At 51.0% G+C, this 57,671-nt stretch carries 50 protein-coding genes (1 of these 50 running past the window's edge); 43 read left to right on the top strand and 7 right to left on the bottom strand.

Annotated features, from left to right (window positions below):
• The 5 genes from IOQ59_RS16600 to glyS form a co-directional block, all read left to right on the top strand.
• Positions 1-1,609, top strand: the 3' portion of a protein-coding gene (locus tag IOQ59_RS16600; RefSeq protein WP_193954577.1) for an efflux RND transporter permease subunit. 770 nt of this gene lie to the left of the window's left edge; 1,609 of the gene's 2,379 nt are visible here — the last part of the coding sequence; the start codon falls outside the window, past its left edge; the stop codon is at positions 1,607-1,609.
• On the top strand, positions 1,584-2,381 hold the full coding sequence (locus IOQ59_RS16595; protein WP_193954576.1) for an outer membrane lipoprotein-sorting protein: 798 nt from the start codon (positions 1,584-1,586) through the stop codon (positions 2,379-2,381). Before IOQ59_RS16600 ends, IOQ59_RS16595 begins: the two co-directional genes overlap by 26 nt.
• Positions 2,382-2,384: 3 nt before the next feature.
• Positions 2,385-3,593 carry a hypothetical protein gene (locus IOQ59_RS16590; RefSeq protein ID WP_193954575.1) on the top strand — a complete coding sequence of 403 codons (1,209 nt, stop codon included), beginning with the start codon at positions 2,385-2,387 and terminating at the stop codon, positions 3,591-3,593.
• 193 nt (positions 3,594-3,786) lie between these two features.
• Positions 3,787-4,758, top strand: coding sequence for a glycine--tRNA ligase subunit alpha (gene glyQ / locus IOQ59_RS16585; RefSeq protein WP_193954574.1), 972 nt, complete (start codon positions 3,787-3,789; stop codon positions 4,756-4,758).
• Positions 4,758-6,836: a glycine--tRNA ligase subunit beta gene (gene glyS / locus IOQ59_RS16580; protein ID WP_193954573.1), complete on the top strand. Its 2,079-nt coding sequence runs from the start codon at positions 4,758-4,760 to the stop codon at positions 6,834-6,836. Before glyQ ends, glyS begins: the two co-directional genes overlap by 1 nt.
• 183 nt (positions 6,837-7,019) lie before the next feature.
• Here glyS and lysA read toward each other — a convergent pair whose 3' ends face one another.
• Entirely contained in the window at positions 7,020-8,297 is a 1,278-nt protein-coding gene (gene lysA / locus IOQ59_RS16575) for a diaminopimelate decarboxylase (protein WP_193954572.1), read from the bottom strand.
• 205 nt (positions 8,298-8,502) lie between these two features.
• Between lysA and IOQ59_RS16570 the strand changes: the two genes are divergently transcribed.
• On the top strand, positions 8,503-8,922 hold the full coding sequence (locus IOQ59_RS16570) for an Lrp/AsnC family transcriptional regulator (RefSeq protein WP_193954571.1): 420 nt from the start codon (positions 8,503-8,505) through the stop codon (positions 8,920-8,922).
• 107 nt (positions 8,923-9,029) lie between these two features.
• Here the strand turns inward: IOQ59_RS16570 and gyrB are convergent, their stop codons facing one another.
• The 4 genes from gyrB to dnaA are packed head-to-tail and all read right to left on the bottom strand — an operon-like array spanning position 9,030 to position 15,349.
• Positions 9,030-11,450 carry a DNA topoisomerase (ATP-hydrolyzing) subunit B gene (gyrB, locus tag IOQ59_RS16565; RefSeq protein WP_193954570.1) on the bottom strand — a complete coding sequence of 807 codons (2,421 nt, stop codon included), beginning with the start codon at positions 11,448-11,450 and terminating at the stop codon, positions 9,030-9,032.
• Between the two features lie 18 nt (positions 11,451-11,468).
• Positions 11,469-12,557: a DNA replication/repair protein RecF gene (gene recF / locus IOQ59_RS16560; protein WP_193954569.1), complete on the bottom strand. Its 1,089-nt coding sequence runs from the start codon at positions 12,555-12,557 to the stop codon at positions 11,469-11,471.
• Between the two features lie 55 nt (positions 12,558-12,612).
• A complete protein-coding gene (gene dnaN, locus IOQ59_RS16555; RefSeq protein ID WP_193954568.1) occupies positions 12,613-13,716 on the bottom strand; it encodes a DNA polymerase III subunit beta in 1,104 nt (367 codons plus the stop codon).
• A 31-nt stretch (positions 13,717-13,747) separates the two neighbouring features.
• The gene (gene dnaA, locus IOQ59_RS16550) at positions 13,748-15,349 is read right to left on the bottom strand and encodes a chromosomal replication initiator protein DnaA (RefSeq protein WP_193954567.1); all 1,602 of its coding nucleotides are present in this window, start codon (positions 15,347-15,349) and stop codon (positions 13,748-13,750) included.
• Positions 15,350-15,918: 569 nt separating this feature from the next.
• Between dnaA and rpmH the strand changes: the two genes are divergently transcribed.
• Genes rpmH through trxC form a run of 5 tightly spaced genes read left to right on the top strand, consistent with a single transcriptional unit; the run spans position 15,919 to position 20,056 of the window.
• Positions 15,919-16,053 carry a 50S ribosomal protein L34 gene (gene rpmH, locus IOQ59_RS16545; RefSeq protein ID WP_193954566.1) on the top strand — a complete coding sequence of 45 codons (135 nt, stop codon included), beginning with the start codon at positions 15,919-15,921 and terminating at the stop codon, positions 16,051-16,053.
• 29 nt (positions 16,054-16,082) lie between these two features.
• Positions 16,083-16,463, top strand: a complete 381-nt coding sequence (gene rnpA / locus IOQ59_RS16540; protein ID WP_193954565.1) for a ribonuclease P protein component — start codon at positions 16,083-16,085, stop codon at positions 16,461-16,463.
• A 3-nt stretch (positions 16,464-16,466) separates the two neighbouring features.
• The gene (gene yidC / locus IOQ59_RS16535; protein ID WP_193954564.1) at positions 16,467-18,137 is read left to right on the top strand and encodes a membrane protein insertase YidC; all 1,671 of its coding nucleotides are present in this window, start codon (positions 16,467-16,469) and stop codon (positions 18,135-18,137) included.
• A gap of 59 nt (positions 18,138-18,196) precedes the next feature.
• A complete protein-coding gene (gene mnmE, locus IOQ59_RS16530; RefSeq protein WP_193954563.1) occupies positions 18,197-19,564 on the top strand; it encodes a tRNA uridine-5-carboxymethylaminomethyl(34) synthesis GTPase MnmE in 1,368 nt (455 codons plus the stop codon).
• Positions 19,565-19,618: 54 nt separating this feature from the next.
• Complete coding sequence (trxC, locus tag IOQ59_RS16525; RefSeq protein WP_228050968.1) at positions 19,619-20,056, top strand: thioredoxin TrxC; 438 nt, start codon at positions 19,619-19,621, stop codon at positions 20,054-20,056.
• A 109-nt stretch (positions 20,057-20,165) separates the two neighbouring features.
• Here the strand turns inward: trxC and IOQ59_RS16520 are convergent, their stop codons facing one another.
• A complete protein-coding gene (locus IOQ59_RS16520; protein ID WP_193954562.1) occupies positions 20,166-20,639 on the bottom strand; it encodes a DoxX family protein in 474 nt (157 codons plus the stop codon).
• A gap of 142 nt (positions 20,640-20,781) precedes the next feature.
• On the opposite strand from IOQ59_RS16520, the gene IOQ59_RS16515 reads away from it, so the two are divergent.
• From IOQ59_RS16515 to IOQ59_RS16445, 15 genes are all read left to right on the top strand, one after another.
• Positions 20,782-21,357 (top strand): hypothetical protein, encoded by a 576-nt coding sequence (locus IOQ59_RS16515; protein ID WP_193954561.1) that lies wholly within the window; start codon positions 20,782-20,784, stop codon positions 21,355-21,357.
• Complete coding sequence (locus IOQ59_RS16510) at positions 21,357-23,510, top strand: DUF3438 family protein (RefSeq protein ID WP_193954560.1); 2,154 nt, start codon at positions 21,357-21,359, stop codon at positions 23,508-23,510. The genes IOQ59_RS16515 and IOQ59_RS16510 overlap by 1 nt, the downstream gene beginning before the upstream one ends.
• Positions 23,511-23,889: 379 nt before the next feature.
• On the top strand, positions 23,890-24,156 hold the full coding sequence (locus tag IOQ59_RS16505) for a hypothetical protein (RefSeq protein WP_228050967.1): 267 nt from the start codon (positions 23,890-23,892) through the stop codon (positions 24,154-24,156).
• Positions 24,157-24,396: 240 nt separating this feature from the next.
• Positions 24,397-25,461: a type II secretion system protein gene (locus IOQ59_RS16500; protein ID WP_193954559.1), complete on the top strand. Its 1,065-nt coding sequence runs from the start codon at positions 24,397-24,399 to the stop codon at positions 25,459-25,461.
• Between the two features lie 106 nt (positions 25,462-25,567).
• Positions 25,568-26,074, top strand: a complete 507-nt coding sequence (locus tag IOQ59_RS16495; RefSeq protein ID WP_193954558.1) for a hypothetical protein — start codon at positions 25,568-25,570, stop codon at positions 26,072-26,074.
• 106 nt (positions 26,075-26,180) lie between these two features.
• A complete protein-coding gene (locus IOQ59_RS16490) occupies positions 26,181-28,196 on the top strand; it encodes a PilN family protein (protein ID WP_193954557.1) in 2,016 nt (671 codons plus the stop codon).
• Complete coding sequence (locus tag IOQ59_RS16485) at positions 28,193-28,816, top strand: hypothetical protein (protein WP_193954556.1); 624 nt, start codon at positions 28,193-28,195, stop codon at positions 28,814-28,816. Before IOQ59_RS16490 ends, IOQ59_RS16485 begins: the two co-directional genes overlap by 4 nt.
• A gap of 59 nt (positions 28,817-28,875) precedes the next feature.
• Positions 28,876-29,991 carry a type IV pilus twitching motility protein PilT gene (locus IOQ59_RS16480; protein WP_228050966.1) on the top strand — a complete coding sequence of 372 codons (1,116 nt, stop codon included), beginning with the start codon at positions 28,876-28,878 and terminating at the stop codon, positions 29,989-29,991.
• Positions 29,991-31,589, top strand: a complete 1,599-nt coding sequence (locus tag IOQ59_RS16475; protein ID WP_193954555.1) for a GspE/PulE family protein — start codon at positions 29,991-29,993, stop codon at positions 31,587-31,589. The genes IOQ59_RS16480 and IOQ59_RS16475 overlap by 1 nt, the downstream gene beginning before the upstream one ends.
• A gap of 13 nt (positions 31,590-31,602) precedes the next feature.
• Positions 31,603-32,829 carry a type II secretion system F family protein gene (locus IOQ59_RS16470; RefSeq protein WP_193954554.1) on the top strand — a complete coding sequence of 409 codons (1,227 nt, stop codon included), beginning with the start codon at positions 31,603-31,605 and terminating at the stop codon, positions 32,827-32,829.
• Positions 32,830-32,847: 18 nt separating this feature from the next.
• Positions 32,848-34,134, top strand: a complete 1,287-nt coding sequence (locus tag IOQ59_RS16465) for a GspE/PulE family protein (protein WP_193954553.1) — start codon at positions 32,848-32,850, stop codon at positions 34,132-34,134.
• Between the two features lie 10 nt (positions 34,135-34,144).
• Complete coding sequence (locus IOQ59_RS16460) at positions 34,145-34,921, top strand: prepilin-type N-terminal cleavage/methylation domain-containing protein (protein ID WP_193954552.1); 777 nt, start codon at positions 34,145-34,147, stop codon at positions 34,919-34,921.
• A complete protein-coding gene (locus IOQ59_RS16455; RefSeq protein WP_193954551.1) occupies positions 34,918-36,066 on the top strand; it encodes a prepilin-type N-terminal cleavage/methylation domain-containing protein in 1,149 nt (382 codons plus the stop codon). The genes IOQ59_RS16460 and IOQ59_RS16455 overlap by 4 nt, the downstream gene beginning before the upstream one ends.
• A gap of 883 nt (positions 36,067-36,949) precedes the next feature.
• The gene (locus IOQ59_RS16450) at positions 36,950-37,498 is read left to right on the top strand and encodes a hypothetical protein (RefSeq protein WP_193954550.1); all 549 of its coding nucleotides are present in this window, start codon (positions 36,950-36,952) and stop codon (positions 37,496-37,498) included.
• A 3-nt stretch (positions 37,499-37,501) separates the two neighbouring features.
• Positions 37,502-39,046 carry a di-heme oxidoreductase family protein gene (locus IOQ59_RS16445; protein ID WP_193954549.1) on the top strand — a complete coding sequence of 515 codons (1,545 nt, stop codon included), beginning with the start codon at positions 37,502-37,504 and terminating at the stop codon, positions 39,044-39,046.
• Here the strand turns inward: IOQ59_RS16445 and IOQ59_RS16440 are convergent.
• Positions 39,017-39,223 (bottom strand): hypothetical protein, encoded by a 207-nt coding sequence (locus IOQ59_RS16440; protein WP_193954548.1) that lies wholly within the window; start codon positions 39,221-39,223, stop codon positions 39,017-39,019. The genes IOQ59_RS16445 and IOQ59_RS16440 overlap by 30 nt on opposite strands.
• 149 nt (positions 39,224-39,372) lie before the next feature.
• Here IOQ59_RS16440 and IOQ59_RS16435 point away from each other — a divergent pair, with 149 nt between their 5' ends.
• The 17 genes from IOQ59_RS16435 to IOQ59_RS16355 all read left to right on the top strand — a co-directional run bounded on the left by IOQ59_RS16435 (position 39,373) and on the right by IOQ59_RS16355 (position 56,989).
• Positions 39,373-40,341 (top strand): AAA family ATPase, encoded by a 969-nt coding sequence (locus tag IOQ59_RS16435; protein ID WP_371871885.1) that lies wholly within the window; start codon positions 39,373-39,375, stop codon positions 40,339-40,341.
• Positions 40,338-41,225 (top strand): DUF58 domain-containing protein, encoded by an 888-nt coding sequence (locus IOQ59_RS16430; RefSeq protein ID WP_193954547.1) that lies wholly within the window; start codon positions 40,338-40,340, stop codon positions 41,223-41,225. Before IOQ59_RS16435 ends, IOQ59_RS16430 begins: the two co-directional genes overlap by 4 nt.
• Entirely contained in the window at positions 41,225-43,321 is a 2,097-nt protein-coding gene (locus IOQ59_RS16425; RefSeq protein WP_193954546.1) for a transglutaminase TgpA family protein, read from the top strand. Before IOQ59_RS16430 ends, IOQ59_RS16425 begins: the two co-directional genes overlap by 1 nt.
• A gap of 3 nt (positions 43,322-43,324) precedes the next feature.
• Positions 43,325-44,527 (top strand): FTR1 family iron permease, encoded by a 1,203-nt coding sequence (locus IOQ59_RS16420; protein WP_193954545.1) that lies wholly within the window; start codon positions 43,325-43,327, stop codon positions 44,525-44,527.
• 966 nt (positions 44,528-45,493) lie between these two features.
• Positions 45,494-47,389, top strand: a complete 1,896-nt coding sequence (gene mnmG, locus IOQ59_RS16415; protein WP_193954544.1) for a tRNA uridine-5-carboxymethylaminomethyl(34) synthesis enzyme MnmG — start codon at positions 45,494-45,496, stop codon at positions 47,387-47,389.
• Complete coding sequence (rsmG, locus tag IOQ59_RS16410; protein ID WP_193954543.1) at positions 47,389-48,015, top strand: 16S rRNA (guanine(527)-N(7))-methyltransferase RsmG; 627 nt, start codon at positions 47,389-47,391, stop codon at positions 48,013-48,015. The genes mnmG and rsmG overlap by 1 nt, the downstream gene beginning before the upstream one ends.
• Before the next feature lie 2 nt (positions 48,016-48,017).
• On the top strand, positions 48,018-48,809 hold the full coding sequence (locus tag IOQ59_RS16405) for a ParA family protein (RefSeq protein WP_193954542.1): 792 nt from the start codon (positions 48,018-48,020) through the stop codon (positions 48,807-48,809).
• Between the two features lies 1 nt (position 48,810).
• A complete protein-coding gene (locus IOQ59_RS16400) occupies positions 48,811-49,698 on the top strand; it encodes a ParB/RepB/Spo0J family partition protein (RefSeq protein WP_193954541.1) in 888 nt (295 codons plus the stop codon).
• A 217-nt stretch (positions 49,699-49,915) separates the two neighbouring features.
• Positions 49,916-50,329 (top strand): ATP synthase subunit I, encoded by a 414-nt coding sequence (locus IOQ59_RS16395; protein WP_193954540.1) that lies wholly within the window; start codon positions 49,916-49,918, stop codon positions 50,327-50,329.
• Between the two features lie 16 nt (positions 50,330-50,345).
• Positions 50,346-51,209: a F0F1 ATP synthase subunit A gene (gene atpB, locus IOQ59_RS16390; protein WP_193954539.1), complete on the top strand. Its 864-nt coding sequence runs from the start codon at positions 50,346-50,348 to the stop codon at positions 51,207-51,209.
• Positions 51,210-51,281: 72 nt separating this feature from the next.
• Positions 51,282-51,509: a F0F1 ATP synthase subunit C gene (gene atpE / locus IOQ59_RS16385; protein ID WP_193954538.1), complete on the top strand. Its 228-nt coding sequence runs from the start codon at positions 51,282-51,284 to the stop codon at positions 51,507-51,509.
• Between the two features lie 79 nt (positions 51,510-51,588).
• On the top strand, positions 51,589-52,059 hold the full coding sequence (locus IOQ59_RS16380; protein ID WP_193954537.1) for a F0F1 ATP synthase subunit B: 471 nt from the start codon (positions 51,589-51,591) through the stop codon (positions 52,057-52,059).
• Positions 52,060-52,071: 12 nt separating this feature from the next.
• A complete protein-coding gene (locus tag IOQ59_RS16375; protein WP_193954536.1) occupies positions 52,072-52,608 on the top strand; it encodes a F0F1 ATP synthase subunit delta in 537 nt (178 codons plus the stop codon).
• 15 nt (positions 52,609-52,623) lie between these two features.
• On the top strand, positions 52,624-54,168 hold the full coding sequence (gene atpA / locus IOQ59_RS16370; RefSeq protein ID WP_193954535.1) for a F0F1 ATP synthase subunit alpha: 1,545 nt from the start codon (positions 52,624-52,626) through the stop codon (positions 54,166-54,168).
• A gap of 78 nt (positions 54,169-54,246) precedes the next feature.
• Positions 54,247-55,110, top strand: a complete 864-nt coding sequence (gene atpG, locus IOQ59_RS16365) for a F0F1 ATP synthase subunit gamma (RefSeq protein WP_193954534.1) — start codon at positions 54,247-54,249, stop codon at positions 55,108-55,110.
• A gap of 38 nt (positions 55,111-55,148) precedes the next feature.
• Entirely contained in the window at positions 55,149-56,525 is a 1,377-nt protein-coding gene (atpD, locus tag IOQ59_RS16360) for a F0F1 ATP synthase subunit beta (protein ID WP_193954533.1), read from the top strand.
• 38 nt (positions 56,526-56,563) lie between these two features.
• A complete protein-coding gene (locus IOQ59_RS16355) occupies positions 56,564-56,989 on the top strand; it encodes a F0F1 ATP synthase subunit epsilon (RefSeq protein WP_193954532.1) in 426 nt (141 codons plus the stop codon).
• Positions 56,990-57,671: the final 682 nt, after the last annotated feature.

Below are 57,671 nucleotides of genomic sequence, written 5' to 3'. Positions count from 1 at the left end.
TGCCGGTACGATGGGGCTGGCAGGCTGGACGGGGTTCTTCCTCACCGGTCCATCGGCAAGCACACCGATCATGGTCCTGACATTGGCGGTCGCTGACTGCGTACATATTCTGACGACCATGTTCTATGAGATGCGTCAGGGCGTGGAGAAGAAGAAGGCTATTCAGGACAGCCTGAAGATCAACTTCCAGCCTATCTTCCTGACCAGTGTCACCACTGCCGTTGGCTTCCTCAGCCTCAACTTCTCCGACTCACCACCGTTCCGTGATCTGGGTAACATGGTCGCAATGGGTGTCATGCTGGCGTTCGTGTTCTCCGTCACGATCTTCCCGGCAATGCTGAAACTGCTACCGATTAAAGTGGCAGCGATCAGTGATGAAGACCGTAACGACCTGATGCACAAGCTGGGTAAAGTAGTCATCAGCAAGCGCAAAGTACTGTTGCCGGGTATGGCCGTTGTCATGGCAAGCCTGGTTCTGTTTACCCCGCAGAACGAACTGAACGATGACTTTGTGAAGTATTTTGATACCAGCGTTCCATTCCGTCAGGCAACTGACTACATGCAGGACAATCTGTCCGGTATGACCACGATGGAGATCTCGATCGAGAGTGGGGAAGCGAGTGGGATCAATAAACCGGAGTTCCTGAAAGCGGTTGGCGATCTCACCGATTGGTTACGGGCTCAGCCGGAAACAGACCACGTAAACTCCATTACCGATACGATTAAACGTCTCAACAAAAACATGCACAGTGATGACGACAGCTACTACACGCTGCCCCAAGAGCGCGAGCTGTCTGCTCAGTACCTGCTGTTGTATGAGATGTCATTACCGTACGGTCTGGACCTGAACAACCAGCTGAACGTCGATAAATCATCCACGCGTTTGATCGGTACGTTTAAGAACATGACCAGTACTGAGCAGATCGATCTGGAAGCAAAAATCTACAACTGGTTTGCAGAGAACGCACCTCAGTATAAAGCTGAAGTCGCCAGTACCAGTCTGATGTTTGCCCATATCGGCCAGCGTAATATCAGCAGTATGTTGATCGGTACCTCTGTGGCCTTACTGCTGATTTCTGTCATGCTCGGTCTGGCGTTACGCTCGGTACGTTATGGTTTTATCAGCCTGATTCCAAACCTGGCACCCGCCGTGATGGGTTTTGGTCTCTGGTTCCTGATCGACGGTCAGGTCGGTCTGGCACTGTCTGTTGTGGCGGGTATGACACTGGGTATTGTGGTGGATGACACCGTTCACTTCCTCAGCAAGTACCTGTACGCACGCCGTGAACGCGGCAAGGACAGTCAACAAGCTGTCCGTTATGCATTCGCGAGCGTTGGACGCGCTCTGTGGGTTACCACACTGGTGTTGGTCGCAGGCTTTATGGTGCTGGCGCAATCCAGCTTCAAGCTCAACGCGGATATGGGTCTGCTGACAGCACTCACGATTCTGATCGCACTGATCGTCGACTTCCTGTTCCTACCACCGCTGCTGATGAATTTGGATAACGGCGACAAAGTTGCCGACACCACTGAAGACAACGATGCTGACTCCAGCAACAATCTTGAAAACAAAGGAGATACCCATGAACCTGCTAATCAACCCGCTTAAGTCAGTATTGATCGCGGCGCTGGTCTCTGCCCCGATGGTGGCGCTGGCCGAAACGCCGGAAGAGAAGGGCATGGCGATCTCAGTTGAATCGAAGAAACGTGATCTGGGCTGGCAGGATATGCAGGCCGAAATGAACATGGTCCTGCGTAATAAGCAGGGTCAGGAAAGCATCCGCGAGATCCGGATGAAATCATTGGAGATCAACGGTGACGGAGATAAAAGCCTGTCAGTCTTCGACAAGCCTCGCGACGTAAAAGGGACAGCATTCCTGAGCTTTTCTCACCCGGTTGGAGCGGATGACCAGTGGCTGTACCTGCCAGCATTGAAACGTGTAAAGCGTATTGCGTCACGCAACAAATCAGGCCCGTTTATGGGCTCTGAATTTGCCTATGAAGATCTGTCTTCGTTTGAGGTAGAGAAGTACACCTACAAATACCTACGTGACGACGCCTGTGAAGGCGGCACCTGTTTTGTTGTTGAACAGTACCCGGTCGATAAAAACTCCGGCTATACACGACGTCTGGTTTGGCTGGATCAGAGTGAATATCGCATCTGGAAAATTGATTTCTTCGATCGTAAAAACTCACCCCTGAAGACACTGACCTACCATGACTACCAGCAATATCTGGGTAAACACTGGCGTTCTGATCTGATGAAAATGGTGAACCACCAGACGGGTAAAAGCACCGATCTGAGCTGGAAAAGCTACCAGTTCAAAACCGGTTTATCCGACAAAGACTTCAACAAGAACTCACTGAAACGAGCACGTTAAGTCATGCGTAAACCCTCAACGCTTTTCAAAACAGGACTCACTGCAGGGCTGCTCGCAGCTCTGCCGGTGCAGGCCGAAACCTACTTTGAGGCATCCGGCAAGGTCGCAGCAGAGCTGCGTGGTTTTACTCAGGATGCTCAGTTTTCAGGCCAGGACCATGACTCGAATCTATCCTTCTACGTGGAACCAGAGTTTTTCTGGGAGTGGAATGACGGTGACGATAGCCTGACCTTTACTCCGTATTTACGTGTGGACGAGAACGACAGCGAACGGACTCATGCGGATATTCGTGAACTGAGTTGGGTTCATGTGGGCGAGGACTGGGAACTGCGCACCGGAATCCGCAAGGTATTCTGGGGTGTCACTGAGTTTCAACATCTGGTCGATGTGATCAATCAGACCGACGGTGTTGATGACTTTGACGGTGAGGACAAGCTGGGGCAGCCCATGGTCAACCTATCTCTGGTAAGAGACTGGGGTATCGTTGACCTGTTCCTGCTACCGGGTTTCCGTGAGCGTACCTTTACGGGTACAGAGGGGCGTTTACGCGGGGGACTGGTTGTTGATACCGACAGTGCTGAATATGAATCCAGCGCCGAGGAGAAACATCTGGATACCGCTATCCGCTGGAGCCATACCCTCGGCGATTTCGATCTGGGTGCGTATTGGTTTCACGGTACCAATCGTGACCCTGAGTTGAGCGTTCGAACCCAGTCAGGCAACACCGTTCTGGTACCGCGCTATGTGCAGATGGATCAGTTGGGTTTTGATCTGCAAGCGACCCTCGACAGCTGGTTGTGGAAGGTCGAAACCATCTGGCGCGATACCGAGAAAGAGGAGTACTTCGCGGCTCAAGCTGGTTTCGAATATACCTTCTATGGCATTCAGGACAGTAACGCTGATCTCGGTGTTCTGCTTGAATATGGCTGGGATGAAAGGGGAGAGGATGCCAGTTCCAACGTTCAGAACGATCTGTTCTTTGGTGGCCGAATCACCCTCAACGATGCATCCAGTACTGAACTCTTGGCCGGTATTGGCCATGATCTGGATTTTGATGGCCAGAGCCTGATCGTTGAAGCCAGCCGTCGCTACGGCGACAATTGGAAGGTTAGTATCGACGGACGGTTCTTCAGTGCCGACGACCCTAGAGACCTTGCTTCAGCTTTGGACAAGGACGATCACCTGCAATTCACAATCGAACGTTACTTTTAAGTTTCCAATCGTACTGAGGAAGCCGCCCCAATTCGGGCGGCTTTTTTAATGTTCCACGTGAAACATTTCACATTTACCTTTAAATTAATGCACAACTTCTACCTTTCGCCCAGTCACACCTGTACCTGACTACACTGCGTACACCTATTTTGGTGTATAATTTCCGCCTTATTTTCGGGCCAAATTTATAGTTATGGTGAATTACGTGACTGACCAGGTTACCTCAGACGTAAGTACATTTCAGGGGTTGATTCTCGCCCTGCAAGAATATTGGGCAGAACACGGCTGTGTAATCGTTCAGCCGCTGGACATGGAAGTAGGCGCAGGGACATTCCATCCTGCTACCTTCCTGCGCTCTATCGGACCAGAAAGCTGGAACTCTGCCTACGTGCAGCCAAGCCGTCGTCCAACCGATGGCCGTTACGGCGAGAACCCTAACCGCCTGCAACACTACTACCAGTTCCAGGTTGTAATGAAGCCGTCACCGCCGAACCTGCAGGAACTTTACCTGGGCTCTTTAGAGCGTATGGGTGTTGACCTGAATGTTCACGACGTTCGCTTCGTAGAAGACAACTGGGAATCCCCAACATTGGGTGCCTGGGGTCTTGGCTGGGAAGTGTGGCTGAACGGTATGGAAGTGACCCAGTTCACTTACTTCCAGCAGGCAGGTGGTCTGGAATGTTACCCGGTAACCGGCGAGATCACCTACGGTCTGGAACGTATTGCGATGTACCTGCAGAACGTTGATAGCGTTTACGATCTGATCTGGACCAAAGCACCCGACGGCACTGTCGTGACCTACGGCGATGTGTTCCACCAGAGCGAAGTAGAGCAGTCCACCTACAACTTCGAACACGCTGATGTCCCGATGCTGTTCCGCAACTTTGACCACTATGAGTCTGAGTGTGAGAAATTACTGGCACTGGAAACCCCTCTGCCACTGCCTGCTTACGAGCAGGTACTGAAAGCGTCCCATACCTTTAACCTGCTGGATGCACGTCACGCCATCTCTGTGACCGAGCGTCAGCGTTATATCCTGCGCGTACGCACACTCGCCCGCAAAGTTGCACACGCTTATTTTGATGCCCGTAAAGCCCTCGGCTTCCCGCTTGCGACTGAAGCGTTGCGCCAGGAAGTAATGGCTGCAAGCGAGGAGAAAAAGTAATGGCTACACAAGATTTTCTGTTCGAGCTTGGCACCGAAGAGCTGCCACCGAAAGCACTTAAAAACCTGTCTAATGCGCTGGAAGCTGATGCGCTTGCAGGCATCAAAGACGTGCTGGGCAAAGATGCGGCAGCACTGCTGAAAGACGCAACAATCAAAAGCTATGCCGCACCACGACGTTTAGCGTTGCTGATCGAAAACCTCGTGACCGAAGTGCCTGCCAGTGAATTCCTGATGCAGGGCCCACCGTCACGTATTGCATATGATGGTGAAGGTAATCCAAGCAAAGCACTGGAAGGCTTCGCGCGTAAATGTGGAACCGACGTATCTTCCCTGGAAGAGATCGACGGAAAAATGTGTTTCCGCCAGCAGACTGAAGCCAAACCGCTGCGCACTGAACTCGCGTCTGTTATGCAAAACGCGCTCAACAAACTGCCAGTACCTAAGCGCATGCGCTGGGGTGCATCACGTATTGAGTTCGTCCGTCCGGTTCAGTGGCTGGTGATGATTTTTGGCGATGAAGTGATCGATTGCGAAATGCTGGGTGTTAAGTCCGGTCGTAAAACACGCGGTCACCGTTTCCACTACAACAATCAGATCGAGCTGATGACAGCGGCAGAGTATGCTGTCACGCTGAAAGAAACCGGCAAAGTTGTTGCCGACTATGACAGCCGTCTAGAAGATATTCGCTCCCAAGTGATTAAAGAAGGGGAGAAGCTCGGTGGTGTTGCACAGATCGATGAAGACCTGCTGCACGAAGTAACCGCACTGAATGAATGGCCTGTAGCTTTGACCGGTCGCTTCGAAGAGCGCTTCCTGGACGTGCCTGCTCAGGCACTGATCTCCTCCATGAAGGAGCACCAGAAGTACTTCCACCATGAAGACAAAGACGGCAACCTGATGCCGAACTTCACCACCATCTGCAACATCGTGTCTAAAGATCCGCAGCAGGTGATCGAAGGTAACGAAAAGGTTATTCGTCCACGCCTGTCCGATGCGGCGTTCTTCTTTGAAACAGACAAGAAGAAGTCACTGGAATCACGTATTGACGACCTGAAGACCATCGTCTTCCAGAAAGACCTGGGAACCTTGCACGCGAAGGCTGAGCGTATCTCCGCTATCGCACAGCGTATTGCGGCAGACCTTGGCAATAACACTGAGCAGGCAGCCCGTGCGGCAATGCTGGCCAAGACCGATCTGATGTCCGACATGGTGTACGAATTCACCGACCTACAAGGTCTGATGGGTTATCACTATGCACTGCACGACGGCGAAGACAACGACGTTGCGCTGGCAATGAACGAACAGTACATGCCTCGTTTCGCAGGTGATGAGCTGCCGGAATCTGCACCGGGTATCGCAGTAGCTATCGCAGACCGTCTGGACACGCTGACCGGCCTGTTCGGCATCAATCAGCCACCGACTGGTTCCAAAGATCCGTTTGCACTGCGCCGTGCCGCTCTGGGTGTGCTGCGCATTATGGTCGAACGCAATTTGGATCTGGACCTGCGTGAACTGATCTCTGTAGCAGCAGACAGCCACGATGATCTGCCAGCACGCGACGGACTGGAAGACAAAGTTCTGGATTTCATGCTGGATCGCTTCCGCGCATGGTACGAAGACGAAGGCATCTCCGTCGATGTATTCCTGGCGGTACTGGCGGTTAAGCCGACCAAACCACTGGACTTCGACACCCGCGTTAAAGCGGTTAACCATTTCCGCTCCCTGAGCGAAGCTGAAGCACTGGCGGCTGCCAACAAGCGTGTTTCCAACATCCTTAACAAACAGGGTGGTGCGGTATCCGGATCGGTTGATGAAGCACTGCTTCAGGACGATGCTGAGAAAGCACTGGCTTCAGAACTGGCAGCACTGTCCGGTCGTATCGAGCCACTGTTTGCCGCGGGTGACTATCAGGCAGCACTGGAACAGCTGGCAAGCCTTCGCGGCAGCGTTGATAAGTTCTTCGACGACGTGATGGTAATGGCTGATGATGAAGCGGTACGTCAGAACCGTCTCGTGCTTCTGAGCAATCTGCGCAGCTTGTTCCTGGGTGTAGCGGATATCTCTGTCCTGAGCTAAGCATTCTGCAATGCCTATCTATACCTAAAAGCCGGGTTCATAGACCCGGCTTTTTTGTGCCTGTACCGCCCCGGTCAAAAAGATGTTTCACGTGGAACATCTTAAAAGCGGACTGTTTAAGAGGCCGAGAAAGAGTCACTATTCCCTAGACGAACCAAAGTCACCCGCGTTCCAATCCCCCAATCAGTCTAATGCATCTGTCTGCGATTCGTATTCAAGCAACATAGACGGTGTCACTGCCTTTCTGATCAATCGAATTTCTGACCCGCTCACCAGCACCTCGGGAATGATGCTACGGCTGTTATACGCAGAACTCATCACCGCGCAATACGCCCCTGTACAGAGAAAAGCGACCCTGTCTCCTGCAACCAACTCTGCATCCATCGGATAGTCGCGCGCAAAGGTATCAGTAGATTCACAGACCGGTCCCACAACATCATAACGACGTACCGAATCCGACAGATTAGTTTGTAGGGGAACTATAGGATGATCGGCCTGATAAAGAGCCGGACGCATCAGGTCATTCATCGCGGCATCAAGAATCATAAAAGGGCAGGGATCCGCTGCTTTTACGTAACTGATCTCTGACACCAGAACACCCGCATCTCCCACCAGTGACCGACCCGGCTCCACACACACTCGTCCTTCAAACCCAGCAACACTTGATGCAATGGTCTGCGCGATGACCTCAAAATCCAAGCTCTGCTCATCGCCGTAATCGATACCAAACCCACCACCAAGGTCGAGCACCTCAACCGTATGCCCATCAGCTTCAATCACAGTGACAAGCTCCAGCAACTTATGGATCGCATTTGTATACGGTTCCACCGTGCAGATCTGAGAGCCAATATGCATAGCCAGACCTGCTATATTCAGGTACGGATGATCTGCATACCTTTGATAGAGTGGCACAACCTGCTCCATGCTCAGGCCAAATTTATTGCCTTTGCTGCCGGTGGTAATGTGCCTGTGGGTGTCCACAGACACAGCAGGGTTAACACGTAATGCAACAGAAACTGGCCGAGTAAACTGCTCTGACAGTGAAGCTAACAGCACTAACTCTTCCTGAGATTCGACGTTAATCTGACCCACAGCTGACTCGATCGCCGCACACAACTCTTGTCTGGTTTTTCCGACGCCAGAAAAAATCATCCTCTCTGGCGCAATGCCGGCCGCGTGTGCTCGCAACATCTCTCCACCGGAAACCAGATCAACACCCAGTCCGGCTTGCTGCACCAACCGCAGAATACTCAGGTTGCTATTGGCCTTCACCGCATAGTAAATCGCAATGTCAAAACGCTGGAAAGCCGCCTGACAGCGATAAATGTTCTGAAGGAACTTAGCTTCTGAATAACAATAGAAAGGCGTGCCGATACGATCAGCGATGATTGAAAGCGGAAGCGATTCGATGTGTAATTGATGATCTTGATAGTGAATATGATCACTGAGTGGCGCGGTCATTTTCAATCCCTCTGAAGCGGTATAATTGACAGAATAAATGGCATATCGACAGAATTAGCTTACCGACTTCAGGGGTTCTCTACTGCTGCCATATCCACCGTATAACCCGACATAGCGACGGAACTTTGGTCGATCTGACAGCCAAACAAACGTATCGTCGGAACGATTGATAGCCCCAAACACCATTAGGAAAATAAAGATCTCAATGGACAAATTTGATCGTGAAATCCTCAACCTGCTGACACAAAATGCGCGTCAGTCGGTGACGGCTATCGGAGAGGTGATAGGCCTGTCCCGTACCGCCGTGAATGAACGTATCAGAAAGCTGGAAGATCTGGGTGTCATTCAGCGTTACACGATCGAAGTAGGGGATCAGGCACAGAAGCAAAAAGTCTGCGCCTATTTTGAAATGACCTTCAGACCCTTCGACCTGAAAGCGGTAAAGAAAAGCATTCAGGCCATCAGCGAGATTCGTCAGGCACACGCACTCAGCGGCGCAACGGACGTACTGGTCTATGTCGAAGCCCGGTCAATGGAGCGCCTGATGCAGGTGCGCCAGCAGCTTGCTGAACTCGAACACCTCGACAAGATCGTTACATCCACGGCACTGGAGCAGATGGTTTAGCTCAAATACGGTTGCTGGTAATAGACATTCACAATGTTTGTTACCAAACTGGAAGACAAAAAAAAGCAGCCTAATGGCTGCTTTTTTATATCGGGCGCATCCTGAAATCAGATATCCAGGTTCGCCACGCTCAATGCGTTGGACTCGATAAAGTTACGACGCGGCTCTACTTCATCACCCATCAGGGTGGTAAATAGCTGATCGGCCGCAATCCCGTCTTCAATCGTTACTTGCAGCATGCGACGTGCATCAGGATCCATGGTGGTTTCCCACAACTGATCAGGGTTCATCTCACCCAAACCCTTATAGCGCTGGATGCTGTGACCACGGCGTGACAGGTCGAGCAGCCAGTTCAGGCCTTCTTCAAAGTCAGTCAGCTCTTTCACGCGTTCACCACGCTTGAAGTACGCACCTTCTTCGATCAGCGATTTAAGCGTCTCCGCCATATCGGTGATCTGCGTGTACTCGCGTGATTTAAAGAAATCACCGCCAAAGATGTAGTCATGGTCAACACCATGCTGGGTGACAACCACTTTAGGTACAAAGCGGCTGTGCTCTTTGTCTTCGGCAACAACACAGTGATACTGAATCGCTTTATCGCTCGCATCGGCCAGCTGATCGTCCAGCTGATCACACCATTCAGACACCGCAGCCTGATCAGTGAGCTGATCGCCTGCCAGTGCTGGCAACGACAGCATTGATTTCAAAGCGACCTGTGGGAACAAACGGTTAAGACGGGCAAAGGTCCGCATTACCGCGCGATAATCATGTACGACGGACTCCAGCTGATGACCGCCGATTCCCGGAGCATCTGCATTTACATGCAAGGTAGTACCATCCAGTGCACCTTGCAGCAGGTAGTTATCCAGCGCTTCGTCATCCTTCAGATACTGCTCTTGCTTACCTTTTTTGATCTTATACAGCGGTGGCTGAGCGATATAGATATGGCCACGTTCGATCAGTTCAGGCATCTGACGGAAGAAGAAGGTCAGCAGCAGGGTACGGATGTGAGAGCCATCCACGTCCGCATCGGTCATGATGATGATGCTGTGGTAGCGCAATTTATCCGGGTTGTATTCTTCGCGACCGATACCACAACCCAGTGCGGTGATCAGTGTACCCACCTCGGCAGAGGTCAGCATCTTGTCGAAACGTGCTTTCTCAACGTTCAGAATCTTACCCTTCAGCGGCAGGATCGCCTGCGTCTTACGGGCACGACCCTGTTTCGCGGAACCGCCTGCAGAATCACCCTCCACCAGGTACAGTTCAGAGAGGGCGGGATCCTTCTCCTGACAGTCTGCCAGCTTACCCGGCAAACCTGCGATATCCAGCGCACCTTTACGGCGGGTCATCTCACGTGCTTTTCGAGCCGCTTCGCGCGCACGGGCCGCATCGATCATCTTAGAGACAACCGCTTTAGCATCCTGTGGGTTTTCCTGCAGGAACTCGGATAGCTTCTCACCCATGATCTGTTCAACCGCGGTTTTCACCTCGGAGGACACCAGCTTGTCTTTGGTCTGGGAAGAGAACTTAGGATCAGGCACTTTAACCGAAATGATCGCCGTCAAACCTTCGCGGCTGTCATCACCCGTGGTGCTGACCTTGCCACCTTTGTTCATGCTTTCAGATTCGATGTAACTGTTCAGGCAGCGTGTCAGTGCGGTACGGAAACCAGACAGGTGGGCACCACCATCACGCTGAGGAATGTTGTTGGTAAACGTATGGATGCTTTCCTGGAAGCTATCGTTCCACTGCATCGCGACTTCTACGCCGACACCATTTTCATGCATCGCCGTGAAGTGGAACATATTGTTAACGGTGGTTTTTTTGCTGTTGAGGTATTCAACAAACGCACCCAAGCCACCTTCGTATTCAAAGATGTCTTCGCGGCCACTACGCTCATCTTTCAGAACGATACGTACACCGGAGTTCAGGAAAGAGAGTTCGCGCAGACGCTTAGCCAGAATATCGTACTGATAAGAGATATTCTTGAAGGTATCTTCCGATGGGAAGAAACGGACACTGGTGCCGCTGCTGTCAGTCTCACCAACCACCGCAAGTGGTGCCTGAGGAACACCATGCACATAGGTTTGTTCATGAACCTGGCCGTTACGACGGACGGTTAGACGCAGCTCGCTGGAGAGGGCGTTTACCACAGAAACACCTACACCGTGCAGACCACCGGATACTTTGTAGCTGTTATCATCAAATTTACCGCCGGCGTGCAGCACGGTCATAATAACCTCTGCTGCTGATACGCCTTCTTCCTCATGAATATCCGTCGGAATACCGCGGCCATTGTCGAAGACAGAAACACTTTCATCCGGATGGATGATTACATTGATCTCGCTGCAATAACCCGCCAACGCCTCATCGATTGAGTTATCTACTATCTCAAACACCATGTGATGCAAACCGGTACCATCATCAGTATCACCGATGTACATACCTGGGCGCTTTCTTACAGCATCAAGTCCTTTCAGGACCTTAATACTGGAAGAATCATAGTCTTGGTTATCACCGCTCATTCAAGTCTCCTAACGCGTTTATAGGGGCGTTACACTTCCATCATTTATGCTGTAATGCAGCACATCTGTGTTCGGTTGCCACTGATAGGACAGGGCGCGCGAATCTACACAGGTAATAAAACATTGACTGGCCATCTGCTCCACAAACTCACAGAACAGTTGACAGTGAGTCGCATCAAGCTCCGACGGCAAGTCATCAATAAGATAAATACAGGGGCGTCCGGTCATCCGGTAAAAGAGTGCGCCCTGTGCCAGCTTAAGGGCACTGACGGCCAGTTTCTTCTGCCCGCGCGATAATCGTTCAGCGGCAGTGTGACCATCAACTTTAACCCGCAGGTCTGCGCGTTGAGGTCCGGCGCTGGTAAAACCCTGACGCAGATCGCGTTCAAAGTTAGCCGCCAACAGTTCATCCAGTGGCTTCTTTAAATCCCAGCCCGGCGAGAACCCCAAGCTTAAACTTTGACCCGGCAACAGCTTCTCAACAATCTGCTCAAACTCCGGTGTCAGTAGTTGCAGATACTCCTGTCGCAGGCGGGTGATTTGCTCGGCAAAACCTACAAATTCATGGTCCCAGGCAGCACGCATCTGATGTCCGATCTTACCACATTTCAGCAGTGTATTGCGCTGTTTCAGAACCCGCCGAAAGCCTCTCCAGAGCTGAATAAAGGCCTTATCTGCATGGAACACTCCCCAATCGATAAATTGCCTCCGAATTGAAGGTGAACCGTCCAGCAAATCAAAGGTGGCCGAGTCAATTACCTGGAGCGGCACCAACTCAGCGAGGGACGCAAGATCAATATCCGAACCTGCAAAACGAACCCGCGTCTGACCTTCTAAATTACGTTCCACACCCAATGTTTGCTCAACACCCTGTGCAAGCGAATCAACTTTTCCCTGTACGGTTGCTGCGGGATCACCTGCTGCAATCAGGTGGCGCACTTTGCTGGTACGAAAAGACCGCGCTAAGCCAAGCAGATGGATCGCTTCCAACACACTGGTCTTGCCGCTGCCGTTGGGGCCAGAAAAGATGTTGATGCGGGCAGACGGTGCAATACTGACAGAAGAAAGATTACGTACGGAACGTATGTTCAGGCGGGAAATTGTCATTGATGATTCTGGAAGGGCGGATCAGCAGATGTTGAATCTGCTGATCCGAACGCAATTACATACGCATTGGCATGACAACGTAAACGCTGCCATCTTCGTCAAAGCTTTCTACCAACGCACTGCTATTCGGGTCTGCAACGGTAAAACGCACCACATCAGAGTTAATGATCGAAAGCACGTCTAGCAGGTAGTTAACGTTGAAACCGATCTCCAGGGAGTCGCCCTGATAATCTACAGCAACTGTTTCTTCCGCTTCTTCCTGCTCTGGGTTATTCGCCATCACCTGAAGGTAACCATCACTCAGCGATAAACGCACGCCACGGTACTTTTCGTTAGACAGGATAGCGATACGGCTGAAGACCTGACGCAGTTCCTGACGATCGCCCAACATAATCTTATCGCCATTACGCGGAATAACACGCTGGTAGTCCGGGAATTTACCGTCGACCAGTTTAGAGGTGAAGATAAAATCACCTACATGGGCACGGATATGCGTTGCACCAATCACCAGACGCAGAGGCTCATCACCTTGCTGTAACAGGCGCGCCAACTCGAGGATACCTTTACGCGGTACGATGATCTGATGTTGAACAGACTCATCCACTTCCACGTCGGACACACAAGTCGCCAGACGGTGGCCATCGGTTGATACAGAACGCAGCTGACCGTTCGCAATCTCCAGCAACATACCGTTCAGGTAGTAACGAACGTCCTGCTGCGCCATGGAGAAGCCGGTTTTATCAATCAGCTTACGCAATTGATTCTGGGAAATAGTCAGATCCAGCGTTTCCGGACCATCTTCCACATTCGGGAACTCTGCCGCTGGCAGGGTCGACAGGGTAAAACGACTACGGCCTGTCTTAATCACCATCTTCTGGCCTGAAAGAGCCAACTCGATGCGTGCCTCATCCGGCAGGGACTTACAAATATCCATCAGCTTACGTGCAGGCACTGTAATTGAACCGGCTTCAGCAGGCTCATCCAGTGTTACACGGCCAACCAGCTCAACCTCAAGGTCAGTACCGGTCAGGGACAGCTGATCACCCTCGGCCACCAACAGTATGTTGGAGAGTACCGGCAGCGTCTGACGACGTTCAACAACACCCGCCACCAACTGCAAAGGTTTGATTAACGCTTCACGCGAAATAACAAATCTCATCGGTTTTCCACCTTAATTTCGAACGGTACCACTACGCCGTAAGATGACGCAGTAAATTCTTATAATCTTCTCTGATGTCCGTATCACTTTCCCTCAGCTCCTTAATCTTACGACATCCATGGAGCACGGTGGTGTGATCTCGTCCGCCAAAAGCATCACCAATCTCAGGCAAACTGTGGTTGGTCAGCTCTTTCGCCAGGCTCATAGCAACCTGACGAGGACGTGCAACAGAACGGCTGCGGCGCTTGGATAACAGATCAGCTACTTTGATCTTGTAATAGTCAGCCACAACACGCTGAATATTATCAATACTAACCTGTTTATCCTGCAATGCCAGCAGGTCTTTAAGCGATTCTTTAATAAAAGGAATTGTGATCGCATTGCCGGTGAAATGTGCGTTCGCAATAACCCGTTTCAAGGCGCCTTCCAGCTCACGTACATTGGAGCGAATTTTTTGCGCCAGGAAGAAGGCTGCGTCGTCAGGCAGGGATACTTTCGCTTCCACCGCTTTACGCATCAGTATAGCAACACGGGTTTCCAGTTCCGGCGGTTCGATAGCAACCGTTAAACCCCAACCGAAACGGGATTTCAAGCGCTCCTCAACCCCCTTGATCTCTTTTGGATAGCGGTCACTGGTCAGAATCATCTGCTGACCCCCTTCAAGTAGCGCATTGAAGGTATGGAAGAATTCTTCCTGTGAACGCTCTTTACCCGCAAAGAACTGAATATCATCAATCAGCAGCGCATCAACTGAGCGATAGTGACGTTTAAAGTCGTTGATCGCATTCAGCTGCAACGCCTTAACCATATCCGCGACAAAACGTTCAGAGTGCAGATAAACAATCTTTGCATTCGGGTTGTACTTACGCATCTCGTTACCCACCGCATGCATCAAGTGGGTTTTACCCAGACCAACGCCGCCGTAGATAAAGAGAGGGTTATAAGAACTACCCGGGTTATCGGCCACCTGACGGGCCGCAGCCAACGCTAGTTGGTTCGATTTACCCTGAACAAAGGATTCGAACGTAAATGAGTTGTTCAGATTCGATTGATGCCGGACACCACCTTCAACTTCAACCAGGCGCTCACTGACCGGCGCTTGAGTCACCATACTTGTGGTGCTGAGCGTCGCTTCATGACCCAGAGGCAGTTCAGGTTGAGGCATTTGAAACAATGACTCACGTGCTTCAGATACCGTAGGCGGGGTGATGATTTCGGCTGATTCAGGTACACCAAAGCTCACCGGTGCGGCGGCAACAGGCGCCGGCGCCGCGTGAACAGTCGCAGGTTGCGCTGCAGGTGTCGCAGCCGGTATCGGCGCTACCGCCGCAGGACGTGCACGTGACGGCATAACAGGGCGCTGACGCATGCCACGTGCGGCACCAGCCATGCCCGCCACATCCAGAGAGACACTCGCGCTGATATCGCCGCTGACGTCACACACGACCTGACGAATCCGGGACAGGAACTTGTCGCTGACCCAGTCCTTAACAAAACGGTTTGGCGCCAACAGGACCAGCTTATCTGGAGAGTCGGGTGATGCTTTCAGAGGTCGGATCCAGGTATTGTATTGCTGAGCAGGAAACTCTTCCTGAAGGCTCTGCAAACAACGATCCCACAATTCCGTCGACATAATTTAACTGATCCTCTCCACGTTCTAAGTACGTTCTGTACTTGATCCGTACGCTGCTAGACACACATTGCACCTTATATACAGTCTGCAAACACAAGGGTGTTGCACGACTTGTACACAGCGCAGCGGGCCTGCTTTTATGCAGCTTCGGTGGCACTGAAGGCTTTATTTATCCAAGGGTAAGGATTTTATCCTCAAGCCGCCCACTTATCCACAAACAATTCCATTATTTGCAAAATACCTTATTCAGAACCCGATCTGGCCGAAGATGCCCGTTTTACGGGGACTAGAGAATTTTTTGATGATTTAAACAACAACCTTTCAACGTGATTCCCCCAACGTTAATCACAAGCTATCTTATTGATTATTTTTTGGATACCTAAGTTTTCAACAGATTTAGACAGATATCCGTAGGTTATCCAGATTGCCATTTTTTTGCCGAAAATTTATACAAAAGAGGTAAATTACGGTTGAAGGTGTAGAACAGATTACGTAGAATCCGCGGTCTAATTTTTACCGTGCTGATACTCAGGCACCCAAAATTAACGAGTGTTAGTAGGACTACTCCGATGAAAAGAACATTCCAACCAAGCGTTCTGAAACGCAAACGTACTCACGGTTTCCGTGCTCGCATGGCTACCAAAAATGGTCGTCAGTTGATTAACCGTCGCCGTGCTAAAGGCCGTAAGCGTCTGTCTAAGTAATGGCTTCCTGAAAAGGTCTGGTTATTTGAATGACCACATTCGGATATCCCCGCGAGTTAAGAATTCTGACTGGTGGGGGCTTTCAGCGAGTATTTGATAATGCTTCTCTGAAAGTACCAGACCAACAGATCCTTATTCTTGCCCGTCCCAACGGACTCGATCATCCTCGTATCGGGTTTGTCTTATCCAAAAAAAATGTACGCTTAGCGGTGCAACGTAACCGTGTTCGGCGTATCATTCGCGAGTCTTTTCGCCTCAATCAGCATAAATTACCTGCGGTTGACATTGTCGTGCTCGCACGACGTGGACTAGGCGACCTGGAATCCGAAGATCTTCACAAATTGAGCTCCAAGTGTTGGTCACGGCTAAGAAAAAAAGCTAAACAGCGTACAAACAAAGAAAACGGTTAACCCATGGATGTACAGCGAATCATACTGATCACCGCAATGGCATTGATCTCTTACATGCTGGTACTGCAGTGGAACGAAGACTACGGCCAGTCGCAGACAGCGGGTGAGCAGGTAGTGACTTCGGTTTCCGCGTACAGTACTCCTGCTGTAGAAACAGATCTGCCCGTTGCGGCTGACGAAGAAACAGCAAGCGCAGACGTACCAAATACCGGCACGAAAGTTAAAGCAGCTTCCGCACAGTTGATCACCATCAACACTGATGTGCTGAATGTCATTATCGACACTAAAGGTGGCGATATCATTCAGGTGGCCCTGCCAGCACATAAAGCAGCTCTGGGTTCTGAGCAGCCATTCGTATTGATGGAACAGACAGCCAACCGCACATACGTTTCTCAGAGCGGTCTGGTTGGTAGCGACGGTCCGGATGCCAGCAAAGCAGGTCGTCCAACCTATCAGGTTGATGCGGCTCAATTTGAGCTGGGTGAACAGGAAAGCATTAACGTTGATTTGAAACTCACCGATTCTAAAGGTGTGAAGATCACCAAACGTTATACCTTCACCAAAGGTTCCTATAACGTTGGTCTGTCCTATATTGTCGATAACCAGTCTGCAGAGAACTGGAAGGCAAACCTGTTCGGCCAGATCAAGCGTGATAGCAGCGAAGACCCAACCACCAGCACCGATATGGGCATGCAGTCTTACCTGGGTGCAGTGTTCTCCACCGTTGAAGACAACTATCAGAAAGTTGATTTCGACGACATGGATGAGAAAGCGTTTAAAGCGACTTCTCAGGATGGTTACGTTGCCTTTGTTCAGCATTACTTTGTCAGTGCCTGGATCCCTGAAGCCGGTGCCGAGTACAGCTACAAATCTCGTAAGCTGAACGACGCATACATCATGGGTTTCATCTCACCTGACTTCATTGTTGCACCGGGTGAGACTAAGACCGTTACTGCAAACTTCTACGCCGGTCCTAAAGACCAGGATCAGATGGCAGCAGCCAACGAAAACCTGAAACTCACCGTTGATTACGGTTGGTTGTGGTGGGTTGCCTCTCCTCTGTACTGGTTGTTGACCAAGGTTTACGCCTTCCTGGGTAACTGGGGTCTGGCAATCATCGGTGTTACCGTACTGGTGAAAGCTGCGCTGTTCCACCTGAATGCGAAAGCGTTCAAGTCCATGGCGAAGATGCGTAAGTTCGGTCCAGAAATGCAGCGTATGAAAGAGATGTATGGCGATGATCGCCAGAAGATGTCTCAGGAAATGATGAAGCTGTATCAGAAAGAGAAGATCAACCCTCTGGGTGGCTGTCTGCCAATTGTTGCGCAGATGCCGGTCTTCATCGCTCTGTACTGGGTACTGATGGAATCTGTGGAACTGCGTCATGCCGAGTTCTTGTACCTGATTGACTTGTCATCCAAAGATCCATATTTCATCCTGCCGTTGCTGATGGGCGCGAGTATGTTTATTCAGCAGTCGCTGAACCCAACACCTCCAGACCCAATGCAGGCGAAGATCATGAAGATGCTGCCAATTGTCTTCACCTTCTTCTTCCTGTGGTTCCCGGCAGGTCTGACCCTGTACTGGGTAGTGAACAACGTACTCTCTATCGCACAGCAGTACGTGATCAACAAACAGATCGAGGGCAGTGGTGAACCGGCAAAAGCCAAGTAAACCACCTCCCTATTAAAAAGGCCCTTATGGGCCTTTTTTGCTTTTGACGGTACAAGAATATGACACTGATTGATCAAGATACCATTGCAGCTCAGGCCACCCCTCCGGGACGTGGCGGTGTGGGCATTATCCGCGTCTCGGGTAAACAGGCGCAGGCCATCGCCCGTGACATACTCGGATTGGAACCCAAACCCCGTTACGCCCATTACGGTGCGTTTATGGATGGCAGCGGTAACCAGATCGATCAGGGGATCGCTCTCTACTTTCCCGGACCAAACTCCTTTACCGGAGAAGACGTACTGGAGCTGCAGGGTCACGGCGGTCCGATCATCATGGACTTCATTCTACGTCGGGTATTGGAACTGGGTGCGCGTCTGGCACGTCCGGGTGAGTTCTCTGAACGGGCGTTCCTCAACGATAAGCTGGATCTGGCGCAAGCAGAGGCCATTGCCGACCTGATCGACAGCTCCTCCGAGCAAGCGGCACGTTGCGCCTTACGCTCACTGCAGGGCGAGTTTTCCAATCGTATTCATGAGTTAGTTGAATCTCTGATTCAGCTGCGTATCTATGTCGAAGCGGCCATTGATTTCCCTGAAGAGGAGATCGATTTTCTGGCTGACGGTAAAGTACTGTCCGATCTGGAAAGCGTGCTGGAGAGGGTAAATGCCGTCCAGTCCGAAGCCAAGCAGGGTAGCTTGCTGCGTGAAGGCATGAATGTGGTAATCGCGGGCCGTCCGAACGCCGGTAAATCAAGCCTGCTCAATGCTCTGGCAGGGCAGGAACGGGCCATCGTCACAGACATTGCCGGGACCACCCGTGATGTCCTGCGCGAACATATCCATATCGACGGTATGCCGTTACATATCATCGATACAGCCGGTTTACGCGAAGCACCTGATGAAGTGGAACGTATCGGTATCAACCGTGCCTGGGACGAGATCCGCAACGCCGATCGGGTGCTATTAATGGTGGATAGCACAACAACCGATACGGACGATCCCGAACAAATCTGGCCGGAGTTTGTTCACCAGCTGCCCGATGCAGATAAAATTACCGTCATCCGCAACAAAGCGGATCTGAGCGGTGAATCCATCGGTCAACGCGAATCCCACGGCCACACCTTGATTGCACTCTCGGCAAAAGGCAACTTGGGTGTGGATACTCTACGCGATCACCTGAAGACTTGTATGGGTTTCACCAGCACCACCGAAGGTGGATTTCTGGCCCGTCGTCGTCATCTGGAAGCGTTGGAACAGGCCCATGAACTGCTGCAAACGGGTCATGACCAGCTGGTGATGAATGGGGCGGGTGAGTTACTGGCTGAAGATCTGCGTCAGGCACAGCAGGCGCTGAACGAAATTACCGGTGAATTCAGCTCAGACGATCTGCTTGGCCGAATTTTCAGTTCGTTCTGTATCGGCAAGTAAACTGAAGCCCAGCGCAGAGCCGAGCCGTGTGTTGGACTCACAAGGAAAATAACGATGTCACTTAATCTTAGTTGCCCACACTGTAACGTCACCAACCGTATCCCGGCGGATCGTCTTGGCGATGGACCGAAATGTGGCAAGTGTAAACAACCCGTCTTCAGTGGTAAGGCACAAGAGCTGTCTGCCGCCAACGTCAGCAGCGTACTTAATCGCAACGATATCCCGGTGCTGGTTGATTGCTGGGCGACCTGGTGTGGCCCTTGTCAGCAGTTTGCACCGATCTTCGAGCAAGCAGCAAAAGAGTTTGAACCCAACATCCGACTGGCTAAGCTGAATACCGAAGCAGAGCAGGGCATCGCTGGCCAATGGCAGATTCGCTCCATTCCCACCCTGATCCTATTCCGCCAGGGCAAAGAGGTTGCCCGTATGAGTGGTGCATTGCCACTGCCTCAGCTCAAGCAATGGCTACAGCAGCAAGGTGTTTCGGTTTAACGTCCGCCATATACAGAGACCTACCTCGTTCCCATGCCCACGCATGGGAACTCAGGCAGCTGTATATTGGGGTCAAAACGTAATGAACGCTCTGACCTCCTACTTCTGACTACACCTGACTTTCCGCTGTGCTCACCGCACGGAATATCCCACTGACAGAAAAACGTCCTGCCCCCATAAACACCATCACCTGACTGCCCGCCAGACACAACATCGCCCACTCAAACCCACCATCACGGGCATAAAACCCCTGCGGCAGATGAAAATAGATCGCAACGATCATCAATCCACTCAATAGCAGTGCAGCATGTCGCGTGAAAAAACCCAGCACCAGCGCCCAACCAGCCAGCAGTTCGATCAACGCGGCTGACAGCGCCAGATAGCGAATCTGATCGTCAGAAAGAAAACCAAATAAACCCGCTACTAGTTGCGTAAATCCCTGCAATTGAATCAGGGTATAGTCCAGCAGGTTATCTTCGCGCCAGAATACACCGCTATCCCATCCCAGCTTATCCGCCCCATGAACAATAAAAATCGAACCTAAACAAACTCTTAACCCTACCAACGCCAGATCTGTTCCCACAATTGCATCCCTTCCTATGGCAAAATCAAACAACACAATCTAAATGATAATCGTTTTTATTATTGAAAACGATTATAAAATGCATAGAATGTAGGGCTAAATAACCCTGAAGTACTCAACTTCATACACTCTGGAGACACACGTGGCTGTTCGCTTTCTGCTGGCGCTCGTTGTATGGATACCCCTGATCGCACAGGCAGAAACAGCCAACGAGTCACCATCCCCCCTTAGAGTTGAAGCATTAGACTCTTCCGATCTGGCCGGAAATCTGAAAAAACTCGAGCAGTACTATGCACGCGTGAATCAGCAGATGGATAAACGTCTATCGCGTAACGCGCGTGACCCATTTGCCGATACCGAACAGACCCGTCAGCCTTCAGCACCGAGCCGCCAGAAAAAAGACCTCTTTGTCCCTAAACGTCTGGGGGGTAACACCACCGAGGATACAAAGAGCAGCGGTAAATTCTCGCTAAGCCAAGCACAACAGGAAGAATCTCAGGGTATCCCTCGCATGCAATTTCGCGGCTTTATCCGTATGGACGGTGAAAAGGCCGGTCTTTTAAATATCAACGGTCTCGGCACCTTTGTCGTGAAGGAAGGAGACAAAGTGGGCCTGCAACAGATGACCAGCGATACCGTTGTACGGATCGTTGAGATCAACCCGCTTAACCTGATTATTGAGTTCGGCAACCTTGGTGAAAAAGTGGTGATTCAGTGATGAAAAAATATATCCAGACGCTAATGGTCTGTCTGTGCATCGCGGCCCCTACAGCCAATGCAGTCGCCAAAACGATCGAGTTTGTTGAATTTAAAGACGCAGCCATCGAGGATGCGACCCGTATTCTGGCAGCGATGACCGGCAGTAACATCGCGGTCACTCAGGCCGCCAGCGGGGCTCAGGTTAATCTGCTGCTACGTGATGTAAACCTGAAGCACGCGGTGGATACCTTAGCGCGCGTATCCGGGCTCTGGTATCGCTATAGCAAAAACAATAACAGCTATCTGATCATGACCGAAGAGCAGTATCAGGGCGATATTGTGGTTTACCGTGACGATATCGTACGCACGTTCACCTTACGCCATCAGAATACGGAGTCCGCAGCTCAAACCATTAAAAATCTGTATGGAGACCGCGTTGAACTGACCTTGGAAGAGGACAATAACGGCTTTGACGGGCTGAATTTTGATACGGCCGATGAAGCAACGGTTGTCGCTCGCCGCTCCGAAAATGACGACGAAAACAATAACAACGATACCAATACGGATAGTAGCGACGACACAGACGATAAAGACAAGACTGTTCAGCTCGCCGATCAGGAGCTCAGCAGTGGTGTGATTAAACAACTGGGTGAAACGGAAAACGTCGACGCGGATAAAGCCAGCCGCTTGCTAGGTGCAACGACACCGATCTACGTCACCACCAATGCCATTCATAACCTGCTGTTTGTACGCACCAGCGATGAAAATGCCATGGCTGAGATCGAAAAAATCGTCCAGGAGACCGACCGGCCAACACCACAAGTCCTGCTGGAGATGAAGATCGTGCGGATCAGCGTGGGAGATGAGTATGATCAAGACTTTAACCTGTCGTTTAATGATGCTCAGGTCGTAGAGGGCATCACCGCAACCGGAACCTTCACACCGTCCTCGACCAACTTTGCCAACACTCCTTACACTGCCAGTAGCGATACCATATCGACGCTAGCGCGGCGCTTCTCGCAACTCAGCGGAGACAATGTCACTGCCGCAGGCTTCGACTCGGTTACCGGTGGTTTTTACCAGCTTTACAGTAAATACGTGAATGCCAAGGTCTCTTTACTGGAGAAAAACAATCAGGCAGAAGCGATCGCCAAACCGGTGGTGATGGCGTCCAACAACCGACCCGCACGCCTGTTTATCGGTGAAGAGAAAGTGATCGCCACCAGCCTGGATACCTCGACGCTGTTTTCTAACGCTAACGAATCCGGTGATCGCTCAACCAGCACCACCTCAACGCTCGAAACCGAACGGCGCAAAGTGGGCAACACCCTGATACTGCTGCCGAGCATCAACGCAGATCGCACAGTGACAATTGATATTCTGCAGGAAACCTCCACCGTAAAGCGGGGGGGCTTGCGCTTCCCGTACTTTGATAACAGCGATAATCAGATTAAATCCGTGGATCTGGACTCTGTCGAAGAGGAAAACGTCAAAACAGTCGTCGTGGCTAAAGACGGCTATACCATTGCACTGGGCGGTATGATCGACAACTCCTCATCCGAGGCCGAAACCAAAGTGCCGCTATTGGGCGATCTTCCATTCCTTGGAGACCTGTTCAAAAGCAAAAACACAGCCGACACCAACTCACAGTACGTCATGCTGCTGACACCGCATATTCTGCTCAGCCCGGAAGAGTCACAGGACAAATCCCGAGAGATCAGTGAGTTCGACTACGATACGTACAAAGAACCGTCCAGCACCACCGCTACGCCACAAGCCAGATCTTACGAGGTCGCCGATTATGTTGCCCTCAGTCGATACGCCTACGCACAAGCTCATGATCAGCCGCTACCAGCGCTTTCAGGCCTACAGGTGAATGAGGTGGTACAAACACCTTTAGCGGCGTTGCTGGACAATACCGCACTGGTCGCCTGGCCGGTCAGGGCAGCCGAACTAGATGGATTACATATCACTACAGTTAAAGTCCGCAATCAATCCGATTCAGCTCAACCAATCCGGCTGCCTGAGCTACCGGGCGAGTGGCTGGCGGCAACAACCGATCAGGAAAGTCTGGCCCCGTTTAATCAGGGCAAAGACAGTACCCATCTCTATCTGCTCTCGGATAAACCGATGGCAGACATAATTCAGACATTGGAGGCTGGGAACCGATGAGTCACAGACCCATAAAGCGAATCACAGCCCTGATAGCAATCGTATTACTTACTGGCTGCACACTGGGTCCGGTTAAAAAATCCGTCTCTATCACATCTGAAACTCAGGTCGCCACGCACGACTTAGAGAAAGGATCCGCACTGAAGATGTTTGTTTTTCAGAAGGCCTATTCTGGTGAACAAAAAGAGCAGGCTGGATACATCGTCGAATTTGAACCTAAAATCTCCGAAAACACAGAAAAAACCCGATCTGTGCTGATCTATAAAGATTAAATTTCGTACTTTTTTATTCACTGTTCAACTTTAAGCTTGACTCATACCAATAACGTAATGATAATGATTTGCATTAGCAGTGTTATTAAAGCCCGGGATGGAGTGTTATGACTGAACAGACAGTGAAGGCGAAACAGCTGGAAGAAATTGACCAGCATAAAGCGGTTCTCCAGACGCTATTTGATCTCTACGCTGAACTGTTTGAACACGATGGCTATGGTGATATGCGGATCGAAATGAAGATCCTTCGCCGTGGTCAGAAGGAGATCATCATCCATTGCGGTAAACAACACCGTTATGTACTCAATTGCAGTCACGCGCTTGCGGATGAATCGGTCATCAAAGCCTGGCTGAAGAAGGATATTCTGGCTTAATCACCAGAAAGAACGGACGCAGTAAATACGTGAGGGTGGCCACACCCTGATAAACAAAAATGGTAGGAACCAACGGATTGTGTTCTGAAGCGGTGTCGGGCGGGGTGCCCGGGTCTGATCAGCAGACAACACCAAGGGAAGCGTTCAATTGGACTGGGTAAGTTGTCACAGCTCCCGCGGGGGGAGTCTGCTCTTACGTCAACAGTCTCAAACCCAAACTTCGATTGAACTGGAAAAACAATGTTTAACTCTCTGATGAACAAGCGCGCTGCGCTGACCGCTAAATTCGCTGACGTAAAAGAAAATGACATTCAGGACGTAGAGCTGCGTTCTAAATTCCGCACACTTAAAGCAAAACAGGGCGGTTTCACCCTGCTTGAATTGCTGGTTGTTGTTGCGATTCTGGCCGCGATCGCCGGTACCGCCTCTCTGGCACTGCAGGACACTGACGCACGTGCATCTGCTGCGGCTCACGTCACTATGATGGATGAGCTGAACAAAGGTATTCGTACCTTCCGTGTCCTGAACAGAAATGCATTGCCGACCGGCTTTGATTCCCTGGTAGAAGTCACTGATGCAGGAACTGACTTCGCCGCAGGCGCAGCCGTTGCCGGAACTGCAACCTCTCCTTCAAATGAGCTGCTGGCAATTGAAGATATCGCACTGATCAACCTACCAGTGGAGATTGCCGAAATCATGAACGCTGGTGGTATTACCAGCCTGAAATACCTGAACGCTGCAGGTGATCCACCCGATGCAGGAACATGTGCTGATGTAGATGCACTGATCGCATCACGTGGGAATGCAGTCGTTGCCGGTAACATCTTCCTGTCTCCGGCTGCAAACGGCTGTGGTGCTACATGGAATAATATTGATGGTGACGCTGGAACAGCTGGCTTCCAGCTGAACGATGCTCCTAAAGTTGCCCTTTGGACTGGTGGTTACGAACGAGTCATGGGACAGGCGGGGGCTGGTTTTGATGCTACAGCACTGGCGACTGACGGTTCTGCAATCACTGCAGGTGTTGCAAACGCACCAGTATTGATGGCGGTAGGCTTAGGTCCATCGTCTTCTCTGTTTAATGCGAATGATCTGGGTGGTATGACCTCCGTACCGGTATACCGTCATGTATCTGAAACCCAATACAACCGATTTGTCGCTCTGTTTAACATCGGTACGGTTGGAGCAGGTGGTACCGGTATCACTGCCGGCGAACAGGTTACTCTGGCCGCGATTGTCGATGGCGCTGGTGACACCAAAGAAGAAGAACTGGGTGAATGGGATGGTACACGTAACACCATCTAATCGTATGACCGGTTAGCTGGAGTTAATACCTCCCGGGCCGGTCAGGGCAACCTGATCGGCCTTTTACGTTTCAGATTCTCCCCTTCTTCTTACCCGAGTCATCACTATGCAGTTGTTTAGCTTGGCATCTCTTTCATTACGCCCGTCTATTTTGCTTGCGCTGGTGTTATTGGCATTTAGCGGCCAAGTCTTTGCAGCAGATATACCGGACACAGCGGCTGTTTCACCGCCATTCGAATCGGTTGTGTTGAACGAGTTTATCGACGCCAACCAACTTTCCGCACAGATGATCGAAAAGCAGCAGCGTCTGATGCTGCCTCCTTCGACCATCCAATTTGACGCGACGCTGATGGCTCCTCCAAAAGCGGGTCATTTTTCACTGGTTTACGATGCGTTAAACCTCTGGGGTGACGGGGATATGCCCGAGATCAGTCACAGTGCTTTTGTGGGCGCAAAAGACGGACGTGTTATTGCCGTTTATGTCAGTAAACCAGCCGCCCTGCAATTGAAGTTACTACCTCAAAACGAACTCAGTCATTTTTATGCCGTTCATATCTACAACTACGCCAAAGGCCCGCGTTTGGTTGTGATCGGAGCGGAGACGCTTCACTAAGCATCATCATTAATCGCGAATGATTCCGTAACACAACAAACGGACACACATCCAAAACGTCGCCCTCGGTGAGGGCTGCGACAGAACACAACCGGAAGCATCTGTTTTGAAAAACCTGATTAACAAACTGCTGCGCCGTAAAACCGAAACGGTGATTGATGATCACGTCACAGAGATCGCCCAGGATCCTGAGACGGTCAGTATCAATCCGTTCACCGGTCAGCCCGTTGATCAACAGGACGATCATCTCCATCAGGATGTGGATCTGGCTGAGACGCTACCGGATGTGCCAGAAGGTGCATCCAGAGAACGTTTTAATCTACTCAAACTCAATACCTTGGCTGGATATTTTTCGGTCGGGCCAAGCTTCGCCATGATTGCGTTTCAAGCGGGTAGTTTTGGCTTGCGCGGAGCACTGATCCGCAACTCCCGCCATTACGCTGTTCCGGCCATCGTGGCCGAATCCCGCAACGTAGATTTCACCCGTGCCATTGCCGAAGTGATGGAACAGCTGAAGCAGCATCAGCGTCGCCTGCCCAAACGCGCGATTCTGATCACCCCCAGCGTCGTTTCATCCTTAGTTGATCTGCCCGTCAGCCCATTGCGTCCACGTTCCGATGAACAGATGCAGGAGCTGATCCGCTGGGAGCTGGAAGGGGCGGTGACTCAACAGAATAAACAGTGGTTGATCGGCTCCATGCTGGTCGAGCGCGGATACCTCAGTCCGCAGCAGCGTGATGAACTGGTCACAGAACTGCAGCTACGCCAGAGTCAGGGCGGTGAAAGCGCCATGATCCGCTTTGGTGATCTGGCTGTACAGATGAAGTACATCAGCTATGCACAGCTGGAAGAGTGCTTTTCCCTGCAGGGCAAACTGGTCGCACTGGATGATGATCTGGTATATGGCTGGCAGGCAGAAGAAAACCTCTCAGAGCAAACACTCAGTGATGAAGTGTTGCTCAGTGCCGAAGAGGACAATAACAGCGCCCATAAATGGCTGGTCAGTGGCATGAGCAAAGAGGTTCGCCGCCGCTGGGTTGGGGCATTTAATCTCAACGGCCTGAAAATTGAAGCCTTTTATCCGTCTGTAGGGGCGAGTTTCGCCAGTTTGTCCCATCGCTGTACCGATCAGGAACAATGGCTGATTGAACTGCATCAGGAACAACTGGCCTGCATCAGCGGGCATGCCGGGGGCGTAACCGAAATACAGGTCGCCGAACGTTTACCCGGTGCGGTTGATGCCCACCAGATCAACACGCTGACCGGTGTGTTACCGTCCGATCTGAAAAACCTCTATATCAACCATCAGGAACTGCTGGGTGATCAGCAGTTACGCCAACTCAGCCTGGAGTTGGGCATCAACGTACACAGCCTGACGCTGGATGCTCCGGATTTGGTCACACCTGATGGACTCAGTGACGATGCACTGCTCAGCCTCTCCGGCGCAGCAGATCACTTCCTAAATCATGTTTCCCGTGCACGTCTGAGCTGGATTGCCGCCCGTGATATCGAACCACCTATCTGGCAAAAGCTTCTGCAACCCAAAACACTGAAGCTGTCAGCGGCCATCGTTGTCATATCCACACTAGCCGGTTTTATGCTCTGGATGCACGCCAACATGTGGCAACAGGAACAGCGCCTTGCCGAGCTGAACGAAAAGTTCGAAAAAGAATCCGCCAAGCAAAAACAGTTTGGCTCCATTATCAGTCAACAATCAGGGTTGAAAGCGCTGATTGCGGATGCGCAATTGGAAGTAGGCAAGAATACTGAACTGTTGTCTCAACTCAGCCGAGAGCTGCCGCAACAACAGCTCACGGTGCCCGTCCTGTTAAAAGCGATCAGCATCAGCATACCCACAGGTGTAAAGCTGGTATCCGTGCAGCGCACTGCGGGGCAGGTACAAATTCGCGCTGAAGCAGGCGGAGATTCTCAGGGACAGGAATTTACCCATAACCTGAACCAACTGTTGAAACCGATGAATCTGCAAGTACGTTCATCCGATGTCATCCATGACCCGGAGAACCTGACACCATTGCCTTACACCATCGATATTGTGTTGCAAACAGCAGTGACACCTCTCCACTCTTCAACGCCCCCAACCCAGTCAGGAACACGCTCATGAGTTTGATCAGTGACAAGTATCAGGCCCTGCCCGAACGTGATCGTAAGATGCTATGGATCTTCATCAGTTGTTCCTTGGTGGCTGGCTATCTGTTCTGGGCAGCCGCTACTTGGGCACAGATGTTTGAGACACAAAAGATGGCTAACCGCAAAGCGGACCGAATCGAAAAGCGCTTAGGAAACGTAGATATTCCCAAACTGGAAGAGGGCATCTCCGAAGCGCATCTGGCGACCCTAAAAAACACTCTGGATAGCCAGACCCGCGAGCTGCGCAATCTGGCGAGCACACTGTTGCCGTTGAACGATGCCGGCGCCCGCGAAGCACTGAAGCTGGAACTCACACAACTGGCCCAAAGCAGTATGTTACGGGTGAGCCGCCTGACCACCAGCAAAAACACACTGCGCTCTAATCATCAGCAACTCGACGGGCAGGCACTGCGCGAGCACTTTGCCAACCGACCGCAGTTTCTATTCTCGCTGGGCGGGCATTATCTCAACTTGATCGATTTTCTCGATGCGCTGCCCGAACTGAGTTACCACATCTATGTCACCGATATCTCACTGGAAAGCGTACCCGACAGCGAAGGTTATCTGAAAATTCAGCTCAGCCTGCAGATTTAAAGTCCAGATTCAGGACGAAGTTTAAAGAGCTTAAAGAGTTTAAGGACTTAAAAATTGTTATGACCCAGAGCCTTGAGAGCCTACATCACGACATGCAGCAGGCGGAACAGATTCGTGAGTTGATGGACGCTTGTGCCACACTCGGCGCATCGGACCTGCACCTGTCCCATGGACTACCAGCAACTTACCGTATCCGAGGGCAGATCCGTTCGTCCGGAGAGCACCAATACAATGGCGCCGAAGTCGATGCGATGGCCCGTGCATTAATGTCCGAACTGCAACAAGGTCAATTCCGGCAGGATATGACGCTGGATATGGGATTTAGCACCCAGCTGGGCAATCGTTTCAGGGTCAATGTATATCGGGAACAGGGTAATACCGCGCTGGCGATCCGTTATCTGGACGGCAGTCTGAAAAGTACCTCTGAACTGGGCCTGCCTCCTCAGATGGAATATCTGGCACAGTTAAAAAGTGGGTTGGTATTGGTCTGCGGTGCCACAGGTTCGGGGAAAAGTACCACCCTGACCGCCATCCTGAATGACATCAATGAACATCAGGCCAAACACATCCTGACCGTGGAAGACCCGGTGGAATTTGTTCATCAGAACAAAAAATCCATCGTCCACCAGCGCGAGCTGTACACCGATGTGCCTAACTTCGCCAGCGCAGTAAAAGCCGCCCTGCGTGAAGACCCGGATGTCATCATGGTCGGAGAGATGCGCGATCTGGAAACCATGCGCACCGCACTGACCGCCGCTGAAACCGGCCATCTGGTCTTTTCCACCCTGCACACCAATGATGCGGTCGGCGTGATCGAACGACTGATTGGCAGTTTCCCCGGCAACGAACAAACCGTGGCCCGCCAACGTATCGCCCACGCCCTAAAAGCCGTCGTCGCACAAAACCTTGTCCCCACAATGGACGGGAAAAGTCGCGCCGTGGTGGCAGAAATTCTGATGGTGAACACGGCGGTCGCCAATCTGATCGAATCGTCCAAGAGTAAGCAGATCTACTCAGTGATGGAAAGTAGTACCCGTGAGGGGATGCAAACGCTGGATCAGGCGTTGGCTCGCGTCGTCCGCACGAAACAGATCACGGCTGACGCTGGCAGGATGTTATGCCGCGATCTGCAAACCTTTGAGCGTTTGCTCGGTGCCAAAGGCGGAGCACGCTGATGGCGTTGCAGGAAAACACCCTGATTCAGGCGGGGATCACTGCTGGGCTGATTGATCCGCAGCAGCTGCCCGAGCTCAAAACACAAGCGCGGCGTGCCGGAATCAACTTACCGGAACTGCTCTGCCGTCACGGTCGTTATCCCCTTACCGCGCTATACCGAGCCCTGGCCGAAAGCCGCCAGTTAGCGTTTTATGAACGGGGCGATATTCAGATTAAATCCGAGTTACTGACACCCTTTAACGGCGATATTTTGCTGCGCCGTCTGTTCCTGCCGGTTGAGCACAATAACGAACTGGTTGTTCTGCTGACCGATCCGGATGATCGTATGCCGGTGGATGCAGTCATGCGTTCACTGGGCCAACGTCCCCATATGGCAATGGCCGACCCGTTGCTGATCGAAACCTGCCTGCGCCAGCATTTTAAGCTCTACGAAAACAATCAGGACGCGGTCTCGATCTTCGAAGCGATCATGAAAGAGGCCTATGTCTGCAAAGCCACGGATCTGCACTTCGAACCGCTGGAAGAGGGCATGCAACTGCGTATGCGTCGGGACGGCAAGATGCATAACTACGAACGCCCGATCGATCAGGCGCTGGCCGAAGCGCTAATCAGCCGTATTAAGGTTCTCTCCGGGCTAGATATTGCCGAACAGAATATGGCGCAGGATGGCGGCTTTGCCTATCGCATCAGCGACTGGCCTGAAGCGGATGAGGTGGAGATGCGTGTTGCCACCATCCCGACCCGTTGGGGAGAGCGGGCTACCCTGCGTATTTTAGGTCAGGACACCAGTAATCTAACCCTGTCCCAGCTCGGGATGCCGGACCCTGTATTGCAACCCATGCGGGATGCTGTACGTAAACCCCATGGCATCGTATTGGTGACGGGGCCCACCGGTAGCGGCAAAAGTACCACTCTATATGCGGCACTGCGGGAACTGGATGCCAGCGAACTCAATATCCTGACCGTCGAAGATCCCATCGAGCAGGTGGTAGAAGGTACCGGACAGGTACAGGTTTCAGAGAAAGTCGGTTTCGCCAAAGCCCTGCGCTCATTTCTGCGTCATGACCCTGATGTGATGCTGGTGGGTGAGATCCGTGATAAAGAAACCGCCGAAACCGCCGTGCGTGCCGCCATGACCGGTCATATGGTGTTATCCACACTGCACACCAACAGCGCCGTTGCCTCCATCAACCGCCTTGTGGATATTGGCTGTCCGCGTTATCTCATCGCTTCCACACTCGTGGGTATTTTGGCCCAGAGACTGATTCGAAAGTTATGCACAGCCTGTCGAAAACCCCGTCCATCCACTGCGTCCGAACAGAATCATCTTCAGGTGGATAAAACCGTCACACTCTACGAACCCTGCGGCTGTGCACAATGTCTTGGTAGTGGTTTCCGGGGGCGTATCGGTATCTACGAAACCCTGTGGATAGATTCAAAAATGGAAGTGCTGATTCATGAAGGCGCCGACGATGAAGCGCTGAAAAAATACGCCAACCAACAGCAGCTGTTGAGCACTTTATGGCAGGACGCTCGCCACAAAGTACTGGATGGCACCACCAGCCTGCATGAAGCCATGCACCTACATCAGGAATAGCAGGAGAGATCTCATGGCAAAGTACAGATATAAGGCGCTCGATGCCCGCGGGCAGGAGAAAAAAGGCAATGTTGAAGCCGCCAGTCCGGCAGAAGCCACTGCACTGTTACGTTCTCGCTCCCTGCATGTATTGAAAGTTGAACTCGCTTCCAGCTTCAACCCGCTACGCCTACTCGCGATGTTACGCCGTTCGCTATCACCCAAACGGTATGCCGGTATCAGCAGCGGTGATCTGGTGATGACCTTTCGTCAGCTTGCCTTGATGTTGCGGGCGGGTAATACGTTGATTCAGGGTTTGGAGCTTTGCTCAGAAATGACGGAGAAAGTGCAGCTGCGTAACACACTGATCAACGTGCTGGTCGCGATTCAGGGTGGCTCCAGTTTCGCCGCAGCTATACAAAAACAGGGCACCCGCTTTCCGCCGCTGGTCGCCAAACTGGTTGCCTCCGGTGAAGCGTCCGGTGAGTTACAAGCCACGCTGGAACGACTGGCAGAAAGCCTTGAACGTTCGGCCGCACTGAAGCGTCAGTTTATCTCGGCCATGACCTATCCGATGTTCCTGCTGGTCGCCTCGGTGGGCGTCACGCTGTTTCTGACCCTAAGCATCATCCCCAAATTTGCCACACTGCTTGAGGGCCGCTCGCAGGATCTACCCGGCGCCACACAGGCGATGATGAATATCTCGACCTGGCTGGTGGATTACGGCCTGTATCTGGCCATCGTGCTGGGTATCGGACTCTTCCTGACACTGGCCTCGTACACCACGGTGCTCGGAAAATCGGTAATCGACCGAATTCTGCTGCATGTACCGATGGTGGGTCACAGCATCCGCACCTCCGCCATGTCTCAGATGGGATGGACCATGTCTCTGCTGCTCAGCTCAGGTTTGACGGTCCTCGAATCCCTGCGTGTGGTCAGCGACATTATGGCTAATAAACGGCTCTCTACCTGTTTCCAGCAAGCAGGGGACGAAATTCTTGCCGGACGCAGCCTCGCGTATGGCCTCAAGCAAAACAATATTCCACCCATGGTCCAGCATATGGCCGGTATCGGCGAGCGCAGTGGCGAGCTGGAACACGTGATGCGTGAACTGGGTAAGTACTATCAGGAGATGGCCGAGGCCCGGATCAAACGCATGATCTCCACCATGGAACCGGCGATGACCGTGATCGTCGCGGGGCAGGTGGGCTTCGTTTATTACGCCTTCTTTAAGGCCATGATGCAGGTATCTGCCGGGTAACCGGTAAGGAGAAGATTGATGCAACTGAACCTCAATGCGCTGGACATAAACCCTGACAATCTGGTGTTTACCCTGCAGGAAAACAGCCGCGATAACCTGACCCCGGATGAGCTAACCCACAACGACCAGACCGCACCGCTATTCCTGAATCGGATGCTGTTGGATGCGGTGAAAACGGGGGCCTCAGATATCCACTTCGAGCCCTTTGAAGAGAGTCTGCGTATCCGCCTGCGCGTCGATGGTGTCATGCAGGAGATTAACCATCTGCCAACCGGTTTTGGTCGTCAGCTGATTATTCGCCTGAAAGTCATCGCCGGATTGGATATCTCCGAGCACCATGGCACCCAAAGTGGCCGTTTCCGTATGTTGCTGGATGATAAAACCGGACTCGATTTTCGCTGCTCGATAACACCAACCCTCTACGGTGAAACCGTGGTATTGCGTCTGTTGCATCTGCCGTCTGAACTGCTGGACCTCACGATGCTGGGGCTGAGTCAGCCACAAATTCAGCTGATCCAGCATGTCAGCCAGCGTTTGCAGGGCATGATTCTGGTCACCGGCCCCACCGGCAGTGGCAAGACCGTCACTTTGTATACATTGCTCAAGCAATTGAACAACCACCAGCGCAATATCTACACGGTCGAAGACCCGGTTGAGATCAACCTGCCCGGTGTCAATCAGATCAATATCAGTGCCCGCCAGAGCATCACATTCGCAAACATTGCCCGCAGCATCTTAAGGCAGGACCCGGATGTGATCATGCTCGGAGAGATGCGCGATGAAGAAACCATCGATACCGCGATCAAAGCCTCCCACACCGGCCACTTGGTGCTCTCTACTCTACATGCCACCAGCGCCACCAAAGCCATTCCACGCCTGAGAAATCTGGGTGTGAACGATCACAACATCGGCTCCACATTAAGCCTGGTGATCAGCCAGCGTTTGCTGCGCAAGCTTGATCCCAATAGCCGCGAGCGGGACGAAGTATCCCCGCAACGTCTCAAAGCGATCGGTTTTAAGGACGACGAAATCGCAGAGCTACAGCTCTACCGTGCTAAACCCAGCGATACCAGTCGCACCGGATATAAGGGCCGTATCGGTATCTTTCAGGTTCTGCCGATCAACCATGACCTGGAAGGTCTGATTGCAACCGGCGCCAACGATCAGCAGCTGGAGATCTATGCCGAGCAACAGGGGCTCGCCAGCTTACGCCAATCCGCACTCGACAAACTGAAGGCCGGTATCACCGATATCAACGAAGTCCAGCGCGTATTAGGTCTGGCTGAAAACCGGATCGCAGAGTAGGGGAGGCACAATGAAGAACACACTACGAACGCCTTATCCAACCTACAAAAGACAGCAGGGTTTTACCTTGCTTGAACTGCTGGTCGTAGTCTCTGTTCTGGCGTCTCTTGCGGGTATTGCAGCGGTGGCGATGGACGGCTACGAGCAAGATGCGCAGGAACAGCTAGTGCATGTCGAGATGAAACGGATCGCCAATGCGATCTACCGGTTTAAGGAAGATACGGGGTATTTTCCGAAAGAGGGGATGTTTACAGCAGATAACCTATTCGGGGCTAGCGATAGCAGCACCACAAAATCCAAGTATGAACATCAAAATAATTTGGGTTGGCTTTTATCAGCTCCTGAGCTCTACGACACCAATGGAGATAATGATACTGACAGCTCCGACGGTGATCCTAGAAATCGATTACCTTGGAATCATAGTACGGGCCGCGGATGGAATGGCCCCTATCTAACAATCGAGTCCAAGCAGTTACTAAGCACACAAGACTGTGATTTGTCGGTCACAGGCTCCAACAACAGCTTTGATGCGATAGCTGATCCGTTTGAGCGTAAGAAAACCTATTCCGGTAGTGATTCATGCTTTCTTGTCTTGGATGAAGGTAATTGGGTATCCCGCGAATTTGCGGGCATGCCATATAGATATGACACAAACTATAAAGACAGCAATGTTTCCGAATGTACTTCCAGTTGTATTGCGTTAATTAGTGCCGGCAAAAACAGTGAATTTAACGAAGCGACTGCTACTGACGACGATATAGTCATTGTTCTGAGGTCTGACGGATGAAGCAAAAAAATATTAGAACTCAAAAAGGCTTTACTTTACTTGAGCTGGTGGTTGTCGTAGCTGTACTCGGTTTGATAGCTAATCTAGCTACCGAATTCGTTGCCCAAAATACCAACCAAGAACGTTTTGAAGCGACAAAATCCAGACAAACGATGATTCGGCAGGCAATTCTAGGCACCCCATCTGAAATACTCTATGGCGTTCCTAATATCGATGGCTTTATTGCCGATATCGGTCATCCTCCTATGTACCTTCGAGAGCTTCTCACTTCCTCTGGATATTGCCCAAATCCAGAGTTTTTAAATAGTGAAACCAATTGTAACGACGCAGCAACCGCATCAGGCAAGCCTGATGAAGAATGGAGAACAGGATTAGGGCCAAAGTGGAATGGCCCCTACATCAGTGGCTTTGACTTAGTCTCAACGAAATATAACGACATGAATATTAGTTATCCTGTATTGAGAGATGCGTGGGGGAACACCTTCTTAGCCTGGGCTAAACCAACAGACGATGAGCAAACTAAACTAATAAAAGATGTTCTCAACTTTGGATGGAAATATGAGATAAATACCAGCTCAGGTCATATATACCTATACAGTGCAGGCTTAAACGGCCAACAAGATCCGGAAGATAATAACTATAGTTTGCAGACAGATAACGCTGGCTATAACGCTTACCATGAGCAGTCCCGATATGAACAGGATCTTCCGAGAACTATGTATGTTCCATTATCTACACCTTCGAACGGAATGACCCATGAATTGAAAAAAGAAGTACCTCTGATTGCAGCATCAGAGTATCGACTTAACAAAGCCAGCTTCGGATCTGACTTCAGCATCGAAATAACTGTTAACAACCTAGAGTCAGGTCTTTGTCCGCGTATTTGGAGGGGCTTTTCCAATGTCAGAAGTAATACTTATACCTCCTCAGAAATACTCACATCTCCTATAGTATTGGAGTTTTCTGAACTTCAGGAAATTACCGACCAATCAGGATTCATCTCACACGGTGTCTTCAATATAGATATTGCGGATTGCAGTACCATGGAAGCTGTATCCAGATGCGCGGAGGATGACTTAACAATCGCCGTTTCTTCAACTACATCCCTGATATCCCCAACCTCTTGGACATGTAATATAAATTAGCCTGCTGATGTCGTCGGGTGCTACCGCACTTCGCTCGTTCCCACGCTCCCGCGTGGGAATGCATACATATCCAACCAATTTACCCATACGTATGGGTTCCCACGGAGGACCGTGGGAACCAGAAAATATCCAAATAGCCCTCACGCGAATAACATTTTCAAAACCAAACGCGCCACCCTATACATAAATGTTATAGATCATTCAAAATTCGCCTGTTCTTTGTCTCCAGCTGATCCAAAAAACCTAAATAGAACAATTACCTACTACGTAAAGTCGCGTTCGGAGAGCGCTGCTACAATTTCCAACTCCAACCGAAGATTTGGCCAATACCGACATCGACACACTTTGGTACTAAATCATTATTGCTAATACGAATAATTATCAATAAACTAACCGCACATTTTTTGAACTGTTTTTACCTGCCATTTTTTATCGCTATCCGGCAGTGGTTATTGTTCGTTATTCCGTTAGAAGTGTATCTGTTCCAGCATCTGAGGCTGATGTGGCACCGGTTACTTTCTGCGTATAAGGCCTGATCTGAAATCCAGCATCTGTGAGGGGTGTGGAGGCAGGAGCCGCGCTTTATTTTTACGGCCTGTGTACCGCAGGTTTTAAATCTATCGTAGATAAGATCTGGAGCAGTTAATGACTTCCCCTTTGCGTTCTCGTACCCAAAATCCCGCCCAACTTCATACCTCATCCGCCGATTTTGTGCCGGATATTCGTTGTTGTTCTCTCAGCGTTACTTTGCCAAACAGAGCCCCATATTGCCGGTCGTCTTAACCCGACCTTTGCAATCACACACCGCTGAATTCTGATCATCGCCGGAGCCTGTCTTAGCTCTGCGCGTATCTCTGTGAACAATAAGAACTGAATACCTCTCATGACTGAACTCGAACTGTTTTATCTGTCTCAGCTTTTCCGCACTTACACTGTAGGACTTTGTCTGGGCGTCTCCACACTGGTACTCACCTTCTACTATTTTGTCGTGGCCAAAGGCCATACGGAACCGGCTGAAAAACGCCTGCTGCATGTCGCCTATAACGTGCTGCGTATCGGTATGGTGCTGGTGGTATGTTCTGAAATCACCATCCTGATTTACAACTATCACGTCCATAACTTTATTTACTGGACGGACAACCCTGAATTGCTGATCCGTGTGACGATCTTCTCCGTCATCCTGATCAACGCATTGCTGATGCAGTACCACAAAATCAGCATGTGGCTGGGCCCGGTCTTTGCGGGTGGTTCCTGGTATGCCTATTTCTTCTTTGCCGTCTGGGTCGAAACCGAGTCCACTTACAGCGCGCTGCTTATCGGTTATCTGGGTTGGCTCGGCGTCTTTGGTCTATTCCTCGCGCTTCTACGCACATTGCTCACGCGCAAATCCACCCCCAGTGACAACGCCCAGCTGCAAACAGCAGGAGCGTGAGTCATGTCCCATACACCTCATGCACCTCTCACAGCAACCGAAACAGTCGCAGCTCAATCCAGAACAGGCAGTTCACTAGTACTAAAAGCCGGAATTGCGGGTCTGGTCGTGGCATCAGGCGCGTTGGCCTATCAAGCCTATCAAACCTTGTGGCTACCCTTTGATGGCTACGGGGCTGCGGATATGAGTTATCTGCAGCAGGAACTGCCAGCAAGTCTGTCCGGGGGTGACCTGACCCATTTTCATTCTCAGGGCATGGCGTTTGAGCAAGAAGCCCCGAACCTGTCATGGGGGTTATCCGCTGCCTTTGACCGGGGAGATGGCGTATTTGAGCGCGCATTTACACCCAGTGTCGCATCTGGCTGGCGTGGCGATGCCGATGGCGTCGGTCCGATCTTTAACCACAATGCCTGTGAAGCCTGCCATCAGGCTGACGGACGCGCAAAACCACCCGCAGGCCCTGATGAAGTGCTCGAAGGGGGCTTTGTTCGTGTATCGATCCCGGGCACCGGACCTTATGGCGAACCACTATCGCCACCAGGATATGGTGCGCAATTAGGTGATCGAGCGATCGACGGTGTTAAACCTGAAGCCAAGGTGCGGGTGAACTGGATTGAGGAGGTCGGTCAGTTCCCGGATGGGGAAACCTATTCGTTACGTAAGCCTGAGTTCCTGATCTCCGAACTGGCCTACGGCCCGCTACCAAAAGATACCGTCTATGAAATGCGCATGGCCCCGCCCGTGTTTGGCTTAGGTCTGCTGGAAGCCATTCCGGAAACAACGATACAAAGCTGGGCTGATCCGGAAGATAAAAATGGCGATGGCATCTCCGGGCGTCCGAACTATGTCTGGGATCTGGAGCGCGGCGGCAAGATCATGGGGCGCTTCTCCTGGAAGGCCAATGCCTTTGATATCCGTCAGCAATCGGCCATCGCCGCCTATAACGATATGGGTATCAACAACGAGCTGTTCCTGTATCGCCACGACGATCAGGCCACGAATCATAAAGCCCGTCAGAACTGTGAGCCTGAGCAAACCGCGTGTCTCGCAGCCCATGACAGCCTCGATTTTGAGATGCGTCCTGATCAGCTCAAAGACATCACCACCTATCTGCAACTGCTGGGTGTGGTGTACCGCCGCAACATGGACGATCCAGCCGTGCAGGAGGGCGAACAACTCTTCCACAGTATTGGTTGTGAATCCTGCCATAAATCGGTGGTGCAAACCGGTGAGCACGAGATCTCCCGTCTGGAAAATCAGCTGATTCGTCCGTACTCCGATCTGTTATTGCATGACATGGGTGAAGGCCTGAGTGGACGCCGTGACTTTGAGGCGACGGAAACCGAATGGCGTACCGCGCCGTTGTGGGGAATAGGTGTGACAGAAACAGTGAACGGCCATACCAACTTCCTGCATGACGGACGTGCACGCAATGTTCAGGAAGCCATTTTGTGGCACGGCGGCGAAGCGCAACAGGCGCGAAATAGCTACATGCAGCTGACCCGGGACCAACGCCAGCTATTGCTGAATTTTGTAAATAACCTTTGATGACGACAGTGTCTGCCGCCGGTGTATTCGCCGGCGCAGCAGCACATGCACCGTGCAGGCCGCCAACGCCAGTAACAGCGTCAGGCTGCTTTGCAGAATAAACGCCAGCGATAACGCATAGGCGGAATAGAACTTAGTGATCAGTGTCAGCCCCGGCAGGGTGGTCAGAAAGGCCATCGGCAACGTTTCCATTCATTGCGGCAGTTCATCTCACTATAGATGGTCATTTAACCGCGTGCTGAAACGGAAATGATTCTGAGAACAACTCACAAACAGACCCGATCCATTTTCATCGCAGACCCGCGACCATCTAACAGGACAATACTGTGACTTCACTCGCGTTACATACCTCATCCCATAACAGCCTCCATTCGCTGAACGTGCGTCCGGAACTGGCCCCGGTATTTGATCAACTCAACCAGCTAATTCTGGGAAAAGAACTGCAGATTAAACTCTCGCTCAGCTGCTTGCTGGCAGGCGGACATCTGCTGTTGGAAGATCTGCCGGGTATGGGTAAAACCGTATTGTCGCACTCGTTGGCTGCAGTGCTGGGGCTGGACTATAACCGGGTACAGTTTACCAATGACCTGCTACCTGCCGACCTGCTGGGTGCATCAATCTATCAGGCGGATCAGCAAAACTTCCGTTTTATGCCGGGTCCGGTATTTACCCAGCTATTGCTTGCCGATGAGATCAACCGTGCAACACCTAAAACTCAGAGCGCACTGCTGGAAGCGATGGAGGAGAAGCAGGTCAGCCTGGAAGGTGAGACCCGTAAACTGCCCGATCCGTTTTTTGTCATCGCGACCCAGAACCCGGCGGAGCAGATTGGTACCTCACCTCTGCCTGAATCCCAACTGGACCGTTTCCTGATCCGTATTGAGATGGGCTATCCGGTGAAGGATGCCGAGCTGGCCATTCTCTCCGGCGTCTCCCGTCGACAGCTCCTACAACAGACCCAACACAGCATCCGTCCCGACGATCTGATCACATACCAGCATTCGGTTGCTGACGTGGAGTGCAGCGCCATGGCACTGGAGTATCTGTACGAGCTGTTGCAGTTCAGCCGTCACAGCAGCCTGTTTGTAAACGGCTTATCAACGCGCGCTGGGCTGGGCTTGTTAAATGCCGCCAAAGCCTGGGCCTGGCTGGATGGCAGTGACCACTTACTACCCGCCCATATTCAGGCGGTGTTTCCCTTTGTTGCCGGTCATCGTTTACAACATACCGAAGGCAATCATTCACCGTTGCGTAACGGTGAGCTGATTCTGGAACAGGTTCAGGTGCCACGATGATGCAGTGGCGCATTGTACCGACCGCTGCAGGAATCGGTTATTTGCTGATGTTGCTGATCCTGATGCTGGTGGCCGTCAACTACAGCAATAATCTGATCTTTACGCTCTGTTTTCTGATGACCGCAACGATGCTGCTGTCGGTGTGGTTGTCCATCCGCAACTTATGGGGGTTCCGCGCAACACACGTGCGCGTGCGTCCTGTACATGCCGGTCAGGATCTGGCGTTTGAGATAGCACTCAACGAACACAGCGGACAACATCACCTTTATCTGACGTTGAGTAGCCAGGATAAGCAGCGCAGTAAAACAACGCTGCAACCCTTCTACCATCTGCGCAGTGGACAGCCTTTTGAGTGGGTTTATCAACAACCCACTCAACAGCGTGGCCTGCATAATCCACAGCGGCTCAACGTTGATACTGTCTGGCCTCTCGGGCTGTTTAAGTTATCCCGTCCGCTGATTGAGCTGCCGGAAACACTGGTTTATCCACAAGCCAAATCAGCACAATCTATACCGGAAACAACCTGCGGTCAGGCCGCCCATGCCCATACTGAAGCAGAGGAACTGGCTGGCCTTCGAGCATACCAGCCAGGCGACAATCCACGTCGAATCAACTGGCGTTCACTGAGTAAAGGACAGAACCTTCAGGTCAAAGAGTTTGATGGTGCCGCTGGTGATCCGGCTATCTGGCTACGCTGGCAAGATCTGCATGCGATCGGTTATGAAGCCCGTATTCGTACCCTCTGTCATCACATTCTGGAGTGTCAAAAACGGGGACAGGAGTTTGGTCTGCTGTTGCCGGGTATTGAACTGCCGCCCAAGCGGGGTGGCCAGCATATCAGTACCTGCCTGAAGCAACTGGCACTGCTACCCGGAGAACGCTGATGCGACAGTATTTTGGTGATCGGTCCCAGCGATTATGTCTTGGGCTTTGGTTTCTGGCCCTGCTACCGGCCATTCATCAGCTTGCATGGGTACATTTACTGCTGTGCCTTGTGCCAATAGCGCTATATCACACCATGCGCCAGCGCCCCTTTGTACGCTGGGCAATGATGGGCACGGTACTTTTCATCGCGATTGGATGGATCGTCCTGAACGGCCAGCCTTGGCTGAGTGCGCAAACGATTATCAGCGTGTTAGCGCTGGTTTTACTGCTGAAATGGGCAGAATCACGCACCGCCCGAGAGTTACGGCTATCCGCGATGGCCTCACTGGTGCTGGCGACATTAAGTAGTCTGTATCTGTATGGCCTGTTGGCGCTGGCCTATCTGGTCAGCTGCGGAATTCTAATGTTGCTCTGCCTGCTGGCGATCAACGATAGTGAACACCAACTTAGTTACCGGCAGCTACTGAAAACCACCCTCAATCTTAGTGTGTTGGCACTGCCCGTGACCGTGCTGTTATTTGTCACGGTACCGCGCATTCAGGGCCCGCTTTGGGATATTGGTCTGGCAATTGGCTTGCCGATTGAACTGGCAATCGACCAGGATGCGCGGGATATTGGCCTTAAAGCGACGTTAAAAGCCGGTCAGGTTAGCCGCTTAAAACGCAGTGATGCACCGGTACTTGTCGCTGAATTTTCCGGGGCAGTACCTTACAAAAGCCGTCTGTATTGGCGGGGGCCGGTGTTCAGTGACTATGACGGTATCAGCTGGACCTTACCTGACAACTGGAACAATCGCGGCCGCTTATTACGACATTCATTACGGGGGCCTGACGCTGTACTCAATGTGCTGACCTCCAAGCGTGACCGGGTGCATTATGAAGCCCGTGTTTCTCCTCACTCTGGACGTTGGCTATACAGCCTGGATCTGCCCAGCGGACAAACACCAGAAGCCTTTATCTCCGGCGATTTCCAGCTGCTGGGGATTCGCAAAATCAGCCGCGAATTCAAATACGATGTTGATGCCTGGCTGGAGTACAGCGGCGGAATACCACTTTCAGCCGAGCAACGCTCCGCTTACCTGCAATATCCGGCTAACAGCAACCCTAAACTGCGTGCCTTCGGTCAACAACTCGCGCAATCCTCACCAGATCCTCAGGATATTCTGCATCAATGGCGAAAAACCCTAGTGACGGGCGGATATCAGCTGACAGAGATTACAGATATCGACAGCGCGCGTGACAACCTGGATACCTTCTTCTTTGAGCGCAAGACTGGCGGTATTGAGCATCTTGCCAGCAGTACCGCGTTGGTGCTGCGTGCCGCAGGGATCCCCACCCGACTGATCAGCGGTTATCGCGGTGGCAGTCTGATCGCCCTGACCAATTTTGTCGTCGTAAAACAGGAACATGCCCATGTCTGGGTTGAGATCTGGACCGATGAGCAGGGCTGGCAACGCGTAGATGCCAAGGATTTTGTCGCGCCACCTGAGCCAGAACAACGTCTGGCCCAATCAGCTGCAGCAGTAAAAGCCAAACCTCAAGAAGAAGCGCAAACGCCAAATAGCAGCGCTGCATCTTCAGCCAGTCAATCGAACCCCAACGCGAAAAAACCCGCAGATTCTCAGACAACTAAAGATAGGTCTTCTGACAAAGGATGGCTGAGCCGACTCAATCTGGGCTTCGAAACTTGGATGCTTAACTACAACCCAGACCGTCAGATCGAACTGATGAAGAAGGGTGGTTTACGCCACGTAGACTGGAAAAATCTGGCCGCACTCGCGGTGCTTGGACTGATCTTATTGGCGTTGATCTATGGTCTGCTGTTGCAGATTGGGCAGCAGAAACAGGACCCCGTACGCCGTAGTTTCGAGCAGCTAAACAAGCAGATGCGCAAACGACAGCTTGCCTGCCATGCGCAGGAATGTCCCTCTCAGTGGCTGCAGCGAATAGCCACTTCTCAGCCGCCTTTTTACCCTGCGCTGGAGCAGATTGTAGGTCAGTACATGACACTACGGTATACGACCAGTACAGAACTTCTCCCCAAACGGATTCAACAGTTTCAACGTGACGTTAAACGTCTGATAGCGATGTTATAAACCATGAAAACATACCTCAAACACAGCCTTTTTCTTCTGTTATTGGTGCTGCCGCTACAGGCCCAATCAGCCTCTGATTACCGGGCCATTATGGCGGACCTGATCCAGCGAGGCGATCAACTCTCGTCGGATTACAGTCCGGGGCAGGCTTTAGTATTCGGCAATCAGTATTCGCAGTTGTACTTTGGGCATTTTGAAGGACAAGGTCTTGAATTTGCCGTCGGGCAGGCGGATAACGATGCGATGCTGGCTATTGAGATCCAATTCAGCCGTCTGATTAACACTGCAATGACCGGTCAGCCAAAACCTGAAATTGATGCCCAATGGCAGGGACTGAGACAACAGCTATCGTCAGCCCCGATGCTTGAGTCCGGTGGCGCAAGCTTTGCTGAGTTGGTCGTACAATCCTTGCTAATACTGTTGCGCGAAGGGATCGAAGCGCTGCTGGTGATCGCCGCCTTGATCGCTTATTTGCGCAAGGCCGGTGCAGCAGACCGGGTTTACCTGATCTGGTTGGGCTCATTGGCTGCACTTGGTGCCAGCGTACTGACCGCCATAGCACTGCATAAACTGATTCAGAATAGCGGTGCAGCCCGTGAAACTCTGGAAGGGGTCACCATGCTGATCGCCGCAATCCTGCTCAGCTATGTCAGTGTGTGGCTTTTTGCACGACGGGAGATGCAGCAATGGCAGGGCTTTATTCAGGACCGGTTAGGATCAGCGGTCAGCGGCGGCAGCCTATGGGCGATCGTGTCAGTCGCGTTCTTCGCAGTTTACCGGGAAGGTGCAGAAACCATTTTGTTCTATCAGGCGCTGGTCGGTGATGCAGAAGGCCAGTGGCACGCCATCGCGACCGGTTTTGGTTTAGCGGTCATCGCACTGCTGATCGTCTATCTGCTGATATTCCAGCTCTCTGTACGCTTGCCACTGAAGCATTTCTTTACCGGAACGGCAGCATTACTCTATGTATTGTCGGTTATCTTTACCGGCAAAGCGGTTCTGGAGCTACAAGTGGCAGGCTGGCTAGGCAACAGCTATCTAGCGTCGGTGCCGACCATTAGCTGGCTTGGCCTATTCCCAAGCCTACAATCGATCCTCAGCCAGCTGGTGATGATACTGCTACCCGTGTTGGGCTGGTTGTTGATCCGCCTACGCTCATCACAAGCCTCAGCTATTGATACCGAAGTAACCTCCCGTCCGATCTGAGCGGCTTCATTTTAAAATGCAGAATCCCGAGTAACCGCCAGGCACTTGGGGTCTGCATTTAACACTCACACCGCCATACACAGCTTCCATCTCAGATCCCCTCGTCGACACAACACTTTTACTGCTCGCACTTACACGTTCAACCCATGTTCTAACCCAATATCCTCACTCAGCAGGACCTATTTTTTTCAGTTACGTATCGATGCCTGAGTTTTTATCCACATTTTTTAGTGTCACCACCACACACCGGAATTTTTTTTTCGTTCTGTATAACTTGATGTAAAACAGACCATGATCATTCACGAATAACCCTGTGCGTAAACCTGTTAATTACTGTGGAAAACCTCAAGTTTCACACGGGATAACCACAACAACAAATCGAAACAACCCATTGTTATATATATAATTAATCAACTTAACCACACAAATATAAGCTATAGTTAGAAAACACTTTTATTCAAATTTTTATAAACATCTTTTCTCATCTGTCTGTGTTTTATACATCCAAAAATTTAATCCAAGGGTTGTTAACAACTAACCGACAATCTATCCATGCTTTTTACTTACTCACACAGGGCTGTGGAAAACATGTAGAGGGATACTGGACTAACCCGGGGGTATGTTTGTGGGTAATCAGGCATGTGAATAACCCGCCATTTCACACACAGGTTACCCATCAGGATACTAAGACCTTGAAGGCAGTTTATGTACACAGTTTCTTGCTCTGTAACTTCATGATTTTCAACAGGTAAGTCAGATTAGCCACAGAAAAGGGCCTTGCTATATATAACAACCACAACAAACTCTTTATATATTTCTTTATATATTTCTCTTTATTAGAAGACAGGGAGAGACTGCTTAAATTTTGATCATTTTCTCGTTGGACAGAGAAGGGTATACTTAGCCCCCTTTTTCCAGAGCCGATTCCGGTTCTCCTGATTCATTGTTCATACGAGGTACTGGCTAGTGGATTATCCAAGCCGTTTTGATGTCATTGTCATTGGTGGAGGTCATGCAGGAACAGAAGCTGCATTGGCTGCTGCTCGAATGGGCGCACAAACATTGTTGCTGACTCATAACATCGAAACCTTGGGTCAGATGTCCTGCAATCCAGCCATCGGGGGTATTGGCAAAAGTCACCTTGTCAAAGAGGTTGATGCACTGGATGGGGCAATGGCACGGGCCACGGATCGCGGTGGTATCCAGTTTCGCGTTCTGAATTCCCGGAAAGGGCCGGCTGTTCGTGCTACCCGTGCTCAGGCTGACCGTATCCTTTACAAAGCCGCTGTCCGTGAGATTCTGGAAAACCAGCCTAATCTGCAGATCTTTCAGCAATCAGCGGACGACCTGATCGTTGAAGGTGAAACCGTCAAAGGGGTAGTGACCAACACCGGTATCCGTTTCAGCGCCGATTCCGTGGTACTGACAGCAGGTACCTTCCTCGGAGGCATCATCCATATCGGTATGGAAAATCACTCTGCAGGACGCGCAGGTGATCCACCTTCGATAGCACTGGCTCACCGCTTGCGTGAATTGCCGTTGCGTGTTGATCGTCTGAAAACAGGCACGCCTCCACGAATCGACGCCCGTAGCGTCGACTTTTCTGTGATGCAGGAACAGGCAGGTGATACACCCACACCGATCATGTCTTACATGGGATCACTGAGTGAACATCCGCAGCAGCTGAGCTGTTACATCACCTATACCAATGAACAGACCCACGATATTTTACGCTCGGGACTGGATCGGTCTCCGTTATATACCGGTGTGATTGAAGGGGCGGGCCCACGTTACTGTCCTTCAATTGAAGACAAGATCATGCGCTTCGCAGATAAAGACCGCCATCAGGTCTTTGTTGAACCGGAAGGCCTGACCACCCATGAGTTGTATCCGAATGGTGTATCAACCAGTTTGCCGTTTGATATTCAGCTCGCAGCCGTACGCTCAATCAAAGGTTTTGAAAATGCGCATATCACCCGTCCGGGTTATGCCATCGAGTACGATTACTTCAATCCGCAGGACCTGAAGCACACCCTGGAAACTAAACATATTCACGGGCTCTATTTTGCCGGGCAGATCAACGGCACAACCGGATATGAAGAAGCCGCGGCTCAGGGGTTGTTAGCAGGCAGTAATGCTGCCGCCCGTGCTTTGGACAAAGAACAGTGGTCCCCACGTCGCGATGAAGCCTATATCGGTGTGTTGGTTGATGACCTGATTACATTAGGGACCTCTGAGCCTTATCGTATGTTTACCAGCCGTGCGGAATACCGTCTGGTGCTGCGTGAAGACAATGCGGATCTGCGCCTGACAGAAAAAGGTCGCGAGCTTGGCTTGGTCGGTGATGAGCGTTGGGCGCAATTCAGTGAAAAGCGCGAAGCCATTGAGCAGGAAAAGCAGCGTCTTAAAGACACATGGGTGCAGCCAAAAACCGAACAGGCTGAAACACTGAATGAAAAGCTGAAATCTCCACTGTCGCGTGAATACAATCTGGCGGATCTGATTAAACGTCCGGAGATCGGTTATGCGGATGTAGCAGATCTGAAAGGTGAGTCGGTGACAGATCCGCAAGTCGCTGAACAGGTAGAGATCCAGTTCAAATACGCAGGTTACATCGACCGTCAGCGTGATGAAATTGAGCAGATGCGGCGACAGGAAAACACTAAACTGCCGGCGAGCTTCGATTACGATCAGATCAGCGGTTTGTCGAACGAACTGACATTGAAATTAAAAGAAGTGCGTCCGGACACGATTGCGCAAGCATCCCGTATTCAGGGTATGACACCCGCGGCAATCTCTCTGCTGCTGGTTTATTTGAAAAAACAGCAGCTCAGCAACAAACAGAATAAGGCAGCCAGTTAATGGATCCGCAGTTACAGAAAACACTTGAGAATGGCCTGAGTAAAATGAATCTGTCGCTGGATAGTGAGCAGATAAGCAAACTGATGGCGTATCTTCAGCTGCTGATCAAGTGGAACAAAGCGTACAACCTGACTGCCGTGCGCAATCCGCAGGAGATGGTCAGTCGCCATTTATTGGACAGTCTCAGTGTGTTACCACACTTACAGCCGGGTGCGTTGATTGATGTTGGTAGCGGTCCGGGGCTTCCCGGTATTCCGGTTGCCATTTGTCGACCGGATATTGCTGTCACTACGTTGGACAGTAATAGCAAGAAAACCCGTTTCCAGGTCCAGGTGAAAACTGAATTGGGTCTGGATAACCTCACCGTTATACATGAGCGTGTGGAAAAATATCAGGTTGAACCGTTTAAACAGGTGATTTCCCGCGCGTTTGCCTCATTACAGGACATGATCGAGTGGACTGAACATCTGTGTGCCAGCGATGGTGTTTTTCTTGCAATGAAAGGTCTGTATCCTGATGAAGAGCTGGCGACATTGCCGACGGGGTATACATTACAGAACAGCCACCGTTTGCAGGTGCCGGACACGGACGGAGAACGTCATCTGTTGATCCTTGGGAGATCCTGAACGTGGCGAAGATACTGACAATCACCAACCAGAAAGGTGGTGTGGGTAAAACCACCACCTGTGTGAACCTGGCGGCTTCGCTTGCAGCGACGAAAAAGCGTGTACTGATGATCGATATGGATCCTCAGGGCAATGCCACCATGGGATCAGGGATCGACAAGCACACGCTTGAACTGTCTGTCTATGACGTGCTCACCGAAGGGTGCAGTGCGGCGGACGCAGTGATAGAAAAAAGCCCGGCCGGATATGATCTGATCGGTGCGAATGGTGATTTGACCGCTGCTGAGGTTGAGCTGTTGCAGCTGTCTCGACGCGAATTCCGTCTCAAAATGGCATTGAAGCCGGTGGAAGATCAGTATGACTACATTCTGATCGACAATCCTCCATCGCTGAACCTTCTCACCGTGAATGCGTTGTCAGCATCCGGCGGCGTCATTATCCCGATGCAGTGTGAATATTACGCGCTGGAAGGTATTTCCGCTCTGGTTGGGACTATCAACAAAATTAATGCACGCCTGAATCCTGATCTTAAGATTGAAGGGATCCTGCGGACGATGTTTGACCCGCGCATGAGTTTAACGAAAGACGTTTCTGAACACTTGGTCGAATACTTTGGTGACAAGGTGTATCGCACCGTGATCCCGCGTAACGTACGTTTGGCTGAAGCGCCGAGTCATGGTCTGCCGGCGTTGTTATACGATAAGAATTCCCGTGGTGCTGTCGCATATCTGGCGCTGGCAGGAGAGTTAAGTCGTCGTATAAAACAACAGAATAAAGAGTTACAGGAAGCATAAAATGGCAGCGAAAAAACGGGGCTTGGGTCGTGGTCTGGATGCGTTGCTATCCAGCGTAACCGATGTGGAAGACGTTGCATTGGCACCTACGCCAGACAGTGAAATCGCAAAACCGATGTACCCAGAGCTGGCAGTGCATCTCATTCAACGTGGGCGTTATCAGCCACGTCGGGATCTGGAGCCTCAGGCACTAGAAGAACTCGCGAATTCCATTCGTGCACAGGGCGTAATGCAGCCGATTGTGGTGCGTCCGATTGACAGTGAACGATTTGAAATCATTGCCGGTGAACGTCGCTGGCGTGCGTGTCAGATGGCGGGTCTGAATTCAATTCCTGTGGTTATCAAAGATGTGCCGGATGAAGCGGCCATCGCCATGGCGCTGATCGAAAATATTCAGCGTGAAAATCTCAACCCGATGGAAGAAGCGATCGCTCTGCAACGTCTGCAACAGGAGTTTGAACTGACCCAGCAGGAAGTCGCAGATGCGGTCGGCAAGTCTCGTTCGACAGTCACCAATCTGTTACGTCTGATGAATCTATGCGGCGATGTTCGTAAGATGCTCGAATACGGCGATCTGGAAATGGGGCATGCCCGTGCCTTGCTGCCTTTAGATGAAGAGATGCAGATCAACGCTGCGCGGGAAGTATCCGGTAAAGGTTTATCAGTAAGACAGACGGAAGACCTGGTACGTAAACTACAATCTGATGCGCCAAACGAAGCTGAGCAAAAAACTGAGCCTGATGTACAGCTGGAAAACTGGGCGGACAATCTCTCGCGCAAACTTGCTACAAAAGTGAGTATTTCCGCAAATGCGAAAGGTAAGGGCAAAATCACCATCGCGTATGAGTCTAAAGAATCACTTGAGGCAATCCTCGAAAATCTACAATAGGTAGTGGTTTATATCGGCTTAAACCACCATATATGCGGTTTAAGTCCTGATATTCCCCATATACCGGTTTTGGGGGGGATCATACATTAGTGCAAATACTTACAATGCCTGTTGTTTCACTCCCCCATTGTTCATATAATCTGCAAGCTTTTCGGGGGCTACGCTCCGAAATAGGGCATCAAACAGCACAAATGATTCAGGATTACAGTGGCACAACATGGGCAAGCGGCGCCAAAAGCAAGGAATCCATAGCCAAGTCACTCGCAAAAAGATTTTCCGAATCTTCCTGATTCAGGCAGCAATTGCGGTTTTTATCTCAGGTGGTCTGTTACTGATCGACTTGGTAACTGCATACTCCGTACTACTTGGAGCTGCGCTGTACCTGATCCCAAACCTCTATTTCGCCAACCGGGCATTGAAAAGCAAATCCGACCATTCGCCAAATACAGCGTTGGTCGAACTGTATGCAAGTGAAATATGGAAAATGGGAATCAGCATAGTCGCGTTTGCTGCTGTGTTTATTCTGGTAAAACCTCTGAGCCCATTTTCCTTATTTGTCACTTTTATCCTGATGCAGATCTCTGGCTGGATTGCACAGGTAAAATTGAATAACCGGTTCCTGAAACTTTGAAAGAGAGACACTGAGAATGGCTAGCGAAAGCGGAACTCTCACATCCTCAGAGTACATCTCCCACCACTTGACCAATCTGACGTTTGGTAAGTTGCCTGCTGGCACTACCCGTTACGATGGTACAGTGGTTGGCGAGAGCGGTACTTGGACTTTTGCACACGGTACTGAAGCTGCGGATATGGGCTTCTGGGCACTTAACGTCGACACAATGTTCTGGTCTGTTGGCCTCGGCCTGCTGTTTATCTGGCTGTTCCAGAAAGTTGCTAAATCTGCAACTGCTGGTGTTCCAGGTAATACTCAGAACTTTGTAGAAAGCATCATCGAATTTATCGATGACAACGTGAAAAGTATTTTCCATCACAAAAATGACCTGGTTGCGCCTCTGTCGCTGACCATTTTTGTATGGGTCTTCCTGATGAACGCCATGGACCTTGTGCCGGTCGACTGGATCCCATTTGTTGCATCTGAAATGGGTATCTCCTACATGAAAGTGGTACCAACCACTGACGTGAACGCGACCCTGGGTATGGCATTGTCTGTATTTGGTCTGATCATCTACTACAGCGTTAAAGAAAAAGGCGTTGGTGGTTTCCTGGCTGAGCTGTCTCTGCAGCCGCTGGGTAAGTGGATGCTGCCGTTCAACCTGTTCCTTGAGCTAGTTGGCCTGTTCGCGAAGCCTGTATCTCTGGCACTGCGACTGTTCGGTAACATGTACGCAGGTGAGATGATCTTTATCCTGATCGCACTGATGCCATTCTGGATCCAGTGGATTCTGTCTGTACCTTGGGCGATCTTCCACATTCTGGTTATTACGCTGCAGGCGTTCATCTTCATGGTCCTGACTATTGTTTACATGGCCATGGCGCATGATCACCACTAATGCGTAACAACTGAATAGAAACAATTTAAAACTACTCTTTAAACTTTCAAAACTTAATATTGGAGAAATCTGATGGAACAATCTTTGGTGTATCTGGCTGCTGCTCTGATGATGGGTCTGTCTGCAATCGGTGCTGCTGTTGGTATCGGTATGCTGGGCGGTAAATTTGTAGAAGGTGCTGCTCGTCAGCCAGAACTGGTTCCACTGCTGCGTTCTCAGTTCTTCATCGTAATGGGTCTGGTTGATGCGGTACCTATGATCGGTGTTGGTCTGGGCATGTACCTGCTGTTCGCTGTTTAAGACTAGTTTAAGTAGTTAACAAACGTCCCTTGGGACAACACCTACTTTTAATTAGCTAAACACCGCGAGAGGTAATGGCGTGAATATCAATCTAACCATCATTGGTCAGGCCATCGCATTCGCAATTTTTGTAATCTTCTGCATGAAGTATGTGTGGCCGCCAATCACGGCTGCACTGGCAGAACGTAAATCTAAAATTGCTGAAGGCCTGGACGCTGCTGACCGCGCTGAACGTGATCTGCAACTGGCTAAAGAAAAAGCCGCTGCCGACATGCGTCAGAGCAAAGACGAAGCAGCCGCCATCATTGAACAAGCCAATAAGCGGGCTAACCAGATTATTGACGAAGCGAAAGAGCAGGCTCGTGAAGAAGCGGAGCGCGTGAAAAACGCTGCTCAGGCTGAGATCGAGCAGGAAGCTAACCGCGCTAAAGAAGCACTGCGTGCTCAAGTAGCGGTTCTGGCTGTAGCTGGCGCTGAGAAGATTCTGGAAGCCTCTATTGATGAGCAAGCTCATGCACAGCTCGTTGAGAAACTGGCAGCTGAGCTTTAAGCGAGGTTTATGATGGCTGAACTCAATACAGTCGCTCGCCCATACACCAAAGCAGCTTTTGAGTATGCGCTGGACAAAGGGGCTCTGGATCAGTGGTCTGACATGCTGGCTACCGCTTCTGCGGTAACACAGGATGCACTAATGGTCCGTGTTCTGGGTAACCCTGCTCTGACAAGTGAGCAAAAAGCTGATGCGTTGATTTCTGTTTGTAAAGAACAGATCGACGATGCTGGCAAGAACTACGTTTCTTTGCTGGCTGAAAATCAGCGTTTGCCACTGTTACCAGAGATCAGTGCACAATTCGAGCTGCTGAAGGCAAGTCAGCAGCAGTCCGTCGAAATCGATGTGACTACTGCCTTTGACCTGGATGAGCAGCAGCAACAGAAACTAGCTCAGGCATTAGGCACGAAGCTAGGTCGCGAAGTGAATCTGACCTCTAAGGTAGATAAATCTATCTTAGGCGGTGTTGTGGTTCGTACCGAAGACCTGGTTATCGATGGCTCCGTTCGCGCTCGACTCGCGAAACTGGCCGAAGCTATGAATTCCTGAGTGTGAGGAATAAACATGCAGCAACTGAATCCATCTGAGATCAGCGAGATTCTGAAGAAACGCATCGAGAAGCTGGATGTGTCTTCTGAAGCGCGTAATGAAGGTACTATCGTCAGCGTATCCGACGGTATTATCCTGATTCACGGTCTCGCAGACGTAATGTACGGGGAAATGATCGAATTCCCTGGTGGTGTCTACGGTATGGCGCTCAACCTTGAGCGTGACTCTGTAGGTGCTGTAGTCCTGGGTGACTACCAAGATCTGGTTGAAGGTATGACCGCGCGTTGTACTGGCCGTATCTTGGAAGTACCTGTAGGTCCGGAATTGCGTGGTCGTGTAGTAGACGGCCTGGGCAACCCGATCGACGGTAAAGGCCCAATCGAAACTAAACTGTTTGACGCTGTAGAAAAGGTTGCACCTGGTGTAATCGAACGTCAGTCCGTTGATCAGCCAGTACAGACTGGTCTGAAAGCGATTGACGCTATGGTACCGGTAGGTCGTGGTCAGCGTGAGCTGATCATCGGTGACCGTCAGATTGGTAAATCTGCGATCGCTATCGACGCTATCATCAACCAGAAAGACACTGGCGTAACATGTGTCTACGTAGCAGTAGGTCAGAAACAGTCTACTATCGCTAACGTAGTACGTAAGCTGGAAGAACACGGCGCGATGGATCACACCATCGTCGTGGCTGCAGGCGCTGCTGATCCAGCTGCGATGCAGTTCCTGGCTCCATACGCTGGTTGCTCCATGGGTGAATATTTCCGTGACCGCGGTGAAGATGCACTGATCGTATACGATGACCTGACTAAACAGGCATGGGCATACCGTCAGATCTCCCTGCTGTTGCGTCGTCCGCCGGGTCGTGAAGCATACCCTGGTGACGTATTCTACTTGCACTCCCGTCTGCTGGAACGTGCTGCGCGCGTTAACGCTGACTACGTTGAGAAGTTCACCAACGGTGAAGTTAAGGGCCAGACTGGTTCCCTGACTGCACTGCCAGTGATCGAGACTCAGGGTGGTGACGTGTCTGCATTCGTACCAACCAACGTTATCTCCATCACTGATGGTCAGATCTTCCTGGAAGCGGACCTGTTTAACGCAGGTGTTCGTCCGGCGATCAACGCTGGTCTGTCTGTATCCCGTGTAGGTGGTGCAGCTCAGACTAAGATCATCAAGAAACTGGGTGGTGGTGTACGTCTGGCCCTGGCTCAGTATCGTGAATTGGCAGCGTTCGCACAGTTCGCTTCTGACCTTGACGATGCTACCCGTGCTCAGCTTGAGCATGGCCAGGCAGTAACTGAGTTGATGAAACAGAAACAGTACTCTCCAATGTCAGTCGCTGACATGGGTCTGAGCCTGTTCGCTGCCAACGAAGGTTACCTGGGCGATGTGGACCTGAACAAGATTCTGGACTTTGAATCTGCGCTGATCTCCTTCTTCAACAGCGAATACGCTGACCTGATGGGCAAGATCAACGAAAACGGCGGTTACAACGATGAAATCGCTGCGCAGTTCAAGGCTGGTATCGAGAAGTTCAAGTCTACCCAAACTTGGTAAGTACTCAATTTGAGTAGGTGGTCTGGGCTGCTTTGCAGCGCAGACCAGCCACTAAGTTAAGGTTAAGAAGGCGGAACTATGGCAGTCGGAAAAGAGATTAAGACGCAAATTGCGAGCATCGGTAGTACGCGTAAGATTACCAGCGCCATGGAAATGGTTGCTGCGTCTAAAATGCGTAAGGCCCAGGATCGCATGCAGTCGTCCCGTCCCTATGCCCGGAGTATCCGTGGTGTAATTCAGCACCTGGCTAAGTCGAACCCTGAGTACAAACATTTGTACCTGCAGGAGCGTGAGACTAAACGCGTTGGTTTTATTGTAGTAACAACCGACCGTGGCCTATGTGGTGGTTTGAACGTAAACGCTTTTAAAGCAGCTGTATCCAGCATGAAAGAGTTCCATGACCAGAACGTCGAAATCGATGTCTGTGCACTGGGCTCCAAAGCGGTTGCATTCTTTAAGAGCTATGGTGGCAACGTTGTTGCGGCAAAAACCCAGATGGGTGACCAACCAGAAGTTGGTGATCTGATCGGGGCCGTAAAAGTGATGCTCGATAGCTATGAAGAAGGCAAGCTGGACAAGCTGTTCATTGTGTCTAACGAATTCGTTAACACAATGACACAGAAGCCAAACGTCGAACAGGTGCTTCCCCTGAAGGCAGAAGACGACGATGAGCGTCTTAACCATCACTGGGATTACATCTACGAGCCAGATGCAAAAGAGCTGTTAAACAGCTTGCTGGTTCGTTATATCGAGTCTCTGGTGTACCAGGCGGTGGTTGAGAATAACGCCTGTGAACAGGCAGCTCGTATGTTGGCGATGAAGAACGCAACTGACAACGCAGGCAATCTGATCGACGAACTTCAGATGGTCTACAACAAAGCGCGTCAGGCTGCGATTACTCAGGAAATTTCTGAGATCGTTAGCGGTGCTGCTGCTGTTTAATGCAGTTAACAGGTTTAAAAGTTATAGAGGATCCGAACATGAGTAGCGGAACTATTGTTCAGATTATCGGTGCAGTTGTAGACGTGGAATTCCCACGTGAAAGTGTGCCGAAGGTTTACGACGCATTGACCGTCGATAAAACCGGCCTGACACTGGAAGTTCAGCAGCAGCTGGGTGACGGTGTCGTACGTGCTATCGCAATGGGTCAGACTGAAGGCGTAAGCCGCGGTCTGGACGTTGCAAATACTGGTGCGCCAGTTTCTGTACCTGTTGGTACTGCGACCTTGGGTCGTATCATGGACGTACTGGGTAACCCAATTGATGAGTGTGGCGAAATTGGTGAAGAAGAGCGTATGCCTATTCACCGTAAAGCGCCTACTTACGCGGACCAGGCAGCTTCTAACGAACTGCTGGAAACCGGCATCAAGGTTATCGATTTGGTATGCCCATTCGCGAAGGGTGGTAAAGTTGGTCTGTTCGGTGGTGCCGGTGTAGGTAAAACCGTAAACATGATGGAACTGATCCGTAACATCGCGATCGAGCACTCTGGCTACTCCGTATTTGCGGGTGTAGGTGAGCGTACTCGTGAAGGTAACGACTTCTACTACGAGATGAAAGAGTCCAACGTACTGGACAAAGTATCTCTGGTATACGGTCAGATGAACGAGCCTCCAGGTAACCGTCTGCGCGTAGCGCTGACTGGCCTGACTATGGCTGAGAAATTCCGTGACGAAGGTCGTGACGTACTGTTGTTTGTCGACAACATCTACCGTTACACCCTAGCGGGAACCGAGGTATCTGCACTGCTGGGTCGTATGCCTTCAGCGGTAGGTTACCAGCCAACACTGGCGGAAGAGATGGGCGTTCTGCAGGAACGTATCACCTCTACTAAGACGGGTTCCATCACGTCTATCCAGGCGGTATACGTACCGGCGGATGACTTGACTGACCCATCTCCAGCGACAACCTTCTCCCACCTTGACGCAACAGTAGTACTGTCTCGTCAGATTGCGGAGCTGGGTATTTACCCTGCAGTAGATCCACTGGATTCTACTTCTCGTCAGCTGGATCCACTGGTAATCGGTCAGGATCACTACGACACTGCTCGTCAGGTTCAGGGTGTTCTGCAGCGTTATAAAGAGCTGAAAGACATCATTGCGATTCTGGGTATGGACGAACTATCTGAAGAAGACAAGCAGGCGGTATCGCGTGCTCGTAAGATTCAGCGCTTCCTGTCTCAGCCGTTCTTCGTGGCAGAAGTATTCACCGGTTCCCCTGGTAAATACGTGTCATTGAAAGACACCATTAGTGGCTTTAAAGCTATCTTGGCAGGTGAGTACGACGACATGCCAGAGCAGGCTTTCTACATGGTTGGCGGCATCGACGAAGCAGTTGAGAAAGCTAAGAGCCTGTAATCAGGTCCCGGCGGAAACACCTTTAAGAGGTAAATAACATGGCTATGACTGTTCATTGCGACATCGTAAGTGCTGAAGAAGAAGTATTCTCCGGCCTGATCGAGTTCGTATCCGTAACAGGTAGCCTGGGTGATCTGGGTGTTTACCCAGGTCACGCTCCGCTCCTGTCGGAACTGAAACCAGGCCCTGTCGAGCTGCGTAAGCAGGGCGGCGAGCAGGATATATTTTATATATCCGGCGGCTTCCTGGAAGTTCAGCCTCACAAGATCACTGTACTGGCAGACTCTGCTCTGCACGCAGGCGATCTGGATGAAGCTGCGGCAATGGAAGCTCAGAAGCATGCTGAGCAGGCGATGGCGGATCAAACTTCCGAGTTCGAATACTCGAAAGCAGCATCCCAGCTTGCAGAAGCAACAGCTCAGCTGCGTACTTTGCAGCAGATTCGCAAAAAGCTCAGCCGTTAATTCAGCTGTCGCTTAGCGACTCTACCCAAATAAAAGGCAGCCATCGGCTGCCTTTTTTGTGTCTGTTGTATATAGATTGACGATTAATACGCTTCGTTCGAAAGTTAAAAACTGATAGCTACTTATATTTTCTGTTCAAATAGTGAACGCGACCACTGATTTTCGCTCAATATTTAATCAGGTTCATGGTTTATTTCATTTATTTTACGTTTTTTTGAAGTTTTTTAACAAAGGCTGTTGACCCTGATTCTGAGGTCTGTAGAATGCGCCTCCTCGCTTGAGACAACAGCTTCTTCGGACAGCAAACGGATCGCGAGACTGTTTAAATAACTCCTTGATTTACAACGTAAATTAACGGATCATTTAAACAGGTCGGGTCACCGGCAAGTCTTCAAAAACTTTTGAAAAACTTGCAAATAAACGGTTGACATCGACGCGGCGCACAGTAAAATATGCGCCTCGCTTGAGACGAAACATCAAGCAACGCTCTTTAACAAATTGATCAGATAATTCGTGTGGGCGCTTGTCAGGATGAAGCACAAAAGCTTTTATCCAGAACAAGCAACCTAGTGAATTCATTTTTACAAAGTTGTTTTAACTGGAGCCGAATATCTTCGGATATTCACAAATGATTTAAACTGAAGAGTTTGATCATGGCTCAGATTGAACGCTGGCGGTAGGC

It is taken from the genome of Pontibacterium sinense (assembly GCF_015209595.1).
GTDB lineage: Bacteria > Pseudomonadota > Gammaproteobacteria > Pseudomonadales > Balneatricaceae > Pontibacterium > Pontibacterium sinense.
The sequence above is the reverse complement of the archived record's forward strand: the minus strand, read 5'-3'. Positions and strand labels throughout refer to the sequence as shown.

Excerpts from the sequence above, each read along its gene's own strand:
- IOQ59_RS16455 (WP_193954551.1), top strand. The coding sequence starts at position 34,918 with ATGAAGCAAAAAAATATTAGAACTCAAAAAGGCTTTACTTTACTTGAG.
- IOQ59_RS16590 (WP_193954575.1), top strand. The coding sequence starts at position 2,385 with ATGCGTAAACCCTCAACGCTTTTCAAAACAGGACTCACTGCAGGGCTG.
- recF (WP_193954569.1), bottom strand. The coding sequence starts at position 12,557 with ATGACAATTTCCCGCCTGAACATACGTTCCGTACGTAATCTTTCTTCT.
- atpG (WP_193954534.1), top strand. The coding sequence starts at position 54,247 with ATGGCAGTCGGAAAAGAGATTAAGACGCAAATTGCGAGCATCGGTAGT.
- dnaN (WP_193954568.1), bottom strand. The coding sequence starts at position 13,716 with ATGAGATTTGTTATTTCGCGTGAAGCGTTAATCAAACCTTTGCAGTTG.
- IOQ59_RS16355 (WP_193954532.1), top strand. The coding sequence starts at position 56,564 with ATGGCTATGACTGTTCATTGCGACATCGTAAGTGCTGAAGAAGAAGTA.
- atpA (WP_193954535.1), top strand. The coding sequence starts at position 52,624 with ATGCAGCAACTGAATCCATCTGAGATCAGCGAGATTCTGAAGAAACGC.
- glyQ (WP_193954574.1), top strand. The coding sequence starts at position 3,787 with ATGGTGAATTACGTGACTGACCAGGTTACCTCAGACGTAAGTACATTT.
- IOQ59_RS16510 (WP_193954560.1), top strand. The coding sequence starts at position 21,357 with ATGAAAAAATATATCCAGACGCTAATGGTCTGTCTGTGCATCGCGGCC.
- lysA (WP_193954572.1), bottom strand. The coding sequence starts at position 8,297 with ATGACCGCGCCACTCAGTGATCATATTCACTATCAAGATCATCAATTA.
- IOQ59_RS16485 (WP_193954556.1), top strand. The coding sequence starts at position 28,193 with ATGAGTTTGATCAGTGACAAGTATCAGGCCCTGCCCGAACGTGATCGT.
- rnpA (WP_193954565.1), top strand. The coding sequence starts at position 16,083 with ATGACCACATTCGGATATCCCCGCGAGTTAAGAATTCTGACTGGTGGG.
- IOQ59_RS16475 (WP_193954555.1), top strand. The coding sequence starts at position 29,991 with ATGGCGTTGCAGGAAAACACCCTGATTCAGGCGGGGATCACTGCTGGG.
- IOQ59_RS16395 (WP_193954540.1), top strand. The coding sequence starts at position 49,916 with ATGGGCAAGCGGCGCCAAAAGCAAGGAATCCATAGCCAAGTCACTCGC.
- IOQ59_RS16425 (WP_193954546.1), top strand. The coding sequence starts at position 41,225 with ATGCGACAGTATTTTGGTGATCGGTCCCAGCGATTATGTCTTGGGCTT.
- IOQ59_RS16450 (WP_193954550.1), top strand. The coding sequence starts at position 36,950 with ATGACTGAACTCGAACTGTTTTATCTGTCTCAGCTTTTCCGCACTTAC.
- IOQ59_RS16500 (WP_193954559.1), top strand. The coding sequence starts at position 24,397 with ATGTTTAACTCTCTGATGAACAAGCGCGCTGCGCTGACCGCTAAATTC.
- IOQ59_RS16460 (WP_193954552.1), top strand. The coding sequence starts at position 34,145 with ATGAAGAACACACTACGAACGCCTTATCCAACCTACAAAAGACAGCAG.
- yidC (WP_193954564.1), top strand. The coding sequence starts at position 16,467 with ATGGATGTACAGCGAATCATACTGATCACCGCAATGGCATTGATCTCT.
- IOQ59_RS16430 (WP_193954547.1), top strand. The coding sequence starts at position 40,338 with ATGATGCAGTGGCGCATTGTACCGACCGCTGCAGGAATCGGTTATTTG.
- gyrB (WP_193954570.1), bottom strand. The coding sequence starts at position 11,450 with ATGAGCGGTGATAACCAAGACTATGATTCTTCCAGTATTAAGGTCCTG.
- IOQ59_RS16465 (WP_193954553.1), top strand. The coding sequence starts at position 32,848 with ATGCAACTGAACCTCAATGCGCTGGACATAAACCCTGACAATCTGGTG.
- trxC (WP_228050968.1), top strand. The coding sequence starts at position 19,619 with ATGTCACTTAATCTTAGTTGCCCACACTGTAACGTCACCAACCGTATC.
- atpD (WP_193954533.1), top strand. The coding sequence starts at position 55,149 with ATGAGTAGCGGAACTATTGTTCAGATTATCGGTGCAGTTGTAGACGTG.
- IOQ59_RS16375 (WP_193954536.1), top strand. The coding sequence starts at position 52,072 with ATGGCTGAACTCAATACAGTCGCTCGCCCATACACCAAAGCAGCTTTT.
- IOQ59_RS16440 (WP_193954548.1), bottom strand. The coding sequence starts at position 39,223 with ATGGCCTTTCTGACCACCCTGCCGGGGCTGACACTGATCACTAAGTTC.
- atpE (WP_193954538.1), top strand. The coding sequence starts at position 51,282 with ATGGAACAATCTTTGGTGTATCTGGCTGCTGCTCTGATGATGGGTCTG.
- glyS (WP_193954573.1), top strand. The coding sequence starts at position 4,758 with ATGGCTACACAAGATTTTCTGTTCGAGCTTGGCACCGAAGAGCTGCCA.
- IOQ59_RS16570 (WP_193954571.1), top strand. The coding sequence starts at position 8,503 with ATGGACAAATTTGATCGTGAAATCCTCAACCTGCTGACACAAAATGCG.
- IOQ59_RS16495 (WP_193954558.1), top strand. The coding sequence starts at position 25,568 with ATGCAGTTGTTTAGCTTGGCATCTCTTTCATTACGCCCGTCTATTTTG.
- IOQ59_RS16480 (WP_228050966.1), top strand. The coding sequence starts at position 28,876 with ATGACCCAGAGCCTTGAGAGCCTACATCACGACATGCAGCAGGCGGAA.
- IOQ59_RS16470 (WP_193954554.1), top strand. The coding sequence starts at position 31,603 with ATGGCAAAGTACAGATATAAGGCGCTCGATGCCCGCGGGCAGGAGAAA.
- IOQ59_RS16595 (WP_193954576.1), top strand. The coding sequence starts at position 1,584 with ATGAACCTGCTAATCAACCCGCTTAAGTCAGTATTGATCGCGGCGCTG.
- rsmG (WP_193954543.1), top strand. The coding sequence starts at position 47,389 with ATGGATCCGCAGTTACAGAAAACACTTGAGAATGGCCTGAGTAAAATG.
- IOQ59_RS16445 (WP_193954549.1), top strand. The coding sequence starts at position 37,502 with ATGTCCCATACACCTCATGCACCTCTCACAGCAACCGAAACAGTCGCA.
- atpB (WP_193954539.1), top strand. The coding sequence starts at position 50,346 with ATGGCTAGCGAAAGCGGAACTCTCACATCCTCAGAGTACATCTCCCAC.
- mnmE (WP_193954563.1), top strand. The coding sequence starts at position 18,197 with ATGACACTGATTGATCAAGATACCATTGCAGCTCAGGCCACCCCTCCG.
- IOQ59_RS16400 (WP_193954541.1), top strand. The coding sequence starts at position 48,811 with ATGGCAGCGAAAAAACGGGGCTTGGGTCGTGGTCTGGATGCGTTGCTA.
- IOQ59_RS16420 (WP_193954545.1), top strand. The coding sequence starts at position 43,325 with ATGAAAACATACCTCAAACACAGCCTTTTTCTTCTGTTATTGGTGCTG.
- IOQ59_RS16505 (WP_228050967.1), top strand. The coding sequence starts at position 23,890 with ATGACTGAACAGACAGTGAAGGCGAAACAGCTGGAAGAAATTGACCAG.
- dnaA (WP_193954567.1), bottom strand. The coding sequence starts at position 15,349 with ATGTCGACGGAATTGTGGGATCGTTGTTTGCAGAGCCTTCAGGAAGAG.
- rpmH (WP_193954566.1), top strand. The coding sequence starts at position 15,919 with ATGAAAAGAACATTCCAACCAAGCGTTCTGAAACGCAAACGTACTCAC.